Raw genomic sequence first — 57,671 nt, forward strand, 5'->3', positions numbered from 1 at the left:
CTTATTCATGTGGGAATCTCCTATTCTATCTATGGTTGTGGTTAACTTTATGATAATGGAGATTCCTCTTTTTTTGTAAAAAAATATAGAACCAATGACTTTTTCAAGTCATCAGTCCTATATATTGTAGAGCCGGTATCCACTAAGGTTGTAGATACCTAGCTTCCTAATTATTTGAAAGTTTTATTTCAATTATAATATTTCCTTTACTCGGCCAACGGTGCCATCTTCTAGCATTACTTTAATACCATGTGGATGGTTTTGAGAGTTTGTCAGGATTTTACTCACAATACCCTCTGTTAATTTTCCAGATCGTTGGTCCTGTTTTTGAACAATTTTTACCTGGCTACCAATTTGAATATTACTTCTTTTATTACCTTCGTTCATGATGGGCTCCTTTGACAGGTCTCGATTTTTTATAATCGCAACCATTTGTTTAACCCATTTTATCAGAAGATCATCGAAAAAGGCTAATATGAAAAACAATGGAAAGCCAGTCGCTGTACCTTTACTAATATCACCAGTGATTATCCCAACAACAAATCAACATAATATACCGTAGTATAATTATTCGCATTATATTTCCAAAATTAAACCTCTATAGCAGTCCTCTAGCATCCTAGACTTATCTAACTTTTTATAGTTCATTTTTCTCAAATTATTGAAAGCATGATTGTATGTTTTATATCGTAATATGCATAATTTCGAATATAATTTTTGGGGATAGAAAAGGCTATAATCTATTCAATTATAGCCTGCATAACATATAAAATTGTTCCTACATCAATCTATCTATTACTAGGTTGTTAAATCGCAGCTAATGCTCTATCTAAGTCAGCTATGATATCATCCACATTTTCAATTCCGATAGATAAACGGATTGTTTCAGGTTTAATACCACCTTCAGCTAGTTCTTCTTCAGTTAGCTGACTATGGGTCATTGAAGCCGGGTGAACCACTAATGATTTAGCATCTCCAACATTCGCTAATAGAGAGAATAATGCTAGATTTTCAATGAATTTAACCCCACCTTCATAGCCACCTTTAACGCCAAAGGTAAAGATTGAACCTGCCCCTTTAGGTAAGTATTTTTCTTTTAAGCTATAATATGGGCTACTTTCTAGTCCCGCATAATCAACCCATTCTACTTTATCGTGTTGCACTAAGAATTTAGCCACTTTCTCTGCATTTTCAACATGACGATCCATACGCACGTGTAACGATTCTAAGCCTTGGACTAATAACCAAGCATTGAAAGGTGAAATTGAAGCCCCAGTATCTCGTAATAGCGTCGCACGAATTTTTGTAGTATATGCTGCCGGGCCAAAGGCATCTGCGAAAATAAGATCATTATAAGTTGGATCAGCTTGACTTAAGCCTGGGAACTTATCACTTTGTTGCCAGTCAAACTGTCCACTTTCTACAATTACCCCACCAATTGAGGTACCGTGACCACCAATAAATTTAGTTGCTGAATGAACAACGATATCTGCACCATGTTCAATAGGACGCGCTAGATAAGGTGTTGCAAACGTATTATCAACGATTAATGGTATACCATGTTTATGTGCTACTTCGGCTAAGCCACTAATATCTTCAATATTTCCAGCTGGATTGCCGATTGTTTCTACAAATACAGCCTTGGTATTGTCTTGAATAGCTTTGTCCACATTCGCTAAATCACTCGTATCTACTATCGTCACATCGATACCGAAGTCCTTGAAAGTATGTTCAAATAAGTTGTGACTTCCCCCATATAGGTTAGCTGTCGCTACAATATGGTCTCCTGCTTTAGCTAAAACTTGAATAGCATAAGTAATAGCGGCCATACCCGAAGCGACAGCCAAACCAGCTGAACCACCTTCTAAAGCAGCCACTCTACCTTCAAAGACACCCTGAGTAGGATTTGTGATTCGCGTATAAATATTGCCACCTTCTGCTAAGGCAAAACGATTAGCGCCTTGCGCTACATCATCAAAAACATAAGCTGTTGTTTGGTGTAGAGGAACAGCGCGCGACCCTGTTTCATCAATCGTTTGTGCAGCGTGAATGGCTTGTGTCTCAATTTTATAGTCTTTTGTCATAATAATTTCCTCCCGATTTTATCATTTTTTTCATCAAAAAAGCTTCCATCCCTTGCTTATGCAAAGGATGAAAGCTACTTCATGGTACCACCTTAATTTATTATATTATCGCTAATATAAACTCATAGAGTACGTTAAAAAATCATCATACTCTTCCTTGGTAACGGGGGATTCCGAATAATTCTCACCTATTTTTGGCTTAAACTATTATGCTCCTAGACCATTTTCCCCTAATCCCCTTGACCTACTTTCACCAAACATAGGCTCTCTATACTAGTCTCAAAGAGTACTTATCTCATCATCGCGTATTATATATCAATTTAGATACATAATAATGTCATTTCGATGATAAGTCAATCTTTTATATTTAATTGTTTCTTCATTTTGGGAATTTTGTTCAGCATCATTCACTATATTAATAAATATAAAGCACATAACTTTTTAAATATTCGTTTTATACCTTCATCAACTGAATTTTTGCTTATAGGTAATCTTTCCGAAACTTTTACTTACGCATTCAATTACTGCTGATACTTTGTCTAGCTCTGTCATGATATTACGATATTACTAACACCTTCGAGTCTAAAGAAATGCCCTTTTTGCTAAGTACCCCCTACAATTTTTCCTGCATAATAAATAATATACTCTCCCATCGATTACCTAGCGTCTCTCCAAGTATTATCGACTTAGCTTATTTTTACAAAAATCGTTGAAGTATTTGCTTGGTTTCTTCGTCGTTTAATTCAGATTGATTGGCACTTTGAGAGACGGAATGGATGATATCCGCTAAGTTGATTTGCTGCATTTCCAATTCCACGCTACGTTGCAATTGATCATATTTATCAGCTAATACACCTTGGATATTACCGCCTACGATACAGGCAGGTGCTGTTTTCTCATCTACCCGGAATATTTGTTGGTCTTCATCGATAGCTTGATAAATATCATAAAAAGATATCGATGCTGGTTGTCTACTTAATTGCGGATTGGCCTTTCCTGATTGGCTGATAATAAGGCCGGCCTTTTTGAGGCTACTCATAATGCGTCTAACAGAAACGGGATTAGCATTCACACTTTTGGCAATCACTTCACTAGATAAGTCTGTGCCTTGAAGCATCTCGATATAAACTAGAATATGAATAGCATCACTAAATTTTACTGAATGTTTCATTTGAATATCCCACCTCTTTTCTCTTGACTTATTATAGCACATTCACTATTATTAACCTGTAACTTTATTTATTACAGGTTGAAAAAAGGAGTGTTTATTCATGAAATATTTAGTAACTGGCGCAACAGGTGCCTTGGGTGCCCACACATTAGACAAATTAAAAACGTTAGTGCCCGTATCAGATATCCACGTCTTAGCACGTAGCGAAGAAAAAGCTGCGCCACTTGCTGAAGCTGGCTATACAGTACACATCGGCGATTACTTAGATAAAGTATCTTTAAAAGCTGCTTTCACAGGTATTGACCGCTTATTACTAGTTTCATCAGCACCTGGCACTCGTCAAGAAGAACATCAAAATGCGATTGATGCAGCCAAAGAAGCTGGTGTTAGCTTTATCACCTATACAAGCTTTGCCCATGCAGACCAATCTTCTGCCGACTTAGCAACTGACCACCGTTATACCGAAGAAGCCATCAAAGCATCCGGCATTCCATTTACAATTTTAAGAAACAACTGGTACCTGGAAAATGAACTACCGCTAGTAGGTGCAGCTTTAAACAGTGGTAAACTATTATACACCGCTGAAAATGGTAAAGCTGGTTGGGCATTACGTCGCGAATACGCTGAAGCAGCTGCCATCGTTTTAGCTGGTGAAAAAACTTTCCCTGAAATTCTAGAATTATCTGGTAAACCAGTAGACTACGCGACTTTAACTAAAGCACTAGCAGAAGCAACAGGTAAAGAAATTGCCCCTGTAGAAACTAACGATGAAACATTCGTTAAAAATCTAACTGATAATCAATTACCAGAACCAGTAGCAGGCTTCTTCCTAGCGATCCAAGACGACATTAAAAATGGTGTATTAGATGTACAATCAGATGACTTTGAAACGGTATTAGGCAAGCCGTTAACACCGCTTGTGGACGCCTTTAAAGAATTACTTCAATAATTTCATATCATCCAATAAACCAGCTTTTTATCATAAAAATCTAAAGAGCCCCTACTAGCTAGCCTTAACGGCAACTAGTAGGGGCTCTTTTTTACTACCGTATTGCTTTATAGTCCACATCTGTATAGGAAAAATTAGTAATCAAATTGACTAATTGATCGTAAGTTTCAAGGCTTATTGCCTCCTTAAATCCATCATAATCATTGACATGAACTTTTCCTATACAACACACACAAACTCTAGCAATATGTGCACCTGAACAAGGCTCATTACGACAGATCACAGCAATATGATCATGTTCTTTAGGATCCCCTTTCTTATTTCTGTAGAAACGAAAATACGGCATAAAACCTAAGGCACCAATCCCACCTACAAATTCACTAAAACTTACGCATTCATCATTAAACATTCAACACACTCCTAGTTATTTTATTCAATAAAAAAAGCACAACGCGACTCGTCGTGCCAATAACTTGGTTAGACTCATCTATCTCTTTCGAGTTGGAATTAGCACCTTGCCAAAGGTAGGTTGCTGAAGCTTCATAGGGCCAAATCCCTCCACTTGCTCTGAATAAGTTGTGTTCTTTAAATGTATACCGATTATACCAGATGTATGGATATATTTCAAACCATGATGAAATTCGACAATTAGATTAAGATAAGCAAAATTTTATTCGACTTGATGATTATTACACTCATGAAGTAAAAATGAGGATACTTTTACCCGACGCTAGTTCGACCTTTCAAATCTATCATCGTTCATTTGACATAGGGCATATCCTCACTATCTTCCACATGATAAAACCTCCTAAAGCAAAACTGTAATCCGGCTTTAAGAGGTATTCACAAACCATACTAGTAGCTAGTAAGATCATTATTTATTTAAAAATAGATGGAAATTTTACATATAAACTCCTGTTCAAATACAGTATGTGTTACTGCACTAAAATTCCCTACTATGTATACTATGATCATTAAGCAAGTTCTGTGACTCATTTTATAGGCTACTGTAATCTATATTGTAAGTATCCCATTGTGACAAGTCGCCTGCTTCTAAGCCTTTCTTAAACCAGTTTTGTCGTTGCTCAGCAGTACCATGCGTAAAGGAATCAGGCATCGTATAGCCATAGGCCTTTTCTTGCAGAACATCATCACCAATGTGATAAGCTGCGTTTAATCCTTCTTCAAGGTCTCCTGCTTCCATCCAATCATTCTCAACGACGTTATGTGCCCATACACCAGCAAGATAGTCCGCTTGTAATTCCATCCGTACCGTCCATTGATTTTGTTCAGTTTCACCTACTTCAGACTGAATTTGTCTAACCTGATTGGAAATACCAAGTTGTTGTTGGACATGGTGACCTACTTCATGGGCGATTACATAGGCCATAGCGAAGTCTCCACCACCACCGTAATTTTGAACGAGTTGATTATAAAAATCTAAGTCGATATAAATGGTTTCATCCGTTGGGCAATAGAAAGGTCCAACTTCAGATGTATTATACCCACAAGATGAATTCACAGCATCCTCAAATATGACTAGGTCTGGGTTCTCATATGTATAGCCAGCTTTAGAAAAGGCTTGCGTCCAGTATTCTTCAGTATCATAAAGGATAACAGAAACAAATTCAGCCAACTCATCTTCAGTAACTGGTTCACTATCTGTAGATCCAGTCTCTGGTAAACTGACTTGACTATTAGAATTTGCTTGAATTTGCGTATCCGATTCCATCTGTCCTGGTAATTGGACATCTACCTGACTGGTTTGATCGTTTGATTGATTGTTATTTGAACTAGACTGGTTGCCACCTAATAAAGATGTCCCACCAAATACGAAGAATATAATTAGCATTAAGATAACCGAACCGCAACCTAAGCTTCTGCCTCCCGTTGAAGTCCCACGACCACCTGGAAGCTGAATAGGGATTCTTCCTCCGGATCGCCCTTGTCCCAAACCACCTAATCCACCACTTCCGGTGTTTTGACCACGTAAGTCTTTTACATTACCACTACGTTTGCGCCCTTGCCATTTCATGGAAATACCTCCTGACACTTTTCTCCATTATATCATATGTTATATATTCCATGGACAAATGTCATGTAAACGTCCCCCACAATTTAATATACGATGGTCGTCAAGACTAGTGTCACCCGTAAAAATACTGAAGTATCTTTTATTGAACTATTACAGAAACAACAGTCAATAAAGCAGTAACTGCGTTGGATATCATCTACACCTTCAACGGCTTTATGATTTTCGTTAACAAAGTTATAGTATCAACGCTTTAAGCAACTATCTTTTCCACTCACACAACTATGAGTAAGTCGATAGGTTCTCACATACTTCAAAATCACCACTAAGGTTGTGGTGATCGAATTTTTAACCCTCGCAACCCCCTTTAATTAAATTTTATGCCTTGCCATCAACGCTACACACTCCAGGTGGGGCGTGATTAGGCAATTTACTGATTAAAGTGTGGTGGCAGAGTGATGTTAGGTAACTCCTCGATAACCCCCAACGGAAGCAGACCTCCTATACGGCCTAGGACAAAATAAAAAAGTCAGTAGAACAATCCCACTGACTTTTGAAATACTCGCTTTTTAATGATTAACGGTTAGCCATGATGACTTTAATTTCGTCTTCATTAATACCTACCATCGCTTCGCCTAAACCAGTTGAGATTTCGACTAATTTGGCACCATCTTTGTAATTGGCTACCGCTTCAACTATGGCTTTGGCACGTTTTTCTGGATTACCTGATTTGAAAATGCCTGAACCAACAAAAACGCCTTCAGCACCTAATTGCACCATTAAAGCCGCATCAGCAGGTGTTGCCACCCCGCCAGCTGAAAAGTTCAACACAGGTAATTTACCAGTATCATGAACTCGTTTTAATAAATCATAAGAGACGCCTAATTCCTTTGCTTGATTAAAGAGCTCATCATCTTGTAACGAAGCCACATAGCGGATTTGTTCATGGATTTTTCTTAAGTGGGTAACCGCTTGACTGACATCACCCGTTCCTGCTTCACCTTTAGTACGAATCATTTTAGCCCCCTCTTGAATACGGCGTAAAGCTTCACCTAAATCTCTAGCGCCACAAACGAAAGGTGCTTCAAATTGTTGTTTATCAATATGATAAACATGATCAGCTACTGATAAGACTTCTGACTCATCAATATAGTCAATTTGTAAACTTTCTAAGATTTGAGCTTCGACAAAGTGACCAATTCTTACTTTCGCCATAACTGGTATAGAAACCGCTGCTTGAATTTCTTTTATCATTTTAGGGTCACTCATCCGACTAACACCACCAGCAGCTCGAATGTCTGCAGGAACTCTTTCTAAAGCCATAACCGCTACGGCACCAGCTGCTTCAGCAATTTTAGCTTGTTCCACATTTACCACGTCCATGATTACGCCACCAGCTAATTGTTTATGTACTTCTTCGATTGATTGTTTCATTTTGATTGCTCCTTTATAAATATTGTCTTCACTTTAACAGTCTTTTGGATGTTTCTTAAGATGCAAAAACGGATATTTTTATGGGTCCAGATAGTTTTTTTATGTATAATGAATAAAATGAATAATCCGAGGGGAGAGAAAACATGATTACGGTGAACTTTAACGAAGACCAACACCTCTACTTACAAATAGTTGATGAAGTCATCCGGCAAATTGCCCAAGGACATTTAAAAAGTGGTGACCAATTACCCTCACGGCGGGCCCTGGCAGATCATTTAAAAGTCAGTCTTAATACGGTCATTAACGCTTATGACCAACTGACCGATGAAGGCTATATAGTGCCGAGGGAAAGATCTGGTTATTTTGTGGATTTACTTGCAATTGATATGTTGCCCTCTGAGGAAATTGAGACAAAGTCACTAAAACATGAGCGTGCTAAAATAAGTGACACCAGCCAATATACTTATGATTTTCACTTTGCCAACCGTGATATGACTACTTTAAGACCCAAACAATTATTGCAGTATGCACCCGAAGCTCTAGCAAGAAGCATGGTTAATTGTAATTTAAAAGAAGACTTGGGTGCACTCAATTTACGCTTGGCGATTGCTAATTATTTACGTAAATACCGGGGAGTGATGACTTCAGCTGACAATATCATCATTACAGGCGGTCACACGGCTAGCTTACAGACGCTATTTGCCTTATTAGACGATTCAATCTATGCCTTAGAAGATCCTGGCTATTATAAAAATTTAGATATCTTTACAGACTATCAGCAAAAGACGATTCGAATTCCGATTGATAAATATGGTTTCTCAGTTAAAGATTTAGAGACTACATCAGCCAACATCGTGATTACTACGCCCAGCCATCAGTTTCCCACTGGCATTATCATGGGAATGCGTCGACGTCAGCGTTTATTAAAATGGGCCTATCAGGCAGAAAATCGTTATATTATTGAAAATGACTACTATAATGAGTTCCGCCTTAAGGGGCGTCCTGTTCCTGCTTTGACTAGTCTGGATGACCAAGAGCGTGTCATTTTATTAGGGGCTTTTCGTCAAAGTATGGGGTCAATTTTTAAGATGTCTTATTTAGTTTTACCCGATCAATTAATGAAAAAATTCCATCAAGCAAAATTAAAAGCCAATGGTATTTCAAGCTTTGAGCAATATTTAATGGCTGATTTTCTCAATTCTAACCATTTTCCTAAATACATTAATAGCCTGCGGACTAATTACCGTCGTAAGGAAAAAGCGGTTCTAGCAGCGCTTCACCAAAGCCAACTCCCCCTAACCATTAAGGAAGCAGGGGCTGGACTTTTCTTTATTATTAACATTGAGGGTGAGATTCCACCGGCTGACGTGATTCAAGCTAGGCTAGCTGAAAATAAGATCCGCTTGCAACCGGTCAACCACTACGCTAAATTAAGCAACCAGTTCGACCAAAGTTACATTTTAGGTTATGCTGGGCTAGCGCTTGATGAAATTGATCAAGCTATTCAAGCTTTAGTAACTATTTTTAAATAAAGCAAAAGACTCAGTAAGTCAGCGAAAAGCTTACATACTGAGTCTTTTAATTTAGGATAAAAGAAATTCAACTAGGTAAACAACGATTACCGATACCGTCATAACTGCTAAAGTCACATAAGGAATATAAAACAAACATAAGCCTACATGTTCAAAACTATCAATGTAGGGTGTGAATTCAAACCTATATAAAAGCTCTAAAAGTAATGGCACGTGCACCTGTACTCACGCACTGACTACTTCCTTCATAAGTTTGATAATTTCCCTATCCAACTTAACAGCCTCACGCTTATTGACTAGTTTCCACAGACATACATCTTTTAATATTATTAGAAGTTCTTATGTGGTCCATCGAGAACATTATAACATCAAGAGTTTAGTCTCTGACCTTTTGACTCAGCTACACTTTGTTACGCAACTGAGGCTGTATATCGCTAAGCGCTAACAGCCTCAAGCAATACTACACACTCCACATGTCATGTTAGGCATGTAATAATTGATTATTGAGTGTTAGAAATGTGGTTTGAATGATTATTAATATAAACTATTGACTGACCGCTCCCAAATTTTAAATCATATATAGCCCTTTGATATACCCCTAATGCTTTCATTATATTTTCACTCTTTGAATTTGAGTGAAAACAAAAACGTTGTCGACCTTTTTCATCAATACCTGGTTCAAATCCTGTCACTTCATAGGCAGAAACCACTGTATTATTTATCCCCGTATTGATTCCCAAAATATATTTAACTTTTTCAGCTTTATCTTTCGCAACTCTCCAAGTCCCTAACGTTCTAGATTTAAGATTATGGTCATCTCTATCGTAAAAAGGGTAATCATACGTTTCATCCTTATCTAACTGGAGGGAGTCTGTTATCTTGACAGCAAGTATAAGTTCGTCAGTTTGTAATTCAGTTATGGACATTGGGATACTTCCAAACTGTTTTTCCAAATTCCCCACTTCAGTTCCCCGGACTCCATGACCATTTACTTTATTTGTTAGGTTTCGAGGCGAAAAAATGTTAAATAAATTTATTAAAGTGTTTTCGCTCGCGAACGCTTCTCGTTCTGATAACCAGTAATTTAAAATTACTTTTTTTATTGGAAATCCTTCTGCCTTAATAGCTCTGATTTTGTTAATTTTTAAGTCTTCAGTTTTATCTTCACTTTCTAATAGCAGTTCTAATTTTTTATTAAAGGCAGCTTTCTCATGATTAAAGACACGATTTCCCTTCCCTTTACCGATGTAGAATATCTCTTCCTCATCGTTACTAGTATCGACTAAACAATAGATGTAGAACTCTTTATCTTTGTTTTTATTTAAATATGATAATACTTTATCTGAAAATTTTTCCATAAAATATTCCTTTTTATCATCTTTTTCAATTCTGAAGCTATCTAGTAATCAACAAATCAATTAAATAGGCTTCAACATCCTCGTTAGCTCATCTAATTTTTTCGGTGGGTTAACAAGAATTTCACGGGCCTTATCCATATCAACTTTCACATTATATGTTAAAATTCCAGATGGTTTGCCTTTAAAAAGATAATATACAATATAACCTCCGGCAACTTCTTCAATAATCGCATCATCACGGTTGCGACTCATTTCACCGACACCTTCAATAGAAATATCTAAGACATTCGTATAAGAGAGTGGTGCACCATGATTATAAACTTCTTCAGCGCCCGTCATGTTTCGTCCCGCTACTTTCCCAGAATACTCCGCTTGCTCTTCATGTTCAAAACGATTACGTCCTATGATTACATCTGGATAATTCAACACATCTCCTGCTGCATAGATATGTTTGTTGGAAGTTTGCAAATACTTGTCAGCAATGACGCCATTACCCACTTCTAACCCAGCTGCTTCTGCTAATTCAACATTTGGCTTTAATCCAATTCCTAAAACAAGAATATCCGCTTTCAATACAGCGCCATTCTCTAATGTAAGACTCACCTGATCGTCTGCTACACTGTAACTATTAGCATAAGTATTGTTTATCAAAGAAACGCCAATATCTACAAAGCGCTGTTGAAATTCTTTAGCAAGCATTCGTGGTAGTCGTTTTTCATTTAATACTTCATTAGGAAAAACAAGCGTCACATCCATATCATTCAGCTTTAGACCTGCTGCAAGTTCTGCTCCAACCCAGCCTCCTCCAACGATAATGACCTTGCTCCCAGGTTTGGCTAATTTTCGGAGGTTTCGGTAATCTTTTAAGTTTCTTAAAGCTAGGACACGCTCGCTCTCCAGCCCATCAATCCACTTTGGAGCGCCACCCAGTGAATAAAGCAATTTTTCGTATTGATAGATTTCTCCACTCTCAATCTCAATCGTTTGTTGATCGGCATTAATTTGCTTCACAGTTGTCCCAGTTAAGATATCAATCGATTCATCATCCGAAATATTATAATATATCGTTTCTTTTGGATAGTCTGGCTCTGTCCAAAATTCTTTACTTAATGGAGGACGATAGTAGGGTTTGTCAGTTTCTTGCGTGACTATCAACAATGTCCCTTTACGGTCATACTTACGAATTTCCATTGCGGCATTGGCACCAGCCATCCCGCCACCTAATATTATATATTTATATGAATATTGCATAAATCATGCCTCCCTTTTTCTCTTCCTACATATATTACCAAAATTCTTCTTAAATGTTTTTGTATACGCTATATTTCTTATTCTCTCTCGAATTAGATCTATGATTGTCTCAGTTATTCAAGTACAACCTATTAATAAAATATCAGCTTATTTATTTCCCATTTAGAGAATAAGAAAGCTGTGATCCATAATTGTTAAAAAATATACATAAAAATGAGACACAAAACGATGCTAATTATATTGCATCGTTCTGTGCCTCTTTCATATTCCGGCTGTGATATATGTATCTAATCTCAACCTTATATACTTTAATGGTATATTCTACTTTCCGTGAAGCTGCTTAAAATTCTATGCAATCAGTGACCAAAGATGTTGAATCGTACCATTCTCTAACAGAATAAAAATACCCAAGCCGATGAAAACGACTGGTACGATGACTTTTTCGTAACGCTCAACTACTTCACCAATCATAGGAACCGAAGCTAATCGTTTGGATAAATAACACAAGGTAAAAATCCCAATGATAAAAACAAGGATCACAACCATGACTTCCTGGAAGGACATTCCAGTAAAGTAAGGAATATAAATCCCCAAATTATCTCCGCCAAGGGCAATGGTCAGAGCAACCACACTCGCAACTTCTGACTGTCTATGCGACATCTTTTCTTCTAAGTCCTTTTCATCTACGTCTTCATCGATGAAAATGGCCCGAATCCCCAGAATCAAAGGAAGTAAACCAAGTAATCCGATCACCCAATCTTGTGGAATAAAGTTCAAGAAGTACGCTGCAATGAGACTAAAGCCAACGAGCAACCCCGTTCCAATATATTGCCCAATATAAATTGATCGTTGTTTACCCGTATTCATGGTAGAGAAAAGAATCGTTAAAACAACCAAATAATCGATGGACGTAGAGATAAAAACTAACATTGAAGATATAATTATTTCCATAAGCCTCCCCTTTCAATATGTTTATTAGAATTGGTGGTTTTCACATAAACACATCAACTTAGCCAAAGCCAAGGGGGAATGTTTAATAAATTGCTTCATATAAAACATCCAACTTTCATATTTTTTTCACGTGACTCATATGCTTTCTAAACCAACGTTTATGAAGCCGCTTTGTTCCCTCATGAATTATACCATTAAACATGCAATGTTTCAGCCACTCAGCTTGCTCATTTTGCTTGCCTTCTTGGAAATCCGTGCATGGGTAGGAGATCTACTTCTGCGAAACTAACGTTTCTTCTCAAGTAGTGTCACTGTCTCAGCATGTGTCGTGGATAAGGTAAGTATGTAAAATGGTATGTGGAACATAGTGATTTGCTGTAAATGATTTGCTAACTACTTTAGTTCTTTATACAAAGTATAAATCGGATATTTTATTATTTTTTCTTTTATATCTTCTGAGATTAGGTCAAAGTATTTGTCCGCTAAAGTAGTATTCCTTAGTAAAACTGATGCGGCAAACTTTTCATCACTTCTTGATATATTACTTTCGATTACTTCAATAAGTATTTTATTTTCATCTGCACTTAATGAACCTAGACGATATTTTACTTGCAGAATATTTAATTGATCAACATATGAACTATCTTCTTGTTTTCTTGTTGGACATGACCAATTAGCAAAATTTAAACATGCTGATAAGCTTAATGATGCATTATCTAAATAATCATAATAATTTAGCATTTTTAATAATAAAAGTTCAATACCATCGAATGGTTGCTGTATATATACTCTCTTATGAATTTCAAAAATATTTTCTACTTTAAAATTTTTTATTTCTAGTAAATGTTTAACACCCAGCTTATTAAAGGAAAATATTCTTCTGATATCATCCTCTATCTTATTAACATCATTTAACTCAAAAAAAATCAAAAAATCTGCAGCTTTTCTTATTCTCAACACCATAGAACAATAAATCAAATTTTTCAAAATTCATCAAATAAAAACCTGTTTCATTACATTCAAAAAAGAGAACATGCAATTTACAAGACAGAAATTGTAAGTTCTCTTTTTGATTCAGAATCCGGGACCTTTTGTCCCAGTCTCCTTTTCATGCTCTGTATTTAAAACGTATTAATTTATTTAGCGGGGAAAACTTTTTTCTTCAATTCCATCAGTACAGTTGTAGATAAGGCCAATCCTGTTGCAATAGTCCAATGCATTAAGCCAAAAGTATCTGGGATTGAGAATACCCCTCTAACAACCGGTAAAAGAGTGATACCATATAGACCTAAACAAGCAATAAAGGCCATTAATATAAATTTGTTAGTAAAGAATCCTGCTTCAAAACTAGTTTGAGTAGTCGAACGCGCAGGGAATACTTGCAATGTTCTAGATAAAATAAGTGTTGTAAAGGCCATCGCTACACTTATCTCAGCTGAGTACTGCAACCCAATAAACTGAGAAATGATAACCGCTAGACCGATTAAAGAACCCCGGAATATAACTGTGCTTAAGGTTTTTCCTGAGAAAATAGACTCATCAGGATCTCTCGGTGATTCATTCATGACGTTAGGTTCTCTAGGCTCTAATCCCAAAGCAATAGCAGGAAGGGAATCATTAGCTAAGTTAATAAAGAGTAATTGTAATGCTGTAAAGGGGTTAACCCAATTGAGTAATAAAGCAACTAAAATCGCAATAACAGCACCTAAGTTACCTGAGAATAGGTAAGCAATAGCTTTTTTAATATTACTGTAAACCGTACGCCCGACAGCAACCGCATGAACGATAGAAACAAAATTATCGTCTGTTAAAATCATAGCAGAGGCATCTTTAGCCACATCTGTTCCGCTTCCCATTGCGATTCCGATATCAGCTTGTTTTAATGCAGGGGCGTCATTGACTCCATCACCAGTCATAGCTGTTACCTGGTTTTTCTTTTGCCAAGCATCAACAATTCTGATTTTGTTTTCAGGAGTGACACGCGCATAAACTGATATTTTTTCTAAGTTGTTCATTAGTTCTTCATCACTTAACGCGTCTAATTCTTGTCCAGTATAAGCTAGATCGCCTTCCTTAAAGATGTTTAAGTCACGTCCGATAGCACGAGCGGTTGTTTTGTGGTCACCCGTAATCATAACTGTTTTAATGCCAGCATGTTCAGCATCTTGAACGGCATGATAGACTTCTTCTCTAGGAGGATCGATCATTGCAAGTAAACCGACAAAGATTAAGTCACTTTCGTCTTCAACTTCGACGGTATCTTTTTCAATGGGTTTGTATGCAAAAGCTAAGACACGAAAAGCTTGGTCAGAAAATTCTTCGTTTTGAGCTTTGAGTCTTTCTAATCTTTCTTCCGTTAATTCAACGATTTCACCATTCATCTTAATGCGTGAACACAAGTTAAAGATGATATCCGGTCCACCTTTAGTTAACAGACGTTTTTCACCATTGATTTCATGGACAGTGGACATTCTCTTTCTGCTTGAATCAAAAGGCAGCTCGAGTAAACGCGGGTATTTCTTACGGATTTCTTCATATGGTGCATCTTGCTTGTTACTGTAAGCAATTAAAGCCACTTCCGTCGGATCACCGCTCGATTCCCCTTTTTCATCAATATTGGAATCATTCGCTAGTACGGCTATTTGCATGAGTAATCTTTCAGACTCTGACCACGTTTGCTTATCCCCTGAGAACAAGTTTGATTCACCATTTGGAATAAATGCATCCACTACCGTCATTTTATTCTGAGTTAAAGTACCTGTTTTATCAGTACAGATAACACTAGTTGAGCCCAGTGTTTCAACTGCGGGCAATTGTCTGATAATCGCATGCTGTTTAGCCATTTTATTTGTTCCAACAGATAAGACAATCGTTACGATGGATTGGAGAGCTTCAGGAATAGCCGCAACAGCCACAGCTACCGCAAACATAAAGGCGTTAACTAATGGAACAGTATATTCTTGTGAATCTCCTAAGAAGATTCGAACAGCTTGAATAGCAAAAATGAGAATGGATAAAATCAGAATACCAATACCCAGTTTTTTACTGAAATCTTCCAGCTTTCGTTGGAGAGGGGTTTGTTTGGCTTCTGCACTTTGAATCAACTGGGCGACTTTACCCATTTCTGTTTCTTCTCCAATAGCTGTGACAACTATTTTTCCTCTACCGTAAGTGACAAGCGTGCCACTATAAGTCATATTACTTCTATCCGCAAGAGGGGCATCTTCTTCCAGCTTATCAACGAATTTATCTGAAGCAACCGATTCACCTGTTAATGCCCCTTCTACGACTTGAAGAGATTCCGCTTCAATCAGTCTTCCGTCTGCTGGAATATTGTCTCCCGCTTCTAAAAGAACAATATCTCCTTTAATTAGTTCTCTAGCCTCGACATTTTGTGGACGACCATTTCTAATAACGGTACTCGTCGGAGTGGCCATTTGCCTCAATGATTCGAGAGAATCCTCTGCTTTTTTCGTCTGGACGACACTTAAAATGGAGTTAATGATAAGCACCGCAAAGATAATAAGAGATTCAACGGCTTCTCCTAAAACAATCTGCACAATAGCCACAATAAGTAAGACAATAACCATGGGATCTTTAAAGGTATCTATAAACATAGAAAAGGTCGATTGTCTTTCTTTTCTAGAAATCTCATTGAAGCCTTGTTCTTCTTGCCTCTTCTTGGCTTCCTCCGTCGATATACCTTCTGTAGAGGTATTCAGAGACGACAACACCGTTTCAATACTTTCTTTATAATAATACATTTTTTGTCCTTTCTATGCTTTTGGAGTGAGATAAAAAAAGACGCATACGGAAAAACTCAATCACTTCCGTATGCGTCTCACTATTTAATACAGCACCAGCAGATAAATTATCTACGTTTGGTGGCACTGTAGCAGTAAAAAACTGCCAGTTACTCCCGCACTTCTTATTTTAATGTTAAACTTATTGTAAATAAAGGAAGGAAAAAAAGCAAGTTAATTCACTTTCAAATGAGGGGAGAATATGTGTTAAGTGTTGTTCGATTAGGACTAAACCAGAATCACTTGATAAACGACCACCATCATGAGAAACGATTAAATTATTGCTGAATTTTACGGCATTTTCTTATAAAGTAACCACTGAGAGAACTCCTTTCTATGGTAGTTTGTGGTGAATTAACCATATCAGAAAGGGGGTCCTTTTTCATCACCTAACGGGTGATGAAGCAGATTACTTTAAAGACTATGAAATCAATGTTAGGAAAGACTATTAGTAAAATTATGAATTATTCAGGTATTATTAAGTTTTAATTTGTTGAATAGCTTAACAACATTAGTTAATTTAAATAAATCATCTTTAATAGTATTTATATCTAACTCTGTATTTTTTAAAGCTCCAAACTGAATTACTACATCATACACACTTTTTCTGACTCTTGTCACACTTTTAAAAAATACCTCTCCATCAATTTTTACTTCGGTTTCTTCATTCTCGAACATACTGATTTCCTGGATTTTACTAACTATTGGTATTGGTATGTTTGTTGGATTGTAATAAACTCTAATTTTTCCACGAAGGAATATTAGCTACCTTGCTAGTCGGACCTGAAATTTGATTAGACAAGCTTTTCAATTGTTCATCCTTGGATGATGATACTCGACAATAAATACCTACTCGCTTAATAGGCTTAGGTCGGGCCGGTATATAATGAATTTTAGGATTATAATCCATCATCTTTTCCTCCTTAGAAGGCTACTTATCTATTCATAATATAGCAGAGTAGGCTATTTTAAACTATAGTTTTTGTTTTCAGAGAAGAATACTGTTATACCAACCTTTCAAGGCTCGACCCGTTCCCGCATACGCACCTTCCCTTAAATGATCCAAACGAGAAATCAGACTTACATTTATCTAAAATTTCAAAAAAGGGGGTTCCAGACACTTACATGAAGCCTAGAAAGCCCTCTATAAAACCATTTCTTATTTAACTTTTTGCATCAATACCACACACTCCACATGCCAAGTTTGTGGGAACATATCTAATGGTTGGACTTGCTCGAAGTTATAACCTGCTTCAACGAATTTAGCGATATCACGTGCCATGGTTGTTGGGTTACATGATACATAGACAATTTTCTCTGGATTAGCTTCAATTGTTGATTCGATGAAAGTATCCTCTAAGCCTTTACGTGGTGGGTCTACAACAACGACGTCCGGTTGAACGCCGGCTTTAACCCATTCACCCATTACTGTTTCGGCTTGTCCTGTTTCAAAATGAACGTTATCAATGTAGTTTTTAGCGGCATTATTCTTCGCCATTTTTACCGCATCAGATACCACTTCCACCCCGTATACCTGCTTAGCGTTTTTCGCTAAAGCCATGGTGATGGTCCCAATACCACAGTAGGCATCTACGACTGTTTCTTCACCTGTTAGGTAAGCCGCATCAATCGCCAATTGATATAATTTTTCCGCTTGAGGGGTATTGATTTGGAAGAATGATCTACTTGAAATATCAAAGGTAAAATCAAACATCTTATCCTCGTATTTATCCACACCATATAACACACGTTGTTTACCTGACATCACGACATTTGTTTGTTTAGTATTTGAACTCAAGACAATAGACACAACTTCTGGTAATTTTTCCACTATTTCAGTCACAATTTGGTTTTCTTCCGGTAAATTTTTACCGTTAATCACAATAATGACCATCATTTGGTTTGTGTAGTAGCCTTTACGGATGACAATATTACGTACGAGACCCGAATGTTTCGCTTCATCATAGCCTTTTAATTGGTGTTGGTTAAAGATATCCACAATACTTGCGATAGCTTCATCAATTCCTGGTAATTGGATTTTAAAATCTTCCACAGGGATAATCTCATGAGAATTTTTCCGGTAAAATCCTGAATACAATTGTCCTTCATTATCCGTACCGATAGGAATTTGCGCCTTATTACGGTATTTAAAAGTATCTTCAGAACCTACAGTATGCAATACTTCGCGCCCTTCAGCTAGACCAAAACGACTAAAAGCATTCTCCACTTGTTTTTGTTTGAATGCAAGTTGGGCTTCATAAGTCATATGTTGCAGTGGCATTGTGCCCACTTGGCTTGATACCTTATCCACAATGCCTACCCGGTCCGGTGAATCCACAGTTCGTTGCATCATTTTTCCATAGCCAAACTTTTTACCCACAGAAATGGCCTTAATTGTCCCCACTTCACCAGGTAAAGCATTCTCTACAAATAGTGGATAACCATCCACTTTAACCACACCTAAACCTTGAAAAGTAAGGTCTTCAATTGTGCCCTCAAAAGATTCATTCTTTTGAATCGGCGTTGTATATTTTTGTTTCATATTTATCATCATCCTTTTTCATTATCTCCACTATTTTACCACGCAAACCCTTGAAATACTTGGGAAAACAACAAAACGCCAACACCTGAGTGCCAGCGTTCATAATGTTATCATTCATTTTATTTGCCTTATCATTTTAGATAATTAAAATAGATTTTTTGTTTACAGTCAAAGACTAGGAACACACTATTTCAAAAATCCTTTATAAATATTCACATATTTATCGATGAAGTCTAAGTATTGGTTGACTTCAATAGACTCGTCTATGGTATGCGCACTATCAATCCTACCTGGTCCATAAATAACAAAGTCAAATTTATTATCTACATTGGTAAAGTTTGACCCGTCAGTAGCGCCACTTAGACCACGGTTTTCTGCTTTTGGATCTTCAATCTTGATTAAATCAACCAAGGCAGATTCATTGTCCCCATCTGCGTATTGGTTGTTTTGTAACAAGTTCAATTCTAGTGTACCTTGACCCTTAGCATTAATTTCTTCAATCACATCATTGAAAATGCCAACCACAACGTCATTGCCTACTTCAGGAATTGTCCGCGCATTACCAGATAAAACAGTATATTCAGGGACTGAGTTGATTTGGTTGCCCCCTTCAATCATGGTGAAGACATTCAACATTTTACCTAACATATCGTTTTCAGCTGTGGCAGCCGCTTCATCAATCTTGACATTGGTTTTGTTGATAAAATCGTTAATCAGCTGGATGGTGTTAACCCCTTTTTCCGGTGTAGAGGAATGGGCAGCACGTCCGTGGGCAATGACTTGATATTGAATTGACCCCTTGTGTTTGGTGTTGTAGTAAGGGGTTGATGGTTCGGCGATGATCATGCCGTGGATATCTTCAGTGTAGCCTAGGTCAGTTAATTGTTTAGACCCAAGCATACCAATTTCTTCCCCTACACAGGCTAACAAGCGAACTGTTCCGGTGAAGTCTTGGCCAGATTCTTTCAATTCGATCATAGCGATGATTAAAGCCGTTAGCCCAGCCTTCATATCAGTTGTTCCGCGTCCGTACATCACACCATCATGAATTTCTGCACCGTATGGTGGGTATGTCCACAAGTCTGGGTTCCCGGCATCTACCACGTCCATATGACCTGACACGGCTAAAATCTTCCCATCTTCTTGGCCTTTTAATTCTGCTACTAAGTTAGTACGACCATCCGCATATTGAATCAGCTGTGATTCGATACCATGTGCTTCAAGTAAGTTCTTATAATATAGGGCAACAATTTCTTCATTACCGTTTGGGGTTTCTAATTGGATGACATCCTGTAAAATTTTAATTTTCTCTCGTTTATCCATCGAAACCTCCCTAATTTAAGACTTTACGTTCAAATGGATCTACTGAAAATCCTGCTTCTAAAACGTCTTTAGCATATTGTTGTGCGCCCCATAGTGAATGGTCACGGAAGTTTCCACATTCAACGCGCTCAGTTCCTTGTACATCTGACCATTGAGCTGCTAAGACATCATTCAATACTTTTGTCATGGCTGTTGCTACTTCTTCAACTGATGGCGTTCCCCAAACGATCATGTAGAAGCCAGTCCGGCATCCCATTGGTGAAATATCAATAACACCTTCTAAATAATCACGCGTGTAAGCCGCTAATAAGTGTTCCAAAGTGTGAACAGCACTGGTTGGAATTGAATCTTGGTTTGGTTGTACAAAGCGGATATCAAACTTGCTTAATTTGTCCCCTAACGCCCCTGTTTCAGCGCCCGCAATACGTACGTAGGGTGCCTTCACTGCATCGTGGTCTAATGTAAAACTTTCTACTTTTGCCATAATAATCTCCCTTATCTATTTGTAATCAATTTAAATTAAAACTTCCTTATTATCTTATCATTAATTGTCAAGCTTTCATAGGTATCGAGATTTTCCCTTAGCAGAAGAGGGCGTAACCCTAGCTTGTTAGTGGTCAGGTGAAAACCTATGCTATAATCAACGAAAGATCTAAAGGAGGGCCTTCCATGAAAGCAGCCGAACGACGAGACTTACTCATTCAAACCTTGAACCAAGCCACAACGCCCCTGAAAGCCACTAGCCTTGCCAAAGAATTTGGTGTCAGTCGCCAAATCATTGTCGGGGACATCGCTATTTTGCGGGCCAGTCACCACGACATTATCGCCACAAACCAAGGCTACCTATTAGCAGATAAAGCTACCAGCGTGGATGATAGTCGCTTCCGTGGCAAAATCGTCTGCCAACATTTAGCTGACCAAGCTATTGAGGAATTGACTATTATCGTCAACCACGGCGGTTACGTTGAAAATGTCGAGGTAGACCACCCTTATTACGGGTTAATTAAAGCCAGCCTACAAATTAAGCATGCGGGCGATATTCAAGACTTCCATGAAGCTATGGATAAATCAGCCGGTACCATGCTGTCTTCTTTAACCAACGGCATCCACCTGCATACCATTACGACGTCTGATGAAGCCACATTTGAAGCCATTAAAGCCGACTTAAAGGCTGTTGGCATTTTATTAGACGAAAGTATTTAGTTTACATTTTCGAATTTTTGATGATTTTCCTTGTCAGTCTTTACACCTGTCTTGACACCTTAAGGGATTTTGCGTATGATGAACTCAACAAATTTGGGAGGAAATTATCATGCAAAAAAATCAAGTGTCTAAGCGCACACAAAATATAACTATTACTGGTTTACTTACCGCTATAGGAATCTTTATCCCCTTAATTATGCCATTTAAAGTCGTCATAGGCCCTGCCTCTTTTACCTTAGGTTCCCATGTCCCTGTTGACATGTCCATGTTTAGAAAGCCTTCAACAGCAGCTATTGTCGCAGTCGGTACTACTATCGGTTTTTTAATGGCAGGTTTCCCAATCATTATTGTGGCTCGTGCCCTTACTCACTTAATTTTTGCAACTTTAGGCGCGTATTACCTGCAAAAAGCACCAAATACCCTGGTAAAAGCTAGCTCAAGAACTGCTTTTAACTTCGTCATCAACACCATCCATGGGCTTGGCGAAGTAGCAATTGTATATGCTCTAACTACGGCTGGCGTAGTCCCACCATCAGATAGTTTCATTTATACTTTAATTGTTTTAATCGGCGTTGGCACCTTGATCCATGGAATGGTTGACTTTGAAATAGCCTATCAAATTACAAAGGCCATTGAAAAACGCGCACACCTTGATTTTGCTCAGGTAGCTTTATAAAAATTGATACAAAAAAGAGAGCATCCGCTCTCTTTTTTCTTGCTATTTCCCAAATCTCAATAGCTGCCATTATAGTAATTCGCCATGACGTTTCACATAAATGTGTTTCACGACTTGTACTAATATCAAATATAAGACGACTGTTACTGTCAATAATCCCCAGAATTGGATGGGTAGTGAAGCTAAACCAAGTGCGTGACCTAAACTGGTATAAGGTGCAAATGAACCGATTAAGATACCAATACCTGTAATTGAAAGTACTACTTTTGATGGTCGACTTTGGATAAATGGGATTTTTGGTGTGCGTAAAGTATATAAAACAAGCGTTTGTGTCCATAAGGAAACCACAAACCAACTAGATTGGAAGATCGCGATAAATAAATCTTGTTGACCTTCGTTTAAGTTTACAAATTGTCCCCCAGCAATACTTGGTGCTATAAGGAAAAATGTAACGATAAAGGTTGTGACATCAAAAATGGAACTTGTTGGTCCAAACCATACCATAAATTTTTGGATGGAAGAAGCTGCCCATTTTTTAGGTAGGTATAAATATTCTTTATCCATATCGTCCCATGGTAATGACATTGACGCAATTTCATAAATTAAGCCTAAGAATAATAATTGAATAGGTAGCATTGGTAAGAATGGTAAGAAAATACTCGCAATCAATACAGAGAATACATTCCCAAAGTTAGATGAAGTAGTCGCTTTGATGTACTTCATGGTATTACCAAATACTTTTCGTCCTGCTAGAATTCCTTTTTCAAGAATCATTAAGTCTTTTTCTAGCAAGATGATATCTGCTGACTCTTTCGCAATATCCACTGCGTTATCCACAGAGATGCCCACATCTGCTGCCCTTAGTGCTGGTGAATCATTGATCCCATCACCTAGAAAACCTACCACATGACCATTTTCTCTTAGTATCGTCACCAAAGTTGATTTTTGCGTTGGATTTAATTTTACAAATAAACTATGTTTTTCAGCTATTTCTCGTAGCTCTTTATCTGTTTTATCCACTAATTGATCCCCAGAAATAATGTGATCTGTAGGAATACCTACTTGCTCAGCTACAGATACCGTCACTAGTTCGTTATCACCTGTCATAATTTTCACATTAACCGCATGCTCATTTAACGCTTTAATTGCTGCTTTAGTAGATGGTTTTGGTGGATCTAGGAAGGCTAAATAGCCAATAAGTACCATTTCACTTTCATCTTTTACTGAGAAAGCATCTACTGGGCTAGGGTTTGTTTTTTGGGCAACACCTAGTACACGTAATCCTTGGCTATTTAATTTGGCAACTTGTGCTAATACTTTTTCTCGTGCTTGGTCTGTCAACTCAAGTATGTCACCCGCATAGTCCACGTAAGAGGATACAGCCAACATTTCTTCAATCGCACCCTTGGTGATCATTTGTGTCTTACCAGCTTGATCTTCAACCACTACACTCAGTCTTCTACGCTCGAAGTCAAAAGGAATTTCATCTACTTTTGTATAAGCTAATTTTTCGCATGCTAATTCTTCTTCACCTGCTTGAATAATCGCTTTATCCATAAGGTTACCTAAACCAGTTTGAAAATAGCTATTTAGATAAGCATGACGCAGCACACGATTGCTTTCTTCTCCATCAATATTTAGATGGTGTTGAAGCACAATATTATCTTGTGTTAAGGTACCAGTTTTATCTGTCACTAATACGTCAATAGCTCCAAAATTTTGAATACCTTGAAGGTTCCGTACAATCGTACCCTCTTTCTTCATATCTTTAGCGCCTTTAACTAAGTTTGTTGTCACAATCATCGGTAACATTTCAGGTGTTAAACCTACCGCAATGGAAATGCCAAATAGTAATGCTTGTAACCAATCACCTTTTGTTAAACCATTAATTAGAATAACAATCACTGCCATCAAACCCATAAAGCGAATTAATAATAGTGACGTCTTTTCAATACCTTCATCAAAACTTGTTTTGATAAGTTCATTGGCAAAGGCATCCGCAATACCACCGAATAATGTATTATTCCCGGTTCTTACTACCACACCTTCACCAACACCGCTCACTACTTCACTTCCAGTAAATACTAGGGTAGCGTAATCTGTTTCACTAGTTGGTTCCTCTATTTCATCCAGTGCGCGTTTCTCAACTGGATGACTTTCACCTGTTAATGAAGTCTGAGATACGAATAAATCTTTACTGTTTAGTAAGCGAATATCCGCTGGAATCATATCCCCAGCTTTTAACCGAACTAAGTCACCGATTACGATATCTTCCGTTCTAATTTCTTGGTACTGACCTTCCCGTTTAACTGCCGATGTCACCTCAACCATAGATTCTAACGCTTCTACAGATTGATTCGAACGGATAGTTTGAATCAAAGACATAGTACCGCTTAAGACAATTAGCACTACAATAATAATTGGTCCTAAAATTTCCCGTTCAGCAGCTTCTACAAATACGAAGTCTGTTAAAAATGAAATCAAAGCTAAGCTTAATAATACGAGTGTAAACGGCGTGAAATAAGCCTCAAAGATATAGCGCCATAAACTTTTCTCTGTACCATAATCGATTTCATTATCACCGTATTCAGCTCTAATTTGATTTGCTTCTTCTTCTTTAAAACCGTCTGCTTTTACTTTAAATATTTCTTTTATTTCTAAAATAGGTTTACTAGCTAGTTCAAAGTAACCTAATTGATCTCTATTATTCATCATTGTATTCAATCCTTTCTTTCACACCATGCTACTTCCTCACATTAGTCTAGACTGTAATCAGCCACCTAACGTTCTGGAAAGGATGCAAAGAAAGTCTTTTACCATTGAATGAATGATAAAAACAACTAAGAAATGATACACCTTTTTACCATAAAAATACCTCCTCATTTTATACTTGTTAAAATGAAGATTTGCCGCAATATAAAAAGCCCCCACTAAAATTAGCGAGAGCCTACTCTAAATATCCACAACAAAAATGGGCATATACCTGTTTTTGTTATTTGATCTTTTCGTGGAGTTTTAGCACTATACAACGTAAACATTACTGTTAGCTACGTTAGAAATTCCTTCTATCGGATGATCCTGTTATACCCATTGGCGTCTCTGGACGTTTCTGGGCAGTAGCCTGTGTTTGTATAGGAGCCTCTGCCTAACAAATCATATTCTCTTTTCAACACCTATAAGGATACAAACGTTAACAGCTATTGTCAAGTCATAGAGAAAACTTGGGTTTGTATCAAGCCTTTTTAGTTTATATTTACTACTTAATTTTATATTTTTTCTTCTTTACCCTACCCAGTCAAATCCCTTCACTTGCTAGGACAAACAGCACTTATTTACATTTAAACTGTAACCAGTTTTACCCCAACTTTGGGCGAGTAAATATACCTTAAATATCCTAATTGATTTTGCTAGCTTAATGCACAGAATATTAGATTTTGAAATTATTTATTACATAACTTAGGTTTGTGAGATGCTTCTGCAAGATTAAAGCTGAAACTATCTCGCGCGCCTTAACAGCGAAAAAGGATAACTGACCATATCAGAGTATTTGAGGGCAAGTGTAAACAAAAGATTTTGTGATGCGTTTACTAACGATAAAAAAACATGTCCGATTCACCGATTTGGTAGAACAGACATGTTTTAGTTTCGTTCAAAATTAGCGTTTATCTAATTCTTCGGTTAATAATTGATTAACAACTTGTGGGTTCGCTTGACCCTTAGTAGCTTTCATATAATCCAATCGGAATTCCTTATAATGATCGGTCAGAGGAGTAACCTTTTTCGTCACATACTTTGGCTTTAGCTAAAGCATTTTCTTCGTCTAATGTGATCACAGCGTTAATAACCTCATTGTCTGCTTTAATGCGTCGGATAGCTTCTTCCACTTGGTGCATCCGGGGCGCGCATTTTAGTGACGTTGGTTCATGAGATGGCTAATCGTCAGGTTCAATACGACTTGGCAACCCTCTGCATCGGTGGTGGGCAAGGCATTTCCCTGATTGTTGAGCAGGCGTAAATGAATACTGTTGGATAGATTCGTACAAAGAAAAAGGAGATAGGACAATGATAGATCAATATACTTTTCACGATATGACAATTTCTTGGCTAAATGGTGCGTTAATTAATACTGACGGTGGGACGATTTTTGGGCCTGTTCCTAGGAAAAGTCGTATGCCATTTTGAATGCAGCATACGACTTTTTCATAATTCTATTTGATTAATTTTTCATTGTCTTTATCGAAGAAATGTGCTTTATTCATATTGAATGATACAGATACCAGATCCCCTTGGGCATGATAGTCACGTGAATCAACTAATGACACATATTCTGTTCCAAATACATCTAAATAAAGGATGGAATCTGCTCCTGTTAATTCGGAAATAATTACCTTAGTTTCTACAACTGAACCTTGAGATGCTTCCAAAACAATTTGTTCTGTTTGGATATCTTCGGGACGAATACCAAACAATACCGTTTGACCTTGATATCCTTGCTCATCTAGCTCTTTTCTAAAAGGTTCATTCACTTTAAGCACAAATCCCTTTCCATCATAAATGTGGCCATCTTCGTAAGTCACCTCATGAATATTCATAGCTGGGGATCCCATAAAACTTGCTACAAATGCATTGTTAGGATGATTATATACTTCAAAAGGTGTCCCAATTTGTTGAATAACACCCTGATTCATAATAACAATTCGGTCTGCTAATGTCATTGCTTCTGTTTGATCGTGTGTTACATAAATCATTGTTGCATTTAATTCGTTATGAAGTTTAGCAATTTCTTTTCGCATATGCACACGTAATTTTGCATCTAAATTTGATAGTGGTTCGTCCATTAAAAACACTTTTGGATCTCGAACTACTGATCGCCCTAAAGCCACACGTTGTCTTTGTCCACCAGACAAATCAGCCGGTTTTCTATCTAGCAACTCTATGATTTGCAATAATTCTGCTGCATGATCCACGCGTCGTTTAATTTCATTTTTGGCTACTTTTTTCAATTTTAAACCAAAGGCCATATTTTCAAAAACTGTCATGTGGGGATATAAGGCATAGTTTTGGAATACCATGGCGATATCTCTATCTTTAGGTGGCAGTTGATTGACAACAACATTATCAATCACTAACTCCCCTTCGGTAATTTCTTCTAATCCAGCAATCATACGTAAAGTAGTTGATTTCCCACAACCAGATGGCCCAACAAATACAATAAATTCATTATCGCGTATATCTAAGTTGAAATCAGATACTGAATATGCGTCTGATTTTTCATATTTTTTATGAATTCCTTTTAAATTGATTTCTACCACATTATTAACCCCTTTACTTCATCACACTTTAGTCTGTTAACCGGATGTGTTCATGTTATTTCATACTGCTAAGTATTATCGTTTTAGATTGAATATCTTCACTAGCAAATTTGAACGTATTTACAGGTTTGGTGAAATATACTGTATTACTTAATGAACGGCCATCTATGAGTATCTCGATTGATGACGCATCGATAAACACTTCAATCTCTCGTATAGGTTGAACATCTATGAAGCGTTCGCTTACATTAGTTTCCTTACCTTCAATTTCAGGAGTAACATTTAAACGGGAAAATTTCACTTCATTATTGTGTAATGTTATTTCTACATACTTTTCTAACTCATTTTCAATTTTTATAGAAAATTGTTCCAAATTAGTTGTAGCCTCTACTTTTGCATATTGGAATGAAGTATCTGTAATTTCAAACTCGGTCAAGATCTCAGTTTGTTCTACTACTGGCTTCAAGTATTCGTAAAACTCATTTGGTACACGCTGAACCAAAGCATTATCTTCAATAGACAATATCCTAGGTAAAGTCATCATACCTGACCATCCACTTTGCTTTTCATCTAATACATTGGTTCTTTCCCACATTTGCTGCCAAGCCACAACAATTCTTCTATTTTGATTATCGAGACACGTCTGTGCCGCATAATAATCTAACCCATAATCTAATTCTTCATATCGTTCTAATTTAAAGGATAAATTGGTCCAATCCACTTCGCCGATCATAGCTATTGAAGAATTTAAATTTTGATATTGGTTACCTTGTTGTGGCATATTCATAGGGCTTAAAATCAATACATCTTTTCCGTCTAGTTCAAATAAGTCGGGACACTCCCATATATTACCTAGTTGAGCATTTCCTTCTATTAATATAGAAGCTTGTGACCAATGAATTAAATCAGATGAAAAGAAAATAAAAATCTGACCGCGCGTTGGGTTGTCTTCTGTAGTTTTAGATGCAACAACTGTATAGTAAGTATCATCTCGTTTAAATATTTTAGGATCCCGAAAATCAACGGTTGTCCCTAGATCACCCAGGTTACTTTGATCAATTACTGGATTATGGACGGATTTTTCAAAATGAATACCATCCGATGATCTAGCAATACACTGAACTTGTTGCACAACACCGTTCACTTCTGACACACCTGTATAAATAAGAACCAATTCATCCTCTACCACAATGGCAGAACCTGAGAAACAACCTTTAATGTCATATGGTTGATCAGGTGCCAATGCAATCGGTAGATGTTCCCAATGAATTAAATCTTTTGATTTTGCATGTCCCCAGTGCATCGTATCCCATTTACTATCATAAGGATTGGATTGATAAAACAAATGATACTCGCCACGGTAATATACAAAACCATTGGGATCATTCATCCAACCATATTCTGGTGCCAAATGAAATGTTGGTTTATACTGCTCATCAATATGTGGTTTATTTGCCACCACAAATTCGTTTGCCTGTTTTAATAAATTCATCGCTAATCTCCTATATTACTTAAATAATTTTTATAGTTTCGGTCATAGATTTCCATTAATTCAGGTAAGTTTAATCGTTCAAGCTCAGACAAGTAATTACTCCATTCTTCATCCGTTACACCACCAATAATCCATTCGGCACGTTTTTGATTTAAGTAAGGATTTAAATCTGCTAGAATTTGGTCCATTCTTTCTGAGTCTTCAACATTCATAAATAATTGAGGATAATTATAGTCATTCTTAATGTAATCTAAGTAAGCATCATGCATCAAATCTAGACGCCATTGAGCATCATCCGGTACAGTTGTGTATACATCGTAGTATTCATCTAATACTGCCAGTGGACCACTCGCCTCAGTTTTTTGACGTAATTCACCAGGTGCTGTACCAGCTAAATCGGCATGTTGTAACATAGGTTGACCATCTTTATTTTTACCCATATTGAAAACGTTTTGTTGTGTTTCATCACCATAAGTACCCCAGTTATTTTGAACTGATTGTAAAGGTTCATACATCTTATCTACCCATTTAGCAGTTAATTCTAAGTTCTTGTTTGCACTTGTCACAACGAAACGTCCCCGTTGGAAACCAAAGTTATTTGTTCTAGTAATTTTCTTATCACCGTTAGGTCCTGCTAATACTGGTAATACATCATAGCTATCATTTGCCCCAGTAATGTTTGCTTTATCCCAAGTGAAGTAAACGCCAAATTTTTGGTCATTTCCTTTTGAAACGTATGTATTCCAATCTTGTTCGAAAGCTTCAGAATCGATTAAACCTTTTTTATAAAGTTCGCTAAAATATTCAATTCCTTTACGGTAATTTTCATCGTCAGCAGTAAAATTCAAGGAATGATCGTTGTTTATCACTAAGTGATTATCATTATCTCCATCACCACCAAAGGCTGCCATTAAAATTTTAAAATCTTCATTTCCACCACCGTCAATAAAACTTAATGGAATTTCATCAGCTTCACCATTTCCATTAGGATCATCGTTTTTGAAAGCCTCTAAAACAGTCATTAATTCATCTGTAGTTTGTGGCATTTCTAAGCCAAGTTTATCCAACCATTCTACGTTAATCCAAGCCATACCATTAACAGTATGAATAGATTCCTTGCCTTCACCTAATTCCTCAATCCAAGGGAAAGAGTACATATTACCGTCAGGTGCAGTAGCTAGCTCTTTATATTGTGGATATTTCTCATAAATAGCGCTCAGATTTGGCATATACTGTTCAACTAGATCATTTACGGGTACAATAACACCATCCTCAGCCCATGATAGTAATTCTTTATCACTTGCTTCTGAATTGAACATCGCATCTGGTAAATCACCTGCGGCAATAGCTAAATTTCGTTGTTCCGCATAGTCATCAACGATATTATTCCATTCAACATGGACGCCCGTTTCTTCTTCTAAGCGTTGGAAAATTAATTTATCATTTGGATCAGCTGGAGCCAAAGGTGAGGAATTCGTCATCAAGTTTAACGTTACTTCTTCTTCCAATGGGAACTGAACATTCTCTAAACCATAGTCCTCTGCAGCAGTTTGCCCTGCTTCACCCTTCCCACAGGCAGCTAGAATAAAGGCTGATGTAAGTAAGGTAGATGCAATTTTCAAATATCTTTTCTTCATCTTTCTCAATCTCCTTCTTAATACAATTAATTTAAATTTTTTACCCTTTAATTGATCCTCGAATGACACCCTCTTCAAAGTATTTTTGGAAGAATGGGAACATTATAAGGAGTGGTGCACTAGAAACAACAATTGTAGAATATTTGATTAATTCTGCTATTTTTTTCATTTCTGCCATTGCGGTTTGTGCACCAATCATATTTGCTTGCGGTTGATTTTGAACGAGAATTCTTCTTAACACTAATTGAAGTGGTTCTAATTCTGGGCTACTAATATAGATCATTGCCTCAAAATAGCTATTCCACATACCAACAAATGAGTACAAGAAAATTACAAACATGATTGGTTTACTTAATGGCATAATCATTTTGAAAAAGATTTGAATATCATTTGCACCATCAATTTTTGCTGCTTCTAACATTTCATCAGGAAGACCTCCAACAAATACTGTTGCTAATAACAGATGACCTACCGAAAGACTACCTGGTAAAATCAAAGCTAATGGTGAATCTAGTAATCCAATATTTCTAATTAATAGATATGTAGGCACTAGACCTCCTCCGAAAAACATCGTAATCATGAAGAAAGCAATAAGAGGTTTTCTAAATAATAAATCCTTTCGGCTCATAGGATATGCGGCTGACATCGTTACTAGTACATTCATCACGCCAAATGCAGTTGAATATAAGAATGAATTGATAAACCCTCTTACAATAGCAGGGTCTGCAATTACTTTTAAATAACCTTGCAGGGTCCAATCTTTTGCATTAAAACTAATCCCTTGATTGATTAAAACATTTGGATCCATAAAACTAGCAATTAGGATATATGCAACAGGTAATATGATTGATGCAATCACTAAGGCTAGTAACAACGAATTGATTAACTTAAAAAACCTATCTTTTCCCGTATAGCTGACTGAGTTCATTATGCTACCGCCTTTCTACGATTCATTCGATTCACAATAATTGTCGTAGTTACTAGTAAAATTAAGTTAACTGCTGTATTGAATAGACCTACTGCTGTTGAATATGAATAATCCCCAGCTTGCAAACCTACTTTATATACATAAGTATCTATAATCTCAGAGCTAGGTAAGTTAAGACTCGTTTGCATCAAGTATGCTTTTTCATAACCAATGTTCATGATACCCCCAATTGATAAAATTAAATTAATTGTAATTAGTGGTTTCATTGTTGGTAATTCTATATAAAAAATCTTTTGCAAAATTGAGGCACCGTCAATATCGGCTGCTTCGTATAATTCTGGTGCAATCCCAGATAATACTGCCGTATATAACAAGGATGCCCATCCCATTCCTTGCCAAATACCAGAAATAATATACAGCGGTCTAAATGAGCCTGGATCTGTCAAAAAGTTGGGTACTTCTATTCCCATAGTATGAAGAATAGATACGATTGGTCCAGATGAAGCAAAGAGTAAAAAGATAATCCCAACTATAATTACCGTTGAAATAAAGTTAGGCATATATAAAATAGTCTGCAATGTACTTTTAATTTTCTTAGAGATAATCTGATTAAGCATTAAAGCAATAATGATTGGTGGAAAAAATCCGAAAATCAAACCTGTAATAGATAGTTTTAAAGAGTTTCCTAACAATGTTCCAAAATTAGGAGAACTCACGAAATCTCTAAAATGCTTTAAGCCTGCCCATGGACTGCCGGCTATCCCTTGCATTGGATTGTAATCTTTGAAAGCTAGTAGAATCCCATACATCGGAAAGTATTTGAAAATTAAAGTAATTAAAACAGCTGGTACTAGTAATAAAAACAAATATTTTTGATTGTTTAACTGAGTTACCCAACTACGCTTCTTTATCGTTTGATTCGCTTGTGTCACTTTATTCACTCCTTAACTTGAAACGTTTCATTTTTATTCAAAAACTACTGTATTATCTAGTAGTTCCACCTTCCGCAAATTGAATCGGAAGAATTTGTTGTGCCTTATAGTCGGGATTTTCTATTTGCTTCATTAATATGTTAAAAGCACTATAGGCGATTTCTTTAACAGGTTGCACAATAGTTGAAACCTCATACTCTCTCTCTTTACTCATTTTGATTCCATCAAAACCAATTAATTGATAATCTTTAACTACCTCTTTACCTAGTTCTTTAAGAATATTAATGATGTTTAATCCCACAAAATCATTTATTGAAAAGATGCCATCAATTTCCTTATGGGCATCCATCATTTCTAATAGCTCACTTGTAAAATCTGTATGAGGTTCTAATAAGTCAATAACATGATAATCTATTTTATGTTCAACACAGTAATCTTCAAACCCCTGTCTTCTCTTCATCGTTTCATTTGAAAATGCATTATGAGTACCCACGAATAATAATTTCTTGGCTTGCTTTTCACTTAAAGTTTGAGCTGCTAATCGGCCTCCGTTGTAGTTGTCACTAGAAACTATGCTGACGCCTTTATTAAAATGTCTGTCAATACTGACAAATGGTAGAGAGCTTTCCATATACGCATCAATATCTTTATACGTGATTGCGATGATACCATCCACTTTGTTTTTTCTCAACATTTTAATATATTTTAGCTCAGTAGTTTCATTGTCATTAGAGTTACATAGAAAAACATGGTAACCTTTTTTTTCTGCTATTTCTTCTAAATAAAACGCAATCGATGAAAAGAATGGATGCCATATAGTAGGTACTATCAAAGCAATTGTATTTGTATGGTTTAGTTTAAAACTTCTTGCTAAATTATTTGTTTCAAAATTTAACTCTTTTGCTGCAGCAGTAACCTTATCATAAGTATCTTGTTTTACTTTGATACCATTAAATACGTTACTTACGCTCCCCACACTCACGCCTGCTAATTTTGCTACATCCTTCATCGTCGCCATCTGTTATCCCTCTTTCATATCTAGTTACTCAAAGCTTTTTCAGCTAATTTATAACATCCTTTAATGGCTGCTTCGCTTCCTAGTTTAGGTAATACAATATATTGCGCAATATCATTAATTTCTAAGTAATTACCTGCTACTTTCAGATAATTTTCATGTACTTTTTGAATCAAATTATCTTTATTCATCACGCCACCACCTAGAATAATAAGTTCTGGTCTAATCGTATATGTAATATTCAATACCGCTTGTGCAATATAATAAGCTTCTATATCCCATTCAATGCTATTTTCATCTAATAACTCTGCTCTTACCCCCGTCCTATGTTGAATGGACGGTCCACTTGCAAAACCTTCTAAACAGTAATCATGAAATGGGCAGTTTCCTTTTTTTAAAGAATCACCATATGGTTTTACAATCATATGACCCATCTCCGGGTGGGATATACCACCAATAAATTCACCATTTTGAATAGCGCCACCACCAATACCTGTGCCGATAGTTACATATACTAAGTTAGATGCGTGTTCACCATTACCAAAATGATACTCGCCATACGCGGAAGCATTCACATCCGTGGTCCAATACATTGGTATATCGAATTCATTCTTTAATGTACCTATAAAATCAAAGTTTTTCCACAAATTTTTGGGTGTATTTGTGATAAAACCATATTTATCAGAATTGATATCGACTTCAATTGGTCCAAATGATCCAATACCAAAGCTTATCAACTTGTCTTTGTATTGATCAAAAAACTGAAGTAATTCTTTAAAAGTTTCTTCAGGGCTAGTGGTCTTGATACTAATTTTATCTAATGTATTATATTCTGTATCTCCCACAGAACAGACAAATTTAGTTCCACCTGCCTCGATTGCACCATATAACATCTTTCAACCTCCTATACTTGAAACGTTTCATATTTTTATTATATATTTCAAAAACACAAAGTCAAGCTTTTTTGAAAGGGGTTTCTTTATTATTTTATCAATCTTTCTTGAAATATAGTATTAGTAAGCATTCATCGATATTTTCATAACAAAAATATTTTGAGTGATTCATGTTAGTGTATAGGAGGTGTTATCTATACATTCATTCTCAAGAATGAATGCTCATACTTGAATTTTTACGATTTTATTTCAAATATAGGGTTTCATATTTGATTTCTCATCCATTTTTATCAAATATGAGTGCCCACCAAATTCCGCATGAAACACCCATGCCAAAGAAAAAAGCTCCCCTACAGTATTACCATTCAGTAACACCTAGGAGAGCCTTCATATTGTCTGAATATTCAAATGTAGCAAGAAATCAATTATTCATGATATCAACGTTTATCCAATTCTTCGGTTAATAATTGATTAACAACTTGTGGGTTCGCTTGACCCTTAGTAGCTTTCATAATTTGGCCAACTAAGAAACCAGTCGCTTTCTTCTTACCAGCTTTATAGTCGTCAATTGATTGTTGGTTATTATCAAGAATTTCAGTAATTAATGGTAACAATTGTGCTGGATCAGATAATTGTACTAATCCCTCAGCTTCAACAACCTCTTTAGCTGAACCACCTTTATCTGCTAAGACTTTGAATACTTTCTTCGCTTGCTTGCTTGAGATAGTACCATCTTCAATCAAGGCAATCATTTCTGCTAATGATTCTGGCGTTAAACCAATTTGGTCTAAGTCTTTCTCATTATCGTTCATGTAAGCATTCACTTCACCCATTAACCAGTTAGAAGCTTGTTTCGGATCAGCGCCAGCTTTCACTGTAGCATCAAAGAAGTCAGACATTTCTAAGGTTTGCGTCAAAATTTGAGCGTCATATTCTGGTAATTCGAAAGTCTCTACATAACGTTTACGACGATCAGCCGGCATTTCTGGTAAGCTGGCTTGAATTTCCTCTAACCAAGCATCAGATACTGTAAATGGCGGTAGGTCTGGTTCTGGGAAGTAACGGTAGTCGGCAGCCCCTTCTTTTACACGCATTAATTGTGTTTTACCAGTGTTTTCATCGTAACGACGAGTTGCTTGTTCAATCACACCACCTGCGTTTAAGACTTGTGCTTGACGTTTTTCTTCGTAAGCTAAACCTTTACGAACATAGTTGAATGAGTTCAAGTTTTTCAATTCGTTTTTAGTACCAAATTCTTTTTGGCCATAAGGACGTAAAGAAATGTTGGCGTCACAACGCATTGACCCTTCTTCCATTTTCACATCAGAAACGCCTGTGAAACGGATGATTTCACGGATTTTTTCCAAGTAAGCATAAGCTTCTTCTGGTGAACGCATATCTGCTTCAGATACGATTTCTAATAGTGGCGTACCTTGACGGTTCAAATCAACTAATGAGTCACCAGCACCGTGAATATTTTTACCAGCATCCTCTTCTAAGTGAAGACGTTCGATACGGATTTTTTTCGTTTCACCGTTAACTTCAATTTCAATCCAACCATTTTCGCCAATTGGTCGCCATAATTGAGTTGTTTGGTAAGCTTTTGGATTATCTGGGTAGAAGTAGTTTTTACGGTCGAAGTGTTGTACTGGGTTGATTTCACAGTTTAAAGCTAAAGCGGCTTTAATGGCGAATTCAATACCGCGACGGTTCATTTTTGGTAAGACACCAGGGTAACCGAAGTCAATAACGTTTGTGTTTGTGTTAGGTTCTGCTCCAAAGTGAGCGGCAGATGGAGAGAACATTTTTGATTCTGTCTTTAATTCGACATGGACTTCAAGTCCAATGACTGTTTCGTAATTCATGCGATTTCCTCCCTCTTACTCTGCTGGATGTTTTGTATAAGCGTCGTTTACTTGTTCAACAGCGTATGCTGCACGGTAAATTTTCTCTTCCTCGAAACGGTTACCGATGATTTGTAAACCGATTGGTAGACCTTTATCGTCAAACCCAACAGGCATTGATAACCCTGGTAATCCAGCTAAGTTTACAGGAACTGTTAATAAGTCAGCCATGTACATTTCGATTGGATCATCATTCTTCTCACCTAATTTAAAGGCTGTACCAGTAGTTACTGGCGAGACGATTAAATCAACTTCAGAGAAGATGTTGTCGAAGGCTTCTTTAATTAACATACGTACTTTAGCAGCTTTCATGAAGTATTCGTCGAAGTTTTCAGAGGCAATTGAGAATGTACCTGTCATTAAACGACGTTTAACCTCGTCACCGAAACCTTCAGTTCTTGTATTGACATACAATTCTTCTAGGTCGTTGAAGTTTTCTGCACGGTAACCGTAACGGATACCATCGTAGCGTTGTAAGTTTGAAGATGCTTCTGCAGAGGCGATGATATAGTAAACAGGAATACCGTATTTTAAGTTTTCGAAGCTGATTTCTTTAACAGTTGCACCAGCATTTTCTAATTGCTTGATTGATGCGCGTACTTGTTCTTTCACTTGATCATCAACTGAATCACCAAAGAACTCTACCGGTACACCAACAGTTAAACCTTGAACCCCATCTTTCATAGAAGCTACATAGTTAGGCACTTCAACATTTGCTGAAGTTGAATCATGGTCATCATAACCAGCAATTGCTTCTAACATAATCGCGTTATCTTCAACTGTACGGGTCATTGGCCCAACTTGGTCTAATGAAGAAGCAAAAGAAATAACGCCCCAACGTGATACACGACCATAAGTAGGTTTCATCCCCACAATACCGTTGTAAGCCGCCGGTTGACGGATTGAACCACCTGTATCGGTACCTAATGTTGCCATCACTTGACCAGCTGAAACTGCGGCGGCTGAACCACCTGAAGAACCACCTGGTACACGGTCTGTATCAAATGGATTGCGGACTGGACCAAAATGAGAAGTTTCATTAGAACCACCCATAGCAAACTCGTCCATGTTTAATTTGGCAATATTAATCGCGCCTGCTTCAGCTAATTTTTCAGTAACTGTTGCGTCATAAATCGGTACAAAGTCAGCTAGCATTTTAGATGCTGCTGTAGTTGTGACACCGTTTGTTAAAATATTGTCTTTTAATCCAATCGGAATCCCTTGTAATGGTCGGTCAGAGGAGTAACCTTTTTCGTCAGATGCTTTGGCTTTTGCTAAAGCATTCTCTTCGTCTAAAGTGATGACCGCGTTGATTGTGTCATTTTCTGCTTTAATACGGCGGATAGCTTCTTCCACTAATTCAACAGATGTCACTTGGCCTGCTACTAATTTCTCATTTAATGAGCGAATTGTATCTGTAAATTTTTCCATTAAGCGTCGCCTCCATCTGTATCAATAATTGATGGCACTTCGATAAAACCATCGACTGTTGTTTTGGCGTTGATAAATAATTCATCACGCGTTTGCATTTTCACAACTTTATCTTCGCGCATCACGTTTTCAAAATCGACTGCCCAAAACATAGGTGCTACATCGGTAGTATCGATTTCTTGTAATTCTTCAATCATATTTAAAATATTCCCAAATTCTTCAGTAAAGTGAACGACATCTTCATCTTCAACCTTGAATTTAGCTAATTTAGCAATCCGTTTAACTTCTTCTTCAGAAATTGACATAACGGGTTCCTCCTTCATTCTTCAGCTTAGTTTTCGCCTTATTTTACCTGTTTTATTTTAGCACAAACGGCTCAAGTCAACAATGTTAATTAAGGTTACATGAGTATTTTTTTACAATTTTAATCTTCACCATTGGAAAATAACTTATAAATGCGAATAGACAAGCTTTTTTACTAAAACTTGCCTATCAAGATGACTATTCGTTTTATGGCTGTGAGCCAGAAATAAGCCGCCTACCCCTTTTTCAGTTCAGAAAAAGAGGAAAGTATGTTATAAAATATTACATCCTTTAATCTACGAGTACATAGTTGAAGGTGTCTGCGTCTTTACTTCTAGTCAATAGGGCCCGAACGCCGTCAGCGGTTACCACTTGAATTTGAATCTCAATATTGCTGTTGAATACTGAGCTTGCGGTTGAAATGGCTTGCTGTGATAAAGCGATGATTTCGCTATAGCCATCGAATTGACTGTTGATGACGATGTTGATGTTTTGTTGCTCGTTATCCTGGTAGTAACCTACCCCTGATAGACCGGATAGTTGCGGATAGAAGCTTTGAATTTGGTCACGGAAGCGGGTGAAGGCTACTGTGTCCTCTTCGTTTGGTGCGTCATCGACGCCGTAAACGACGAAGTCTTGGTTGTAGGTTGACCAGTCACCAAATGAGTTCCCACTTGATGAAACGGCATCTGTTGAGAAGGTTCCGCCACCTAAATCACCAGATGCTTCGTTTTCAAAGATGGCTACATGGATCGGTGTGTCCGCGTAAGCTCCGTTTTCACGAATGTCAGCGACGATGGTTTCAGCCATCTGCTTCCCATGTTCGATACGCTCTTCAGAGGTAATTTCCACTTCTTCACTGTCTGAATCAGACTTGAAAATATCTGAATAGTTCATTCCTAAACCGATTGAAATCCCTGCGATATTCCCGTCCCGATCAACGAAATCGTATTCCATAATGGTGTTTAAATAGCGGGGCTCAAACCCGTCTATAGTGGTCGATTCATAACCGGACGGATTTAGGCCATCTGGATTTTCGTCCGATTGGGCTGTTAAATAAGTCAAGGTCTGGTCCTCGCCGATGACTTGTCCTTCTTGGAGCGAGTAGTCTTCAGTGGCGAAAATATTCTTGGCTAAATCATACAAGCCGCGCTCTAAATTCTCCGCATTGGCTTGTGAAGATACCCCCGCTGTAATTCCTGAAGCAGAATTGGTTTGGTAAGTGCCGTCACTAATGTATGACGAGTAGTATTCTGTCGACAGTTGGCTTGTTTGTGTTTGTTGTTCCTCATTACTAGATGAAGTTTGGCTGGCTGAACCTGCTGATTCGGTTGAATCTGCTTGGTCATTTTGACAGGCTGTTAGGGCCAAGGTCGCCACCAATAATATGGATAATGTTTTGAATTTTTTGATTTTCAACACGACATTCCCTTTCTTAACTTGGTATTCTCCCCAATCACAAGTCCGCATTTTCTTCTTTCTATTGGTCTATTATATTATAACTTGTCGACCATGTCTTGTTCAGAAAATACAGTAACACCTAAGTTTTCTGCTTTGGTTAATTTTGACCCTGCATCTTCCCCGGCAACTAGGATATCCGTCTTCTTAGAAACAGACCCTGTAACGTTACCACCTAAGGCTTCGATAGCTTTCTTAGCTTCCGGTCTTGTGTACTGAGATAATTTACCAGTTAGGACAACTGTTTTGCCGGCCCAGAAGGAATCAATGGCTTCAACTTCTGCTTTAACCGGTCCCTTATACTGCATGTTGACGCCATTTTCTACTAGGGCGTCAATGGTTTCGCGCGCGCCGTCTGTGGCAAAAAAGGCAACTATGGAATCCGCGATAGTTTCACCAATCCCTTCAATACTGGTTAAATCGGCGATTTCCTTGGTCATAATTTCTTGCATGCTTGGGTACACTTCAGCGATCTGACGAGCTGCTTTAGCACCAACATGACGAATGCCTAAACCAAATAATAAGCGCTCTAGGGAATTTTCTTTAGAATCTTCTATTGCTTGGATAATCTTATCCGACGCCTTGTCTCCAACCTTGTCTAAGGCCATCAATTGGTCTTTCTTGACTTGGTATAAATCAGCAGGACTATGGACATTGGCCTTGTCATACATTTGTTCTAGGACAGATGGGCCAACACCGGTAATATTCATAGCGTTTCGAGATACGAAATGATACAACTTCTCTTTTGCTTGAGCTGGACAAGCTGGGTTCACACATCTCAAGGCCACTTCATCCTCTAAATGGACTAGCTCGCTATGGCAAACCGGACAAGTCGTTGGTTTTGGATACGGCGTTGAATCTTCCGGTCGCTTGTCTAATACAACCGTCACCACTTCTGGAATGATATCCCCCGCCTTATGGATGACCACTGTATCATTTAGGCGGATATCTTTGGCTTCAATCAAGTCCATATTGTGGAGACTAGCCCGTTGAACAGTTGACCCGTCTAATAAAACTGGTTCCATAATGGCAGTTGGGGTCACTACACCAGTACGCCCAACCGTCCATTCGATATCATGGATAGTTGTTTCCACTTCTTCGGCTTGAAATTTGTAGGCGATGGCCCATTTCGGCGCCTTAACCGTGTAGCCTAAGCTTTCTTGGTCGCTGAAATCATCTACTTTGATGACAATCCCATCAATCCCATAAGACAATTCGTGACGTTTAGCAGTCATTTCTTCAATGTAGGCTTGTATTTCTTCAAACGTTTCACACACTCTGGTTAGCGGGTTTACGCGCAAGCCATATTCTGGGAAATGTTGGAACAAGTCTTGTTGGCTCTTGATGGGTAATTGGTCAGAAAAGACCCCTGAGTATAAGAAAATATTCAAATTACGACTGGCTGTGACTTTTGAATCCAATTGACGGATGGATCCAGCCGCTGAATTCCTTGGGTTAGCGAAAGTTGGCAAGCCCGCTTCTTCACGTTTTTCATTTAAAGCCAAAAAGGCATCCTTAGGCATATAGATTTCGCCGCGCACCTCGATATCAATGTCTTGGCGGAGTTTCATTGGGACGGATTTAATGGTACGAACATTGTTGGTAATATCTTCACCAACGACCCCGTCACCCCGAGTGGCTGCCCGGACGTAACGACCGTTCTCATATTGAATGGCTACGGACAAACCGTCGATTTTTAATTCACAGACAAAGCGCACTTGACCATTGACATTCTTTTTGACATCTTCAACGAACTTGGCCACTTCGTCAAAATTGAAGGCATTACTTAGAGACATCATAGGTTGTGAATGGGTTACCTTGGTAAAGGCTTCACTTACAACGTCCCCCACCCGTTGCGTTGGTGATTCAGCTTGAATAAAGGTCGGGTACTTGGCTTCTAAATCCTGCAACTCACGGTAAAGTTTGTCATATTCGGTATCTGAAATCGTTGGATTATCTAAGGCGTAGTATTGGTAGGCATAGTCATTCAAAAGATGGGTTAAGGCTTCAATACGGGCAACATCAGTACTTTGTTGGTCATCCTTTGTCATCGTTCAATCTCCTTTTATTCCGTGATGGATAATTTAAGCTTGTTTCTCAATTGGGGCGAAGGCAGATAATAGACGCTTAATTCCTTGATTAGGGAAAGCGATATCTAACTCTTGGTCGTTGCCAGTTCCTGAAACCTTGACAACTGTCCCAACACCCCATTTTTTGTGGACGGCTTTATCACCGATAGACCAAGTTACTGGACCGTCCACTGTTTTAATATCTTTATTAGCGGTAACTGGGTCAAATACTGACCGTTTCGCTTCTTTCTTCCGTTCATAGTAGGACTGGGCATTGGCTCTTTCATAGGTGTTGGACGCCCGTTTACGTTTGCTAGCATAATCCGCCGCAAACGTTGAGCCTGAGCCAAATGGCAAGTCTGATTGACTACCACCAGATGGTTGGAAAACAGACCGCTCATTTTCGCTGTCATCTAATAATTCGTCATCAATTTCTGCGATGAATCGCGACACTGGGTTGGATTGGTATTTCCCGTAAAGCAACCGTGACAATGAATTGGTTAAGTATAATTTCTCTTCCGCTCGGGTAATGCCTACATAAGCAAGTCGGCGTTCCTCTTCAAGTTCAGACTCTTCTTTAGCAGCACGGGCTAGTGGGAACATGCCCTCCTCCATCCCAATAATAAAAACAATTGGGAACTCAAGTCCCTTAGCTGCATGCAAGGTCATCAAGGTCAATTCCCCTTGTTGGTCAATTTCTTGGTTGTCTAAATCTGATACCAATGACAAGTCCGTGATAAAGCCCATCAAGGCATCATCTTCAGCCGGATTGTTGTCAATCACACCATCAAGTTCTGCTTGAATCCCTTCAAGGTCGAATAAATTGAAGCTACCATCTGGATTGAGTGGGTTATTTTCCGGATTGTTGTCGCTTTGGTTGAGGTTGGCTGCTTGTAATTCTGTCGGCCGGTCCGCTTCTTCTTGGGCCGCAATTTGCGCTGCTTGTTCCCGGTCTTCTCGCTCAGCTTCCCAACGTTTGTCAAACTCTTGAGTTACCGAAATAAACTCGTGAATGTTGTCGATGCGGGCATCAGCTTCAAGTGTTTTTTGATTTTCCAAGTCTTTTAAGTAGCCGGTTTGCGCTAAAATTTCCTCGACTAAGTCTTGGATGGCTAAGAATTCGCGTTGTGCTTGGAGATTGGCCATCATCTTGCCGAAAGCCTTTAAATTCGTAGCACCTTTACCAGTGATTGGTGAATGGTCGACTAGGGTTGCCGCCTGTAAAAGGGAAATCCCTTGCTGGCTGGCGAATGTGTTTAATTTATCTAGGGTTCCTGGTCCAATACCACGTTTAGGCACGTTGATAATCCGCGTAAATGATAGGTTATCAGACGGATTGGCCAGTAGACGCAGGTAAGCTAGAATGTCTTTAATTTCCTTACGATCGTAGAATTTTAGTCCGCCTACGATCCGGTAAGGCATGTTGGCCTTGACCAAATTCTCCTCCATTACACGGGACTGGGCATTGGTTCTATACAGGATGGCAATGTCTCCGTAACGCTTGCTTTGTCCTTTGATAGCATCTTTAATTTTACCGATGACATAGTTGGACTCGTCACGCTCATTTTGCGCCCGATAATAAGAAATCAATTCACCTTGGTCATTATCTGTCCAAAGGGTCTTATCCTTACGATAGGTGTTTTTATTGATGACATTATTGGCCGCCTGCAAGATATTTTTAGTAGACCGGTAATTTTGTTCCAATAGGATAGTGGTTGATTTTGGATAATCCTTTTCGAAGTTCAAGATATTTTCCATATTGGCACCTCGCCAACCATAAATAGACTGGTCCGCGTCCCCTACCACACAAACGTTGTGGAAGTAGTCACCTAATTGTTTTACCAATTTATATTGGGCTTCATTGGTATCTTGGTACTCGTCCACGTGGATATAGTGGAACTTTTGTTGGTAGTACTTCAAGATATCTGGTTGTTGGTCGAATAATTTAACGGTATACATGATTAAATCATCGAAATCGAAAGATTGCGCTGCTTGTAGCCCTCTTTGGTAGCGTTCATATACATCTGCCACCACGTCTTCGATGTAGCCAGAATAATTTTGACGGTAGTCGTCAGGCAGCATTAAGTTATTTTTCGCATCAGAAATACGCCCTAACAACATTTTATAAGAAAACTTGTCCTTGTCTAAGTTCAATTCCTTAATAATACGTTTGATTAGGGTTTGTTGTTCAGATGGATCCGCAATGGTAAATGACCGCGTAAAGCCAATCGCTTCCGCTTCTCGTCTTAAAATTCGTACACACATAGCGTGGAATGTAGATACCCACATATCGTTTGCGTCAGGTCCTACAAGGGCAGACACCCGTTCTTTCATCTCTTTAGCGGCCTTGTTGGTAAAGGTAATTGCTAAAATATTCCAAGGATTTACATCTTTCTCACTTAAAATATATGCCATGCGGTGGGTCAAAACACGCGTCTTCCCACTACCCGCACCAGCCATAATTAATAGCGGCCCTTCGGTATGCTCAACAGCTTCCTTTTGTCGATCATTAAGCCCCTTAGTAAATTGATTCAATGCCATCATTAGGCCACCTTCCCCGTATAGTTTCACTGTTAAGGATACCATTAATAGAACACCTGTTCAACGAAAACAAGGTCTGAGCGAGACCGCTCAGCCCAAAAACACTGGAAGGTTAGTCTAGTGACTGACGTAGTCGATTGCAGTCTAATCTCAAGTGGACTAAAGCTGGTCAAGAGAGTCTGATTATAGTGCAAAGTCGGCCATTCTTCGCCTGCCACTTTGTTTAATTAGTTACGATTGACACTCAATATTCAGCATGGAATGTTTCAATTTTATTATGGTTACATCGATCACTTACAATGGCTGTATGATCATTAATCCTAATCTGTGAATGTTTAGTAAAGCGCCTTTTTTCCAGCCGAAGGTTAAAGGCATAAAAAGACGAACCTTTTAAGATTCGTCTCTGTCACTTATTTGTTGATTTGATAAAGAATTAATTGGTTTATCCAGATGCGGGCTTGTTTACGCGCCATCGCATAATCTTTATGTACTAAAGCTTTCAGCATCGTTGGATAGATTTCTTTTAAATCGTTCGCTTCACGTTTGAAGGCTGAGTGGTCTTCCTTGGCTTCTTTTATGTACAATTCATGTAGGGGTTGAATTGTATTCAAGGTAACCTGTCTAAAGTACGAATTCGGATAGAAGGATACCAAATAGGTAAACATTTTGAACTCAGTATCGAAGTAAGTTTCCAAGTCATATGCTGCAAGTGATTCAGAAATATTTTGTTTCAATTCTTCAACGCGTTCGGTGTCTACTTGGACATCTTTATTTTGCATTTGCTGGAAGAGATTCATCGTTAATAATTCAATAAATTGTAGACGTTCCACAATTGCTCGTGCGTTTAGTGCATTTTTCGCTACTACTGCACCCTTGTATTGTTCAATACGAATATAATCTTCTTCAGCAAGTTGTGCCATGGCTTTTCGAACCGGCGTACGACTCATGCCTAGCGTTTCTGCAATTTCCACTTCTTTTAAGTGTGTATCTGGTAATAGCAAATTACTATCGATTTGTTCCTTTAGGTATTGATATGCAATGTCCTTATAGCTCTTAGTCTTTGCCACGGTTTTACCCCCTATAAAAAGTACAATATACCGAAATATTGTTCATCTTTTATAATACACTTGAATAGCAACCATTGCAAATGAATTTTCTTTCACTAATCCTATTGAACCTGGTTATCAAACCGAGTTAATTCGTATCTTTCTATCACATCTATCAAAGATTCTGCATAATTAGGATCTGTAGCATACCCAGCTTCTTGCAAGGCATAGGCCGCTTCTTTATACGAGCTTGCATTCAAAACACCACTATAATGTGTTTCATTCCATGAAGTGCCGTTTGCAAGCAATCTTCCGTGATCAGCTACTGATTCTTCCCAAGATGTATAGATCCGGAAAGGCTCATCCACCGTAATATATCGGCCATTCACAAATTCTTGTGTGGGTAAATCTACACTTGGATCGTTTGGGCTATATGATTTACGGCCAAATAAATTAAAATACTCACTAGATAATTGACTTCTACCAAAATTAGATTCCAGTACTGCTTGGGCAGTGACAATACTTGGCAATACTTGAGATTCAGGGTATTCCGTTACTGCATATTGGCCGATTAAATCCACAAATTCTTGGTCTGTATACACCATTTCAACTTCTTCACTGGAGGTCTCACTTGACGTGGGTACGCCTTGATAGTCTTGGGAAAGGAAAAATAGGATTAATCCAAGAATTGCAAGTGTTCCTAACCATATCTGTTTACGACGTTGCCCACGTTTCTTCTTTGAAGGATATCGTATTTTTTTATATTTTCTTTTTTTGAAAATTAGCCTAAATACCTGTTGATACCCTTTCAACCAACCTTGCCAACCGTTTATTTTGCGTTTCTTTTGCTTCTTTTTATTTACCAAAATATTGTCACCTCCTTGCATACAGCTCGTTTTGGTCATAATTGGTCCATTTTCCCTTGCATTATACATAAAAAGCGTTGAGTAAACCATTACGATTACTCAACGCTTATATTAAGATTCTTTAAATCTATAACATTGCCCCACCAAGATAAGCTTCTTGTACTTTCTCAGAGGTTAACAATTCTTGACCAGATCCTGATAATAAAATCTTACCCGTTTCCATTACGTAAGCACGGTCAGAGATGCTTAATGCTTGCTTGGCATTTTGTTCAATCAATAGAACAGTTGTACCAGCCGCATTGATTTCTTCAATGATGTTGAAGATTTGTTGGATGAACAATGGCGCTAACCCCATTGAAGGCTCATCTAACAATAATAATTTTGGCTTAGCCATCAAGGCTCTTGCCATAGCCACCATTTGTTGTTCCCCACCAGATAAAGTGGCCGCGTCTTGGTTTAAACGCTCTTTGATGATGGGGAAGTATTCAAATGATTTTTCCATGTCTTCTTTTAAGCCATCGCGGTCTTTACGGGTGTAAGCACCCATTAAAAGGTTCTCTTTAACAGACATCCCTTTAAATACATGACGACCTTCAGGTACTTGAGAAATCCCAGCTTTTACAATTTTCATTGCGTTTGATTTCAAGATATCTTGTCCTTCATAAAGGATTTGTCCGCTTTTGGCTGGTTTGATACCTGAAATCGTACGTAATGTTGTTGATTTACCCGCACCATTGGAACCGATTAGGGAAACAATCTCACCTTGATTCACCTCAAAGCTGATGCCTTTAATCGCTTCAATCATACCGTATGAGACTTTCAAATCTTTTACTTCTAACATTGTCATATTTTACTCGCCTCCTAAGTACGCTTTGATAACAGCTGGATTACTTTGGATTTCGCTTGGTGTACCGTGGGCGATCAATTTACCGTATTCCAATACGTAGATACGTTCACATACATTCATTACAAGAGACATATCATGTTCGATAAGGACAACTGTAATGTCGAAATCTTTTTGAATTTGACGGATCAATTCAGTTAAGTTAGCTGTTTCATTTGGGTTCATCCCTGCAGCTGGTTCATCCAAGAATAAAATCTTTGGTTCGGTCGCTAAGGCACGAACAATTTCTAGACGACGTTGTTGACCATACGGCAAGTTTTTCGCTTTTTCATATATTAAATCTTGAAGGTTAAAAATACTTAACAATTCGATTGCGCGTTCTTTTAATTCTTCACGGTTTTTGTAGAAAGCTGGTGTACGTAAAACACTAGACAAGAAGCTAGCGCCGTGTTTAGTATGTAAAGCTACTAGCACGTTGTCTAAAACAGTCAACTGACCAAATAAACGGATATTTTGAAAGGTTCTTGCTAAACCATAGCGGTTGATTTCACTTGGCTCTTTACCATTTAAAACCACGTCACCTTCGTCAGTTGATAATTTTACTTCACCTGAACTTGGCTCATAAACACCAGTCAGCAAGTTGAATAAGGTTGTTTTACCTGCACCATTAGGGCCAATAAGTCCAACTAATTCATTCTTTTCTAAATCAATATTTACATTCGATACAGCGGCTAACCCGCCAAAATTTTTATTTAAATCTTTAATCGTCAATAATGACATGGTTATGCCTCCTCTTTATCAGAATCTTTTTTCTTGCGGTTGAATAATTTACTGAATTGTAATTCAAAATCACCCATCAAACCTGATGGCTTGAATACCATGATGGCGATAATCGCGATACCATATACAACCATACGTAATTGACCTAAAGGGGCTAAAACTGAGTTTAGTAGTCCTAAGGCAATTGCCGCAACGAATGAACCTGTTACTGATCCGATACCACCGAATACAACGATAATTAGAATATCGATTGAACGTTGGAAAGTAAATTGTGATGGGTTGATTACTGAGAAGTAACCTGCGTATAAAGTACCTGCAATTGAAGCTGTTACAGCACCGATTACAAAGGCAATGATTTTATATTTAGTTGTTTTTACCCCAACAGATTCGGCAGCTATTTCATTTTCCCGAACGGCAATAGTAGCACGTCCTGGACTAGAGTGGATATAGTTTACAATTAATAATGTTGTTAAAACGATGAAGATAAATAAAGTAATCCAAGTTACGTTCATTGGAATACCTGAGATACCAGCGGCACCGTTAGTGATTTCCAAGTTTTGGATGATGATACGGATAATTTCAGAGGCCCCTAAAGTTGCAATCGCTAAGTAGTCACCTTTCAAACGTAAGGTAGGAACCCCTACGATTAAAGCGACGATAGCTGCTAAAACAGCCCCAGCAGCCATACCAGCATAGAAACCGATTGGTCCTGGAATTTGCGTTGAAAGGATGGCACCAACGTAGGCACCAATCGCCATAAACCCTGCGTGACCAAGCGAGAATTGTCCCGCATAGCCTACTACTAAGTTCAAGCCAACAGCTAGGATCATATTAATCCCAATTGTCACCATAATATTTTGATAGAACGACGTTACTAATCCCATTAAATAGGCTGCCATGATTAAGAAGAATAGTCCCAAAATCACACAAATCCAAGTAATTGTTGATTTAGTAAAGAAGTTTTTTGCCCATGATTCTTTTTTCATCATACACCCTCCTATACTTTCTCTTGTGTGCCTTTACCTAACAATCCGCTAGGTTTGAAGACTAAAATGATAATCAAAATGAAGTAAACCGCAGCGTCACGCCAAGTAGATAAACCAATCATAGATACCATTGATTCAACCACACCGATTAAAATACCACCTAACATGGCACCAGGAATTGATCCGATACCACCTAAAACAGCGGCTACGAAAGCTTTAATACCAGGTGTTAACCCCATTGTTGGTGAAATAGAGTTATAGTAGATACCTACTAAGACCCCGCCAGCACCAGCTAAAGCCGATCCAATAGCGAACGTAAAGGAAATGACATTATCTACTGAAATCCCCATTAAACGCGCTGCATCAGCATCCACAGATACTGCACGCATCCCTTGTCCCATTTTCGTTTGACGAACAGTGTATTGTAAGGCAATCATCAAGATAATCGTTACAATGAAGATCACTACTTGTTGTGTTGAAATCGTAAATAAACCTAAATCCAGTGATAAGTTTGGTAATGATGTAGGGAACGCACGTACTTCTGGTCCTACATAGTAGATCATAAAGTTTTGTAATAGGTAAGATACCCCTATTGCCGTAATTAAGGCTGCAATACGTGTTGATTTACGTAAGGGTTTGTATGCCACACGCTCAATAATTACCCCTAAAATTGCTGTAAAAATCATTGTTAAAATAAGTGCAGGAACGATATTCAACCCTAACCCTGTAATCAACCAGAAACCAAAAAAGGCCCCAACCATATAGATATCACCGTGCGCAAAGTTAATCAGGCCGATAATCCCATATACCATTGTATAACCTAATGCCATAAGGGCATAAATACTACCCAAAGAGAGTCCGTTTACAAGCTGTTGCAAAAACATCTCCATTTATTTCACTTCCTTTTCTTTTTTTGAATACTTGTGAGTGGCCCCACGGCAAATATAATCGAACATTATATTTGTTGATCATTATTAATAAAGTATGTATTTACTCATGTAACATTTAATCTTTTCAAATTTTGGTCGTGCCTGCCATAGCAGAAGTTGACCTCGTTACCGCAAATACCATAAGAATAAGACTGGTTTTATTATAAGAATATGCCAATTCTTATGCAATCTTTTTTAATAATTTTCTAATTTTGTTTTAAAGCCGTAATATTTTTGACAATGTTAACGCTTTATTTCTTCATTTTTCAACATAAAATAAGGGAAGTCCTAGTATTTAGAAGACAAACGTGTACAAAGTTTGCATTTCATCTAGAACTTCCCAAATTTGTTTTTATTAAATGGTCAGACTACTATTCACTCACGATGTCGTCTGGCGAGATTGTAGTTGAACCTACAACTTCACCTTCTTGCATTTCTAGAATGTAAGCTGTCTTGATTGGATTATGTTGGTCATCGAATGAGAATGTACCGGTCGCACCTGCAAATTCTTCTGTTTCTTCAATTGCAGCTGTTACTGCAGCTGGATCACTTGCCCCTGCACGTTCAATAGCGTCAATGGCTAAGTTGGCAGCATCGTATCCTAAAGCAGCAAACATGTCTGGTGTTTTACCGTATTCAGCTTCATATGTTTCAATAAATTCTGCCGTAGCTTCTGTTGACCCTTCACCAGTTGTATAGTGAGAAGTGTAGTAGAAGTCGGTAACATTTTCCGCACCTGCTAAATCAATAAACTCTTGGCTACCAAAACCATCTGGCGCCAGAATAACTGCGTCAATTCCCTTTTCACGTGCTTGTTTAACGATTGGACCACCCTCTGAATAGTAACCAGCTATAAAGATTACATCCGGATCGTCAGAAGCAATGTTATTTAGGATTGAATTGAAGTCAGAATCACCTGCAATATATGACTCATTTGCAACAATATTTCCTTGGAACTCTTCTTCAAACGTAGCAGATAAGTTCTGTCCGTAATCAGTTGAATTGTCTTGGATAATTGCGGCAGTTTCATAACCTTCACCATTAGCAAAACTTGCAAGTGCCGAACCTTGGAAAGCATCTTGGAATGCTACACGGAAAACGTACGCTAATGTATTACCAGAACTATCAACTGTTAGGGTATCACCTGTCGCAGCTGGGGCAATCATTGGGATTTCAGCATTCGTTCCAGTTGGAATTTGTGCTTCAAATGCACCGGTTGTTGCTGGCCCGATAATCATTTGTACATTCTCTTCATCAATTAAGCGTGTTGCTGTATTGGCAGACTCATTTGGATCAGTACGGTTGTCAGCTTCAACATATTCGATCGTTTGACCGTTAATGCCCCCGGCATCATTCGCCAGTTTAAAAGCCAATTTAACCCCTTCATTTGCCGGGCCACCATAGGCTGCACCAGCACCAGATAAGTCCCAGTTACCACCAATCTTGATAGTATCTCCACTACTCTCGCTAGTTGAACTTGCGTTGTTGGATGTTTGCGTCACTGAACCACAGGCCGCCAACATCATTAAAGAACCCATTGTTAAAAGCATTTTTTTCATTTTCATCATAAATTCCTCCAAAATTTTATATTTGGAACAATAAAGATAAGACTACTATTAGTATAAGTTGGTTCTTTCTAAAAAGCAATTGATTTTTAATTTTATTTTAATGTTTTTTTGTAGATTAGATCTAATAAGCAAGATTAGTTGGCAACATCTTCTGGACTTACTGCTGAAGAACCTACTTCTTCACCATTTTCCATTTCGATGATGTAAGCAGTTTTCACTGGGTTGTGGTTTTCGTCAAATGAGAATGTACCAGTTACTCCTTCAAAGTCAGTTGTTTCAGCTAAGGCATCTGTGATCGCTTGACGGTCATCCTCGCCAGCACGTTCAGCTGCATCTGCTACTAGGTAAGCTGCGTCATAACCTAAAGCATCAAACATATTTGGTTTTGAACCATATTCTGCTTCAAAGGCTTTAACGAATGCAGTTGTTTTATCTGTTGCACCTTCACCAGTTGTGTAGTGAGCAGTGTAGTAGAAGTTATTCACGTTTTCAGCACCAGCTAATTCAACGAATTCTTCAGCCCCAAAACCATCTGGTGCTAAGATTGCTGATTCAATACCCATTTCACGGGCTTGTTTCACAATTGAACCCCCTTCAGTATAGTACCCAGCGATAAAGATGACGTCTGGGTTCTTAGAAGCGATGTTATTTAAAATTGAGTTGAAATCAGTATCACCTGAAACGTAAGATTCAGTTCCGACTACTTCACCTTCAAAGATGTCATCGAACTCAGCTGCTAAGTTTTGACCATAGTCAGAAGAGTTATCTTGGATGATCGCCGCAGTTTCGTAACCTTCTTGGTTAGCAAATTCCGCTAATACAGAACCTTGGAAAGCATCTTGGAACGGCACACGGAATACGTATTCTAAAACATTGCCAGAGCTATCTAATGTTAATGAGTCACCTGTCGCTGCTGGTGCAACAATTGGCACACTTGCGTCAGTCGCTGTTTGGATTTGTGCTTCAGTTGAACCTGTTGTATCAGAACCCACTAAAACGGAGATGTTTTCTTCATCAATTAAACGCGCAGTTTGCGTAGTTGACTCAGTTGCATCTGACTTGTTGTCTACAGAGATGTAGTTCACATCTTTACCTAAGACACCACCATCTTCGTTGATTTCTTTGAAGGCTAAGGCTGCACCATCATTGATCGCAGTACCGTAAGCAGAAAAGGCACCTGATAAACCAAAGTTACCACCAACATTGAAAGTTTCGTTGTCTGTAGTGTTTGAAGCGCCTGAATTGCTAGTAGAAGTCGCAGCCCCACAAGCAGCTAAAGTGACGGTAGATAGTAAAGTTAAAGCTAATTTTTTAAATTTCATCTATATGTCCTCCCCAGAACGTAATTGATTTTAATTTTGCCTCATGTTCAAACCCAAGCGCTACATCATTATTTGCCATAAAAAAAACGACAGCCGCTTCAGGACCGTCGTTCTAACCAAGGCCCTCTTTAACGAGAAATAGGACCCTACACATTCGTAGAATCCCCTTAGTTAATAATAATAATGTTAGCAAAGGTTGGTGAAACAAGATTACTGGCATTGTGTGATTGTTTTACAGCTGTTTTCATCTTGTTTCACCCCCTTTCTAATTTGTTCTTAATGAGTTGCTATTAATATAGCAAAGTTTTAAAAGGGTTACAAGCCTTTTATTAGAAATTTGCTAGAAAATCCGGAGAATCTTTTTTAAAGTATAAAAGTACTAAATCCTATTCTGGCGCTACTGCAGTTGATCCAACCACTTCATTATTTTGAATCTCTTGGATGTAGGCTGTTTTATTTGGTGTATGGTCTTCTTTCATTGTAATCGCACCAGTTACCCCTTGGAAATCAGTGGTATTCGCGATCGCTTCAGCAATGGCCTGATTGTCTTCAGAACCCACTTCTTCTACCGCATTTGCGTATAGGTAAACTGCGTCATAACCTAAGGCTGCAAACTCATCCGGCGCTTTACCGTAAGCTTCTTCAAAGGCTGCTGAGAATTCTTGAGAGGCTTGAGAAGCATCTTCATCTGAAGCGAAATGAGACACATAATAGATGTCATTCATGTTTTCTTCACCCGCAAGTGAGCTTAACTCTTCTGAGGCCAAACCATCTGGTCCAACAATCGCCGCTTCAATACCCATTTCACGGGCTTGTTTGATGATTGTTCCCGCTTCAGTATAGTAACCGGCAATGAAGACGACATCCGGATTTTTAGATTTAATATTCGTTAAGATAGAAGAGAAATCTGTATCGCCTGCTACATAGGATTCAGTTGCCACAACGTCCCCTTCAAAAGCGCCTGTAAATTCGTCTGATAGAATTTGTCCGTAATCTGAAGAGTTATCTTGCATAACCGCTGCCGTTTCATAGCCTTGGTTATTTGAAAAACGTGCAATCGCGCCGCCTTGGAAAGAGTTTAGGAAGGCTACTGAGAACCCATATTCATAAGCTTCGCCATTTGAATCCAAGGTCGCCCCATCGCTTGTTACCGCTGGCCCAATGAATGGCACTTGCGCTTGTGTAGCTGCATTAATTTGCGCTTGGAAGTTAGCGGTCAATGACGGCCCGACAATCGCTGATACGCCCTCTTCATCAATCAAACGCGCCGCCGCTGACGCTGATTCATTGGCATCCGACTTATTATCCGCTTCAACATACTCAATTTGCTTGCCGTCGATCCCACCAGCTTCATTGATCTCTTCAACCGCTAGCTTCGCGCCATTATTAATATCGTTCCCATAACCAGCAGCAGAACCCGTTAACTCAAAGTTCCCACCAATTTTAATCGTGTCCTCACTCGTATTTGAATTCGAACTAGAAGTCTGCGTCAAATTTCCACAACCCGCAATCACCATTGTTGACAGCAACATGACTGAGAAACGTTTAATCCCTTTAATATTCATCATAAATCCTCCTATATCTCCACTATATATTTTATTTTTAATATAATTGCTAATCCCCTTTTTGAAAAAGGGCATTCCTTCACTCAAAACTTTCCCCTTCATTCCCTTCACTCTTATTAGCTAACTGTTTCCAATAAAAAAGCCGGCACTTCGTGAGATACGAGCCACCGGCTAATTAGCTAGGCCCATATTTCATGGAAAAAAGGACCCTACATCATGTTGTAGAACCCTAACTAAGCTAATAAAAGTAATAAAGATGCGTGAGAAATACTAAACGGGTTTGAGGCCCAAATAGCTATCGATGATTTTTCGTTCATGTCAGTCATAGTACCTCGCTCCTTTTCGTTTTTCTGAGTTATCTATAATATAACAAATTAAATTCTAATAATAAAGCTTTATTTTAATCATTTTATCATTGTATTTCCGAAATTTCATTGCCAACCAACTAATGCCTTCGACATTGATCGTCACTATTTCAACACCCAGTCCATCAGTCCAACATCCTAATTCCCACTCTACAAAGGAGAGGTTACCATCTCGGCAAATGATGTCTTCCTTTCAACTTTTGTCTCAGTTGCAACTCTTCCATACTGATTAACACCTTAGGTTTGGTTTGGCTTACTTTACAAATTAAAAAGGGCTGTCTCGATTAAAGGAAACAGCCCTCTTTTTGCTTCTTATACTGGTATCAATATATTCGTATCGATTATTTACGTTTGCTTCCTGGTAAGGCTAAACCTAATCCAGCAACGATTGCTGAGAAGGCAAATCCAAAGCCACCTGCTGTGAATCCAGCTTTTGGCAATGTAGCCGCAGCCGCTACAGCTGCTTCTTTTTCCTCAGCTTTAGATGATTTACCTGGTGTTTTGGAATCAACTTTATCTGCTGCTTTTTCTGTTGTTTTACCTGTTGAACTAGCTTCAGTTGAACCTGATTGTCCATCAGTTTTACCTGAAGTCGCTTCTTCTGCCTCACCGCCATTGGTTTCTTCTGCCGGCGTTTCCTCTGCAGGCGTTTCTTCTCCTGGTACTTCTTCACCTGGTACTTCTTCACCTAGTGTTTCACCAGCTTCAGCTAGTAAAGCTTCGTAGTCAGCAGTTAAGATTGGGATGATTTGGTTTTGTGGTAATGCGTCAGCGTAGTCTGCTAAGTTTACAACGCCCGTTGCCATTGCATCCATCACCACACGGTCTAATGAAGGTCCTTCTTCACGTTCACCAGATAGCATTGTATAGCCGTCCCCGCCTTGTGCTAAGAAGTCGTTAGTTGCCATGAAATAACTACCACTTGCGTCATCAGCCACTAATTCAAATTCACCTGTTTCACGGTTTAAGATATAAACACCTAAGACACGTTGACCTGCTTCTAATGTTGGGTCGAAGTAGATTTTGATGTCAGAAGATACTTGTAAGAAACCACCTAAAGCCGCTAAGCTTGGTAAGTTTGAATCTTCATCGATTGCTTCTACAGTGAATTGACCATCAGAAGATGAATAAGATTCAGTCACAGTCGTTGCTGAGTAAGCCAATTCAAACATGTCGTAAATTGTTTCACCAGTTACTTGGATTTGAGAGATAATGTTACCAAATGGTAAAACAGCAATCACGTCGCCTTCAGTGATTGGTTCACCTTGAACGATTTGGTCACGAATACCACCACCGTTGATCATAGCGAAATCAGTTGGGTTGTTGAACCCACCGTTACGGCCATATTCAACCATTGCGTCAGTAACGTAAGTACCTGCGTTTGTTTCGTGTGAACGCGCGTACTCACGAACACCGTTAAACCAGATTGGATTTTCTTCAACGATCACACGACCCGTTTCTTCTTCAAAAGCCGCAGAAGCTTCATCAACAATCGCTTGAACTGTTTCATTTGTGCGGCCGGCAGTTACTTGGTTGCCCTCTTCGTCAAATTCATAACCAATTGTTTCTAAGACAGTTTGTGCATCTACTAATTGACCCTCTGTTAATGAAGGATCAACAAAGTTCAATGTCACTAAACCAATGTTGTTTAAAGCAGTACCAGTTTGTTGCAGTAAAACATTACCATAACGTTCATTGGCAAAAGCTGTATGAGAGTGACCATCTAAAATGATAATTTGGTAAGCATCGAATGCTGCAACGTCATCTAAAGCCACTGCTAAAGCAGTAGCACGCCATTCCTCATTCGTTGTTGCATCTACACCTAAGTGAGATAAGATGATAAAGGCGTCTTCAATTGTTGTTTGGTCTTCAATTAAACGGTTAATTTCATTAATTGTTGTATCAATTGGAGATAAGAATTCAATGTTTTGAACGTTATTTGGATGTGTTTTAGTCGCTGTTTCTGGTGTTGATACCCCAACGACGCCTAAGTTATACCCTTGTGTCGCAACGTTTGTAGAAGGTTCAAATACCAACTCTTGGCTATCTGCATATACAGTGTTTACAGATAATACAGGGAAACCAGTTTCATCTTGATAACCAGTTGCAACATCTTGACCGAAGTCAAATTCGTGGTTACCCACTGCCATTGCGTCATAGCCAGCCTCATTCATCGCTTCAGCCATCGCTGCACCTTCATCATGGTTAGATAAAGGTAACCCTTGGAAAGCATCCCCAGCATCTACAATCACATCTGCGCCAACTTCTTCAAAGTATTGGGCTGCATTTGCGATACCAATTACACCGTTACCTTGTTCAGCACGACCGTGAATGTCATTTGTATGGGCAATGGTAATTTCATCCACACGACCGTCGCCATCAGTATCTGCGTCGCTTGCTGCAGTCGTTACAGGTGTTTCAACGGCTACTTCTGACACTGTTAAGTCTTCAGTAATCACGTCTTCAACAACTGGATCTACAAGTGTTGATTCTTCAACGCCAGGTTCAGTAGCTATTTCTTCTGTTGTTTCAGTTACTGCTGAAGATTCTGCTGTTTCACTTGCTACTGTCTCTTCAGTTGCTGGCACTTCTTCAGCAACCACTTCAGAACTTGTAGCTTCAGTACTTGTGGCATTTGCGGCGGGTGTTTCTGCGACAGCGGTTACTTCTGCTGCTTCAGCTTGAGGTGTAGCTGCTAAACCAACGACACCTGCTGCTGTGATTGATAACACAATACGACTAGTAGAAATAAAATAACGTTTTGACATTTTCTCCTCCTCATATAAAACCCAATAAGTGACTCACTAATCATATCATACCGACCACATGTTAATATTCGTATTTGAATGGTGTAAATTTTATGTAAACGTTATTTTTTCGATAAAAAAAGCAGATTTCCGAAAAAGGAGATCTGCTTCACTGTAAATATTGCAAAAAATATTACTATTTTAGCTACCAAAAGAAACTTTGATATCTTGATCATATTGATTATCTAACATACCACGTTGGCAGTATGCGATATCGTCTTCAATGCGGCAAATCTTAACCAATTCGTTTTGAACGAATTCACCGTCAGGAATTGCGCTTTTTGCCTTATAAACCATTTGATCCACTAAGACGCGAATTTCGCCAGATTGATCTTTTGTCACTGGTTCAACGACAATTGCTACCCTATT

At 38.3% G+C, this 57,671-nt stretch carries 46 protein-coding genes, 3 pseudogenes, 2 riboswitches and 1 other annotated feature (1 of these 52 running past the window's edge); of the genes and pseudogenes, 5 read left to right on the forward strand and 44 right to left on the reverse strand.

From position 1 onward, the window contains the following. Positions 1–192: 192 nt before the first annotated feature. From ACFW0C_RS01490 to ACFW0C_RS01500, 3 genes are all read right to left on the reverse strand, one after another. Positions 193–387 carry a YwbE family protein gene (locus ACFW0C_RS01490; RefSeq protein ID WP_026465311.1) on the reverse strand — a complete coding sequence of 65 codons (195 nt, stop codon included), beginning with the start codon at positions 385–387 and terminating at the stop codon, positions 193–195. Between the two features lie 419 nt (positions 388–806). Then, positions 807–2,084 carry an O-acetylhomoserine aminocarboxypropyltransferase/cysteine synthase family protein gene (locus ACFW0C_RS01495; protein ID WP_378104744.1) on the reverse strand — a complete coding sequence of 426 codons (1,278 nt, stop codon included), beginning with the start codon at positions 2,082–2,084 and terminating at the stop codon, positions 807–809. Between the two features lie 60 nt (positions 2,085–2,144). After that, positions 2,145–2,395 (reverse strand) — a binding site (T-box leader). A gap of 386 nt (positions 2,396–2,781) precedes the next feature. Continuing rightward, the gene (locus ACFW0C_RS01500; protein ID WP_378104747.1) at positions 2,782–3,255 is read right to left on the reverse strand and encodes an Rrf2 family transcriptional regulator; all 474 of its coding nucleotides are present in this window, start codon (positions 3,253–3,255) and stop codon (positions 2,782–2,784) included. Between the two features lie 100 nt (positions 3,256–3,355). On the opposite strand from ACFW0C_RS01500, the gene ACFW0C_RS01505 reads away from it, so the two are divergent. Then, positions 3,356–4,204 carry an SDR family oxidoreductase gene (locus ACFW0C_RS01505; protein ID WP_378104750.1) on the forward strand — a complete coding sequence of 283 codons (849 nt, stop codon included), beginning with the start codon at positions 3,356–3,358 and terminating at the stop codon, positions 4,202–4,204. Positions 4,205–4,298: 94 nt separating this feature from the next. Here the strand turns inward: ACFW0C_RS01505 and ACFW0C_RS01510 are convergent, their stop codons facing one another. The 3 genes from ACFW0C_RS01510 to pdxS all read right to left on the reverse strand — a co-directional run bounded on the left by ACFW0C_RS01510 (position 4,299) and on the right by pdxS (position 7,670). After that, positions 4,299–4,613 (reverse strand): hypothetical protein, encoded by a 315-nt coding sequence (locus tag ACFW0C_RS01510; protein ID WP_378104752.1) that lies wholly within the window; start codon positions 4,611–4,613, stop codon positions 4,299–4,301. A 71-nt stretch (positions 4,614–4,684) separates the two neighbouring features. Beyond that, positions 4,685–4,782: riboswitch (SAM riboswitch) on the reverse strand. A gap of 419 nt (positions 4,783–5,201) precedes the next feature. Continuing rightward, a complete protein-coding gene (locus tag ACFW0C_RS01515; RefSeq protein WP_378104754.1) occupies positions 5,202–6,239 on the reverse strand; it encodes a neutral zinc metallopeptidase in 1,038 nt (345 codons plus the stop codon). 573 nt (positions 6,240–6,812) lie between these two features. After that, positions 6,813–7,670, reverse strand: coding sequence for a pyridoxal 5'-phosphate synthase lyase subunit PdxS (gene pdxS / locus ACFW0C_RS01520; RefSeq protein ID WP_378104756.1), 858 nt, complete (start codon positions 7,668–7,670; stop codon positions 6,813–6,815). A 143-nt stretch (positions 7,671–7,813) separates the two neighbouring features. On the opposite strand from pdxS, the gene ACFW0C_RS01525 reads away from it, so the two are divergent. Next, positions 7,814–9,202: a PLP-dependent aminotransferase family protein gene (locus ACFW0C_RS01525; protein ID WP_378104758.1), complete on the forward strand. Its 1,389-nt coding sequence runs from the start codon at positions 7,814–7,816 to the stop codon at positions 9,200–9,202. 500 nt (positions 9,203–9,702) lie between these two features. Here the strand turns inward: ACFW0C_RS01525 and ACFW0C_RS01530 are convergent, their stop codons facing one another. From ACFW0C_RS01530 to ACFW0C_RS01580, 11 genes are all read right to left on the reverse strand, one after another. Next, the gene (locus ACFW0C_RS01530; protein ID WP_378104760.1) at positions 9,703–10,560 is read right to left on the reverse strand and encodes a hypothetical protein; all 858 of its coding nucleotides are present in this window, start codon (positions 10,558–10,560) and stop codon (positions 9,703–9,705) included. 60 nt (positions 10,561–10,620) lie between these two features. Beyond that, the gene (locus tag ACFW0C_RS01535) at positions 10,621–11,811 is read right to left on the reverse strand and encodes an NAD(P)/FAD-dependent oxidoreductase (protein WP_378104763.1); all 1,191 of its coding nucleotides are present in this window, start codon (positions 11,809–11,811) and stop codon (positions 10,621–10,623) included. 348 nt (positions 11,812–12,159) lie between these two features. Next, complete coding sequence (locus ACFW0C_RS01540) at positions 12,160–12,762, reverse strand: CadD family cadmium resistance transporter (RefSeq protein WP_026465298.1); 603 nt, start codon at positions 12,760–12,762, stop codon at positions 12,160–12,162. A gap of 393 nt (positions 12,763–13,155) precedes the next feature. Next, positions 13,156–13,749, reverse strand: a complete 594-nt coding sequence (locus tag ACFW0C_RS01545) for a hypothetical protein (RefSeq protein WP_378104766.1) — start codon at positions 13,747–13,749, stop codon at positions 13,156–13,158. A gap of 149 nt (positions 13,750–13,898) precedes the next feature. After that, positions 13,899–16,526 (reverse strand): cation-translocating P-type ATPase, encoded by a 2,628-nt coding sequence (locus ACFW0C_RS01550; protein ID WP_378104768.1) that lies wholly within the window; start codon positions 16,524–16,526, stop codon positions 13,899–13,901. Between the two features lie 507 nt (positions 16,527–17,033). After that, positions 17,034–17,243 (reverse strand): hypothetical protein, encoded by a 210-nt coding sequence (locus ACFW0C_RS01555; protein WP_378104770.1) that lies wholly within the window; start codon positions 17,241–17,243, stop codon positions 17,034–17,036. Positions 17,244–17,304: 61 nt separating this feature from the next. Next, positions 17,305–17,478, reverse strand: a complete 174-nt coding sequence (locus ACFW0C_RS01560) for a hypothetical protein (protein WP_378104772.1) — start codon at positions 17,476–17,478, stop codon at positions 17,305–17,307. A 246-nt stretch (positions 17,479–17,724) separates the two neighbouring features. Further along, positions 17,725–19,107: a 23S rRNA (uracil(1939)-C(5))-methyltransferase RlmD gene (rlmD, locus tag ACFW0C_RS01565; RefSeq protein WP_378104774.1), complete on the reverse strand. Its 1,383-nt coding sequence runs from the start codon at positions 19,105–19,107 to the stop codon at positions 17,725–17,727. Then, positions 19,070–19,225, reverse strand: coding sequence for a hypothetical protein (locus ACFW0C_RS01570; RefSeq protein ID WP_378104777.1), 156 nt, complete (start codon positions 19,223–19,225; stop codon positions 19,070–19,072). The genes rlmD and ACFW0C_RS01570 overlap by 38 nt, the downstream gene beginning before the upstream one ends. Positions 19,226–19,293: 68 nt before the next feature. Further along, complete coding sequence (locus ACFW0C_RS01575; protein WP_378104779.1) at positions 19,294–20,430, reverse strand: ArgE/DapE family deacylase; 1,137 nt, start codon at positions 20,428–20,430, stop codon at positions 19,294–19,296. 10 nt (positions 20,431–20,440) lie between these two features. Then, positions 20,441–20,914 carry an S-ribosylhomocysteine lyase gene (locus ACFW0C_RS01580; protein WP_378104783.1) on the reverse strand — a complete coding sequence of 158 codons (474 nt, stop codon included), beginning with the start codon at positions 20,912–20,914 and terminating at the stop codon, positions 20,441–20,443. A gap of 185 nt (positions 20,915–21,099) precedes the next feature. Here ACFW0C_RS01580 and ACFW0C_RS01585 point away from each other — a divergent pair, with 185 nt between their 5' ends. Together ACFW0C_RS01585 and ACFW0C_RS01590 are read left to right on the forward strand one after the other, a co-directional pair. Further along, the gene (locus tag ACFW0C_RS01585; RefSeq protein WP_378104785.1) at positions 21,100–21,633 is read left to right on the forward strand and encodes a transcription repressor NadR; all 534 of its coding nucleotides are present in this window, start codon (positions 21,100–21,102) and stop codon (positions 21,631–21,633) included. Positions 21,634–21,742: 109 nt separating this feature from the next. After that, positions 21,743–22,309, forward strand: coding sequence for a hypothetical protein (locus ACFW0C_RS01590; protein ID WP_378104786.1), 567 nt, complete (start codon positions 21,743–21,745; stop codon positions 22,307–22,309). A gap of 69 nt (positions 22,310–22,378) precedes the next feature. On the opposite strand, the gene mgtA is transcribed toward ACFW0C_RS01590, so the two are convergent. Together mgtA and ACFW0C_RS01600 are read right to left on the reverse strand one after the other, a co-directional pair. Beyond that, the gene (mgtA, locus tag ACFW0C_RS01595) at positions 22,379–25,024 is read right to left on the reverse strand and encodes a magnesium-translocating P-type ATPase (protein ID WP_378104789.1); all 2,646 of its coding nucleotides are present in this window, start codon (positions 25,022–25,024) and stop codon (positions 22,379–22,381) included. A gap of 278 nt (positions 25,025–25,302) precedes the next feature. Then, positions 25,303–25,469, reverse strand: a riboswitch (M-box (ykoK) riboswitch). 589 nt (positions 25,470–26,058) lie between these two features. Further along, positions 26,059–26,202: a hypothetical protein gene (locus ACFW0C_RS01600; RefSeq protein WP_378104790.1), complete on the reverse strand. Its 144-nt coding sequence runs from the start codon at positions 26,200–26,202 to the stop codon at positions 26,059–26,061. Between ACFW0C_RS01600 and ACFW0C_RS01605 the strand changes: the two are divergent. Further along, positions 26,190–26,324 (forward strand): annotated as a pseudogene (locus ACFW0C_RS01605) (acetyl-CoA C-acyltransferase); the annotation flags it as partial. The gene ACFW0C_RS01600 and the pseudogene ACFW0C_RS01605 overlap by 13 nt on opposite strands. A gap of 193 nt (positions 26,325–26,517) precedes the next feature. Here ACFW0C_RS01605 and ACFW0C_RS01610 read toward each other — a convergent pair. The 25 genes and pseudogenes from ACFW0C_RS01610 to ACFW0C_RS01730 form a co-directional block, all read right to left on the reverse strand. Then, positions 26,518–27,621, reverse strand: a complete 1,104-nt coding sequence (locus tag ACFW0C_RS01610) for an ABC transporter ATP-binding protein (RefSeq protein ID WP_378104791.1) — start codon at positions 27,619–27,621, stop codon at positions 26,518–26,520. 55 nt (positions 27,622–27,676) lie between these two features. After that, the gene (locus tag ACFW0C_RS01615) at positions 27,677–29,113 is read right to left on the reverse strand and encodes a glycoside hydrolase family 32 protein (RefSeq protein ID WP_378104792.1); all 1,437 of its coding nucleotides are present in this window, start codon (positions 29,111–29,113) and stop codon (positions 27,677–27,679) included. Positions 29,114–29,115: 2 nt separating this feature from the next. Continuing rightward, entirely contained in the window at positions 29,116–30,750 is a 1,635-nt protein-coding gene (locus tag ACFW0C_RS01620; RefSeq protein ID WP_378104794.1) for an ABC transporter substrate-binding protein, read from the reverse strand. A gap of 40 nt (positions 30,751–30,790) precedes the next feature. Beyond that, positions 30,791–31,678, reverse strand: a complete 888-nt coding sequence (locus tag ACFW0C_RS01625; RefSeq protein ID WP_378104795.1) for a carbohydrate ABC transporter permease — start codon at positions 31,676–31,678, stop codon at positions 30,791–30,793. Beyond that, positions 31,678–32,610: an ABC transporter permease gene (locus ACFW0C_RS01630; protein WP_378104797.1), complete on the reverse strand. Its 933-nt coding sequence runs from the start codon at positions 32,608–32,610 to the stop codon at positions 31,678–31,680. Before ACFW0C_RS01630 ends, ACFW0C_RS01625 begins: the two co-directional genes overlap by 1 nt. Positions 32,611–32,662: 52 nt before the next feature. Next, positions 32,663–33,628: a LacI family DNA-binding transcriptional regulator gene (locus ACFW0C_RS01635; protein WP_378104798.1), complete on the reverse strand. Its 966-nt coding sequence runs from the start codon at positions 33,626–33,628 to the stop codon at positions 32,663–32,665. Between the two features lie 20 nt (positions 33,629–33,648). Further along, positions 33,649–34,518 carry an ROK family protein gene (locus tag ACFW0C_RS01640; protein ID WP_378104800.1) on the reverse strand — a complete coding sequence of 290 codons (870 nt, stop codon included), beginning with the start codon at positions 34,516–34,518 and terminating at the stop codon, positions 33,649–33,651. A gap of 437 nt (positions 34,519–34,955) precedes the next feature. Next, positions 34,956–36,383: an Asp-tRNA(Asn)/Glu-tRNA(Gln) amidotransferase subunit GatB gene (gatB, locus tag ACFW0C_RS01645; RefSeq protein WP_003141494.1), complete on the reverse strand. Its 1,428-nt coding sequence runs from the start codon at positions 36,381–36,383 to the stop codon at positions 34,956–34,958. Positions 36,384–36,398: 15 nt separating this feature from the next. Next, positions 36,399–37,853 (reverse strand): Asp-tRNA(Asn)/Glu-tRNA(Gln) amidotransferase subunit GatA, encoded by a 1,455-nt coding sequence (gene gatA, locus ACFW0C_RS01650; protein WP_378104803.1) that lies wholly within the window; start codon positions 37,851–37,853, stop codon positions 36,399–36,401. Continuing rightward, positions 37,853–38,158, reverse strand: a complete 306-nt coding sequence (gene gatC, locus ACFW0C_RS01655) for an Asp-tRNA(Asn)/Glu-tRNA(Gln) amidotransferase subunit GatC (protein ID WP_016897919.1) — start codon at positions 38,156–38,158, stop codon at positions 37,853–37,855. The genes gatA and gatC overlap by 1 nt, the downstream gene beginning before the upstream one ends. Before the next feature lie 289 nt (positions 38,159–38,447). After that, positions 38,448–39,626 (reverse strand): CamS family sex pheromone protein, encoded by a 1,179-nt coding sequence (locus tag ACFW0C_RS01660; RefSeq protein ID WP_378104806.1) that lies wholly within the window; start codon positions 39,624–39,626, stop codon positions 38,448–38,450. A 26-nt stretch (positions 39,627–39,652) separates the two neighbouring features. After that, a complete protein-coding gene (ligA, locus tag ACFW0C_RS01665; protein WP_378104808.1) occupies positions 39,653–41,665 on the reverse strand; it encodes an NAD-dependent DNA ligase LigA in 2,013 nt (670 codons plus the stop codon). A gap of 33 nt (positions 41,666–41,698) precedes the next feature. Further along, a pseudogene (locus tag ACFW0C_RS01670) lies at positions 41,699–41,857 on the reverse strand (hypothetical protein); the annotation flags it as partial. Between the two features lie 240 nt (positions 41,858–42,097). Further along, a pseudogene (locus ACFW0C_RS01675) lies at positions 42,098–44,227 on the reverse strand (UvrD-helicase domain-containing protein); the annotation flags it as partial. 407 nt (positions 44,228–44,634) lie between these two features. After that, the gene (locus ACFW0C_RS01680; RefSeq protein ID WP_378104809.1) at positions 44,635–45,291 is read right to left on the reverse strand and encodes a GntR family transcriptional regulator; all 657 of its coding nucleotides are present in this window, start codon (positions 45,289–45,291) and stop codon (positions 44,635–44,637) included. A gap of 101 nt (positions 45,292–45,392) precedes the next feature. Beyond that, a complete protein-coding gene (locus tag ACFW0C_RS01685) occupies positions 45,393–46,136 on the reverse strand; it encodes a glycoside hydrolase family 73 protein (protein WP_378104811.1) in 744 nt (247 codons plus the stop codon). 127 nt (positions 46,137–46,263) lie between these two features. Next, positions 46,264–46,983, reverse strand: coding sequence for an ABC transporter ATP-binding protein (locus tag ACFW0C_RS01690; RefSeq protein ID WP_290489963.1), 720 nt, complete (start codon positions 46,981–46,983; stop codon positions 46,264–46,266). A 3-nt stretch (positions 46,984–46,986) separates the two neighbouring features. Next, positions 46,987–47,760 (reverse strand): ABC transporter ATP-binding protein, encoded by a 774-nt coding sequence (locus ACFW0C_RS01695; protein WP_378104814.1) that lies wholly within the window; start codon positions 47,758–47,760, stop codon positions 46,987–46,989. Between the two features lie 2 nt (positions 47,761–47,762). Then, entirely contained in the window at positions 47,763–48,749 is a 987-nt protein-coding gene (locus ACFW0C_RS01700; protein WP_378104816.1) for a branched-chain amino acid ABC transporter permease, read from the reverse strand. A gap of 8 nt (positions 48,750–48,757) precedes the next feature. After that, positions 48,758–49,636: a branched-chain amino acid ABC transporter permease gene (locus ACFW0C_RS01705; RefSeq protein WP_378104817.1), complete on the reverse strand. Its 879-nt coding sequence runs from the start codon at positions 49,634–49,636 to the stop codon at positions 48,758–48,760. Positions 49,637–50,046: 410 nt separating this feature from the next. After that, positions 50,047–51,240, reverse strand: coding sequence for an ABC transporter substrate-binding protein (locus ACFW0C_RS01710; protein WP_378105221.1), 1,194 nt, complete (start codon positions 51,238–51,240; stop codon positions 50,047–50,049). A 137-nt stretch (positions 51,241–51,377) separates the two neighbouring features. Next, entirely contained in the window at positions 51,378–52,565 is a 1,188-nt protein-coding gene (locus tag ACFW0C_RS01715) for an ABC transporter substrate-binding protein (RefSeq protein ID WP_378104820.1), read from the reverse strand. Positions 52,566–52,951: 386 nt separating this feature from the next. Next, complete coding sequence (locus tag ACFW0C_RS01720) at positions 52,952–54,133, reverse strand: ABC transporter substrate-binding protein (protein WP_378104822.1); 1,182 nt, start codon at positions 54,131–54,133, stop codon at positions 52,952–52,954. A gap of 703 nt (positions 54,134–54,836) precedes the next feature. Beyond that, positions 54,837–57,263, reverse strand: coding sequence for a 5'-nucleotidase C-terminal domain-containing protein (locus ACFW0C_RS01725; RefSeq protein WP_378104823.1), 2,427 nt, complete (start codon positions 57,261–57,263; stop codon positions 54,837–54,839). Between the two features lie 180 nt (positions 57,264–57,443). After that, on the reverse strand, positions 57,444–57,671 hold the 3' portion of the coding sequence (locus tag ACFW0C_RS01730) for a hypothetical protein (protein WP_111857533.1). The gene runs 9 nt beyond the window's last position; the window shows 228 of its 237 coding nt (coding positions 10–237); the start codon falls outside the window, past its right edge — the gene reads right to left on this strand; its stop codon occupies positions 57,444–57,446.

Origin of the sequence: Aerococcus sp. NPDC058936 (assembly GCF_042741995.1) — a bacterium.
Classification (GTDB): Bacteria; Bacillota; Bacilli; order Lactobacillales; family Aerococcaceae; genus Aerococcus.

What these genes read in the sequence shown, in the direction of transcription:
- ACFW0C_RS01695 (WP_378104814.1), bottom strand. Translation starts at nt 47,760, where the DNA reads ATGTCATTATTGACGATTAAAGATTTAAATAAAAATTTTGGCGGGTTA.
- ACFW0C_RS01540 (WP_026465298.1), bottom strand. Translation starts at nt 12,762, where the DNA reads ATGGAAATAATTATATCTTCAATGTTAGTTTTTATCTCTACGTCCATC.
- pdxS (WP_378104756.1), bottom strand. Translation starts at nt 7,670, where the DNA reads ATGAAACAATCAATCGAAGAAGTACATAAACAATTAGCTGGTGGCGTA.
- ACFW0C_RS01705 (WP_378104817.1), bottom strand. Translation starts at nt 49,636, where the DNA reads ATGGAGATGTTTTTGCAACAGCTTGTAAACGGACTCTCTTTGGGTAGT.
- ACFW0C_RS01570 (WP_378104777.1), bottom strand. Translation starts at nt 19,225, where the DNA reads ATGAATGATAACATTATGAACGCTGGCACTCAGGTGTTGGCGTTTTGT.
- ACFW0C_RS01490 (WP_026465311.1), bottom strand. Translation starts at nt 387, where the DNA reads ATGAACGAAGGTAATAAAAGAAGTAATATTCAAATTGGTAGCCAGGTA.
- ACFW0C_RS01720 (WP_378104822.1), bottom strand. Translation starts at nt 54,133, where the DNA reads ATGATGAATATTAAAGGGATTAAACGTTTCTCAGTCATGTTGCTGTCA.
- ACFW0C_RS01560 (WP_378104772.1), bottom strand. Translation starts at nt 17,478, where the DNA reads ATGATGGATTATAATCCTAAAATTCATTATATACCGGCCCGACCTAAG.
- ACFW0C_RS01690 (WP_290489963.1), bottom strand. Translation starts at nt 46,983, where the DNA reads ATGACAATGTTAGAAGTAAAAGATTTGAAAGTCTCATACGGTATGATT.
- ACFW0C_RS01660 (WP_378104806.1), bottom strand. Translation starts at nt 39,626, where the DNA reads ATGCGGACTTGTGATTGGGGAGAATACCAAGTTAAGAAAGGGAATGTC.
- ACFW0C_RS01500 (WP_378104747.1), bottom strand. Translation starts at nt 3,255, where the DNA reads ATGAAACATTCAGTAAAATTTAGTGATGCTATTCATATTCTAGTTTAT.
- ACFW0C_RS01505 (WP_378104750.1), top strand. Translation starts at nt 3,356, where the DNA reads ATGAAATATTTAGTAACTGGCGCAACAGGTGCCTTGGGTGCCCACACA.
- ACFW0C_RS01550 (WP_378104768.1), bottom strand. Translation starts at nt 16,526, where the DNA reads ATGTATTATTATAAAGAAAGTATTGAAACGGTGTTGTCGTCTCTGAAT.
- ACFW0C_RS01590 (WP_378104786.1), top strand. Translation starts at nt 21,743, where the DNA reads ATGCAAAAAAATCAAGTGTCTAAGCGCACACAAAATATAACTATTACT.
- ACFW0C_RS01700 (WP_378104816.1), bottom strand. Translation starts at nt 48,749, where the DNA reads ATGATGAAAAAAGAATCATGGGCAAAAAACTTCTTTACTAAATCAACA.
- gatC (WP_016897919.1), bottom strand. Translation starts at nt 38,158, where the DNA reads ATGTCAATTTCTGAAGAAGAAGTTAAACGGATTGCTAAATTAGCTAAA.
- ligA (WP_378104808.1), bottom strand. Translation starts at nt 41,665, where the DNA reads ATGACAAAGGATGACCAACAAAGTACTGATGTTGCCCGTATTGAAGCC.
- ACFW0C_RS01510 (WP_378104752.1), bottom strand. Translation starts at nt 4,613, where the DNA reads ATGTTTAATGATGAATGCGTAAGTTTTAGTGAATTTGTAGGTGGGATT.
- ACFW0C_RS01580 (WP_378104783.1), bottom strand. Translation starts at nt 20,914, where the DNA reads ATGGCAAAAGTAGAAAGTTTTACATTAGACCACGATGCAGTGAAGGCA.
- ACFW0C_RS01535 (WP_378104763.1), bottom strand. Translation starts at nt 11,811, where the DNA reads ATGCAATATTCATATAAATATATAATATTAGGTGGCGGGATGGCTGGT.
- gatA (WP_378104803.1), bottom strand. Translation starts at nt 37,853, where the DNA reads ATGGAAAAATTTACAGATACAATTCGCTCATTAAATGAGAAATTAGTA.
- rlmD (WP_378104774.1), bottom strand. Translation starts at nt 19,107, where the DNA reads ATGAAACAAAAATATACAACGCCGATTCAAAAGAATGAATCTTTTGAG.
- ACFW0C_RS01635 (WP_378104798.1), bottom strand. Translation starts at nt 33,628, where the DNA reads ATGGCGACGATGAAGGATGTAGCAAAATTAGCAGGCGTGAGTGTGGGG.
- ACFW0C_RS01555 (WP_378104770.1), bottom strand. Translation starts at nt 17,243, where the DNA reads ATGTTCGAGAATGAAGAAACCGAAGTAAAAATTGATGGAGAGGTATTT.
- gatB (WP_003141494.1), bottom strand. Translation starts at nt 36,383, where the DNA reads ATGAATTACGAAACAGTCATTGGACTTGAAGTCCATGTCGAATTAAAG.
- ACFW0C_RS01710 (WP_378105221.1), bottom strand. Translation starts at nt 51,240, where the DNA reads ATGAAAATGAAAAAAATGCTTTTAACAATGGGTTCTTTAATGATGTTG.
- ACFW0C_RS01585 (WP_378104785.1), top strand. Translation starts at nt 21,100, where the DNA reads ATGAAAGCAGCCGAACGACGAGACTTACTCATTCAAACCTTGAACCAA.
- ACFW0C_RS01715 (WP_378104820.1), bottom strand. Translation starts at nt 52,565, where the DNA reads ATGAAATTTAAAAAATTAGCTTTAACTTTACTATCTACCGTCACTTTA.
- ACFW0C_RS01640 (WP_378104800.1), bottom strand. Translation starts at nt 34,518, where the DNA reads ATGTTATATGGTGCAATCGAGGCAGGTGGAACTAAATTTGTCTGTTCT.
- ACFW0C_RS01495 (WP_378104744.1), bottom strand. Translation starts at nt 2,084, where the DNA reads ATGACAAAAGACTATAAAATTGAGACACAAGCCATTCACGCTGCACAA.
- ACFW0C_RS01575 (WP_378104779.1), bottom strand. Translation starts at nt 20,430, where the DNA reads ATGGATAAACGAGAGAAAATTAAAATTTTACAGGATGTCATCCAATTA.
- ACFW0C_RS01600 (WP_378104790.1), bottom strand. Translation starts at nt 26,202, where the DNA reads ATGCACCAAGTGGAAGAAGCTATCCGACGCATTAAAGCAGACAATGAG.
- ACFW0C_RS01615 (WP_378104792.1), bottom strand. Translation starts at nt 29,113, where the DNA reads ATGAATTTATTAAAACAGGCAAACGAATTTGTGGTGGCAAATAAACCA.
- ACFW0C_RS01725 (WP_378104823.1), bottom strand. Translation starts at nt 57,263, where the DNA reads ATGTCAAAACGTTATTTTATTTCTACTAGTCGTATTGTGTTATCAATC.
- ACFW0C_RS01525 (WP_378104758.1), top strand. Translation starts at nt 7,814, where the DNA reads ATGATTACGGTGAACTTTAACGAAGACCAACACCTCTACTTACAAATA.
- ACFW0C_RS01530 (WP_378104760.1), bottom strand. Translation starts at nt 10,560, where the DNA reads ATGGAAAAATTTTCAGATAAAGTATTATCATATTTAAATAAAAACAAA.
- mgtA (WP_378104789.1), bottom strand. Translation starts at nt 25,024, where the DNA reads ATGATGAATAATAGAGATCAATTAGGTTACTTTGAACTAGCTAGTAAA.
- ACFW0C_RS01515 (WP_378104754.1), bottom strand. Translation starts at nt 6,239, where the DNA reads ATGAAATGGCAAGGGCGCAAACGTAGTGGTAATGTAAAAGACTTACGT.
- ACFW0C_RS01620 (WP_378104794.1), bottom strand. Translation starts at nt 30,750, where the DNA reads ATGAAGAAAAGATATTTGAAAATTGCATCTACCTTACTTACATCAGCC.
- ACFW0C_RS01625 (WP_378104795.1), bottom strand. Translation starts at nt 31,678, where the DNA reads ATGAACTCAGTCAGCTATACGGGAAAAGATAGGTTTTTTAAGTTAATC.